This window comes from Pseudomonas sp. R1-1 (assembly GCF_051132135.1).
Classification (GTDB): Bacteria; Pseudomonadota; Gammaproteobacteria; order Pseudomonadales; family Pseudomonadaceae; genus Aquipseudomonas.
In genome coordinates this window covers 2,071,602-2,128,510 of sequence record NZ_CP071663.1, presented here as the reverse complement: position 1 = coordinate 2,128,510, position 56,909 = coordinate 2,071,602, and the positions used below count along the sequence as shown (strand labels likewise).

Here is a 56,909-nt window from a genome sequence, read left to right as displayed (position 1 = left end):
CCTGCGATTCCATGGCGCCACGCCGGTCCTCGCGCCGATAACCGTCAACCGCAATATTGCGCGCGGTCTGATGCAAATACGCGCGCGGCTGCTGCACCGCCGCCGAATCGGCCTCAAGCACGCGCACAAAGGTGTCGTGCGCCAGATCCTCGGCCTGCGCGCGATTGCGCAGACGCCGGGTCCAGGTGCCGATCAACTCTTCGTAATGCTCGAAAAAGCCGGGTCTGCGGGGACGCATGAGGTAGGAAACGGCCCACTGAGGAAAGGGCGTGAATAGTAATGCTTCGTATTAAGGCGAAGCAATGAATTCCTCGAGCGGCCGTCTATGCCGTTCGCCCGCTTGCGCTTGCAAGCAGGCGACGGAAGACAAAGAAGCTGACAAAAACTCACGCCTGCGGCATTTTCCGGAACCCCACCGCCAAACGATTCCAGCTGTTGATGGTGCTGATCGCCACGGTCAGATCGACCATTTCCTTGGGCGTAAATTGCGCGGCGACCACTTCGTAGTCTGCGTCCGGGGCGTGGGTCAGGCTCAGTTGCGTCAGCGATTCGGTCCACAGCAGCGCGGCGCGTTCGCGGTCGCTGAAGAACGGCGCCTCCCGCCAGGCAGTGACGGCGAACAGGCGACGCGGGGTTTCGCCGCCCTTGATCGCGTCAGCGGTGTGCATGTCGATGCAGAACGCGCAGCCGTTGATTTGCGAGGCGCGCAGTTTGACCAGTTCGATCAGGGTCTTTTCCAGCGGCAGTCTGGATACCGCCGTTTCCAGCGCCATCATCGCTTTCAGGGCATCAGGGGAAGCGGTGTAGAAATCGGTACGAGGTTGCATGGTGACTCCGGGTCGCAAGGGAATGTGCGACCACGTTAGTCCCGCTGACGGCTGCGACAAATAGCCAATATTGGCGAAGATCAGTAGGCCACTGGTGCAGAAAATTGCTCTCGGGCAATTGCCAGCGTTGAAGCAGAGCCACTAGAATGCGATCAATTCTTAATTGCACTCATGCCACGGCTGCCCGAACCGAGTATTTGCACCTCATGTCGTCCATCGACTCGCCCTTGAACCAACAGATTCACCGCCTCTACAGCGAGCATCACGGTTGGTTGCAGGGCTGGCTGCAGCGCAGGCTCGGCAACCGCTGCGATGCCGCCGATCTGGCCCATGACACTTTTTTGCGCCTGCTCGCACGTCAGGTCGCCAAACCGCTGGGCAGCGAGCCGCGGGCGCTGCTGACGCACATCGCCAAGGGCCTGATGATTGATCGCTGGCGACGTCAGGACATTGAACGCGCCTATCTGGAGACCATCGCGCAACTGCCACCGGCCGAGGTGCCGTCGCCGGAAACCCGTCTGCTGATTGTCGAGACGCTGTGGCGCATCGAAGCGCTGCTGCGCGAATTGCCGGCGCAGACCCGCGACACGTTCCTGCTGTCGCAGATCGAAGGCCTGACTTACGCGCAAATTGCCACGCGCCTGAACGTGTCGCTGATCACTGTCAAACGCCATATGCGCGCAGCGTTCATTGCCTGCCTGAGTGTGGCGTGATGACCTCACCGATGATCAATCCGCAGATTCTCGGCGAAGCCGCCGACTGGCTGGTGCAGCTGCATTCCGGCAATGCCACGCCGGCCGATCACCAGGCGATCGCCCAATGGCGCCTGCGCAGCGCCGAGCATGCCCAGGCCTGGCAGCGCGCCGAAGCGCTGCTTGGAGATCTGCGCAGCGTGCCGGCCAATGTCGCTATCCAGACGCTGAAACGGGCCGCTCGCCGCGAAGGCCTCAGCCGCCGACAGACCCTCACCCGCCTCGGCCTGTTGCTGCTCGCCGGCCCGGTAGGCATCGCTTCGCAACACGTGCCGTGGCAGCAATGGAGCGCCGACCAACGCACCGCGATCGGTGAGCAGAAGACTCTGCAACTGGCCGACGGCACGCAACTGTTGCTGAACACCGACAGCGCCGTGGACATCACTTTCAGCCCGATCGAGCGTCGGGTGATGCTGCTCAACGGCGAACTGTTGATCAACCCGGCGGATGATTCGAGCGCCCGTCCGTTTATCGTCGAAACCCCGCAAGGCAGCGCCCTCTCCCTCGGCAGCCGGTTTTGCGTGCGCATCGACGGTTCGCGCAGTCAGGTCTCAGTGCTCGAAGGCCGCGTGCAGATCACCCCGCAGTTGTTGCAGCAGAGCAACACGCTGAAGGCCGGCGAACGCCAGCGTTTCAAGCTCAACGCTTTCGACACCGCCGAAACGTTCGACCGCAACAGCCTGGCCTGGGACAAGGGCATGCTGCTGGCGAACAACCTGCGCCTGGACGATTTGCTCAATGAACTGAGCCGTTATCGGCGCGGTGTGCTGCGCTGCCATCCGGATGTTGCAGCACTGCGTGTGTCCGGGGCGTTTTCCCTGCGTGACACCGATGCGAGCCTGCGCCTGCTCAGCGACACCTTGCCATTGAAGATCAGCAGCCTGACCCGTTACTGGCTGTCGGTAGAACCACGGGTTTGAATTCGAAGTCATTATTTTCAGCGCTGCCTGATACCTTTTTGCGTCTCGTCCGGTGAGTGGAGCAGACCTCTTTGATTCCATGCGCCCGACAGGAACGCCGAATGACTGCATTGCCCACGCCCCGCCCCGCCACCTTCCCGCTCAAGGCATTGAACCTGAGCCTGGCCTTGGCCTTCGCCACCCTGACGCCGGTGCTGACGCACGCCGCCGAACCCGTCAGCGCCAGCCACAGCGTCAATATCGGCCCCGGCCTGCTCAGCCAGGTGCTGGCGCAGTTCGCCGTCAGTGTCGGCGTACCGCTGTCGTTCGATCCGGCGCAACTGGGTAATCGCCAAAGCCCCGGTCTGCAAGGCGAATACAGCGCACAAGGCGGTTTCGCCAGACTGCTTGAGGGCAGTGGTTTCGAGCTGATCGACACCGCTGGCAACGGGTACACGGTAGCGCCGCAAGTGGCGGCTGACGGCGCACTCGAACTCAGTGCCACCAACGTCAGCGCCGTGCGCGACAGCGGCGATACCTATGGCGGCGAGCAAGTCGCGCGCTCCGCACAGATCGGCATGCTCGGCAATCAGGCGGTCAATGACTTGCCCTTCAGCGTCACCAGCTACACCGCCAAGACCATGGCCGATCAACAGGCGCAAACCGTCGGCGATGTGTTGCTCAACGACGCCTCCGTTCGCCAGTCGTCAGGCTTCGGCAACTTCTCCCAGGTGTTCATGATTCGTGGCTTGCCGCTGCTCTCCGATGACATTTCCTACAACGGCCTCTACGGCATATTGCCGCGGCAGATCATCGCTACCGAAGCGCTGGAACGGGTCGAATTGTTCAAAGGCCCGAACGCCTTCGTCAACGGCGTGACCCCGAGCGGCAGCGGCATCGGCGGCGGGGTCAACCTGCAACCGAAGCGCGCCATGGACACGCCGACCCGTAGCGTCACGCTCGACTACAGCGACGACGGCCGTGTCGGCGGGCATCTGGATCTGGGTCAGCGCTTCGGCGAAGACAACCGCTTCGGCGCCCGGGTCAACCTGATGCAGCGCGAAGGCGCGACCGCTGTCGATGACGAAGACCAGCGCTCCTCGCTGTTCAGCCTCGGCCTCGATTATCGTGGTGAGCGTCTGCGCATCTCCACCGATCTCGGTTACCAGAAACAGGTGATCAATCAGGGCCGCTCGGTGATTTACGTGGATTCGAGCCTGAAAAAAGCGCCGAAGGTGCCGGACGCCAACGACAGCTATGCGCAGCGCTGGAGCTACTCGCAACTGGAAGACACCTTTGGCATGGCCCGCGCCGAATACGACCTGAACGATAACTGGACGGCCTACGTTTCCGGCGGAGCGAAACACACCCGCGAGAACGGTGTGTACTCGTCGCTGACGGTCACCGACCTCAACGGCACTGCGCGTGGCGGCATGCTGTATTCGCCCCATGACGAGGACAACCAGAGTGCCATGGCCGGCCTCAACGGGCGTTTCAGCACCGGGCCCATCAGCCACCAGCTCAACCTCGGCTGGGCCGGAATCTGGGGTGAGCAGCGTTCGGCGTTCGAGACCATCGGCACGGCCAGCCGTTACACCACCAATCTGTACAACGTCACGGACAAGCCACGGCCAGCGGCCACCTCGTTCGCCAGCGACATCAACGATCCGCGCATCGTCGGCAAGAACACCCTGCGCAGCGAGGCGATTTCCGACACCCTCGGTTTCGTTGATGACCGCATCCTGCTGACCCTCGGCGTACGCCGCCAGGAACTCAGGGTCGATGGCTGGAACACCACCACGGGCGCGCGCACTTCCAGTTATGAAGAGTCGATCACCACGCCGGTTTACGGGCTGGTGATCAAGCCGTGGGAGCACGTGTCGTTTTACGCCAACCGCATCGAAGGCCTGGCCAAAGGGCCGACGCCGCCGACCACGGCGATCAACCGCGACGAAACGTTCGCCCCGGTGCGCAGCAAGCAGATCGAGGCCGGCATGCGCGTGGACATGGGCAGCTACGGCGCCAACCTCGGCGTGTACCGCATCGAACAACCGTCCAGCTACACCCAGGACGGCATCTTCCGCGTCGATGGCGAGCAGACCAACAAGGGCGTCGAGTTGAACGTGTATGGCGAGCCGCTGGACGGGCTGCGCCTGCTCAGCGGCGCGACCGTGATGAAGACCGAACTGCAAGGCAGCAGCAACGGCGTCAACGACGGCAACCGCGCCGTCGGCGTGCCGCGCTTCCAGATCAACCTCGGCGCCGATTGGGATATCCCTGGCCTCGAAGGTGCAGCGGTGAGCGCGCGGATGTTGCGCACCGGCGGGCAATACCTCAACGCGGCCAACACTCAGAGTATCCCGGCGTGGAACCGTTTCGACCTCGGCACGCGCTACGCCTTCAAACTGGATGACCGGCAGATCACCCTGCGCGCCAACCTGGAAAACGTCGCCAACGAGGCCTATTGGGCATCGGCCAACGGCGGGTATCTGACCCAGGGCACACCGCGCACGCTGAAGGTCGCGGCCACTGTCGATTTCTGACCACTCGTCAGCCAGTGGGCACCCAGGGTTCTGCGCGTCGGACCAATATCAGGTACATGCCCTTTTCAGGAGATGCACCATGATCACGCGCAAACTCACTTCCCTGTTGCTGGCCGGTTTGCTGGCCAGCGCATCGGCCGCCAGCTTCGCGGCGAATGACAGCACCGACGCCACCGGGACCAAATCCGGCGGCGCCAGCAGCTCGACCATGCCACCGGACAACACCCCCGGCGCGCCTTCCGGTGGCAGCGGTTCCGGCGGTGGTTCCACGGGCGGCTCGGGGACCAATTCGGGTACGGGTTCCATGGGCACCGGCGTTGGCACGGGTACCGGCACCAACGGTGGCGCCAGCGGCTCGGGTTCCGGCGCGGGCGGTGGCACCGGTTCGGCCGGCGGCGGCACTGGCGGTGCGGGCGGTGGCTCGGGCAGCTGAACGAACAAGAGCCATCCCGGCAGGTAGGTAACCTTCTTTTGTAGGAGTGAGCCTGCTCGCGATAGCGGTGTATCAGTAGACCTTTGCGCCACTGACCCACCGCTATCGCGAGCAGGCTCACTCCTGCAGGGATCGTGTTGCAGTCAGCGATCCGAGCGCATCAATTCGGCAAATCCGCTGTCCAGCGACAGCACCGCCGCGCGATTGCGACCGGCATTTTTCGCCTGATACAGCGCCGCGTCAGCACGCTGGATAAACGCTTCCGGGCTGTCATTGCCGCTCGGAATGAACGCATAACAACCCAGACTCACCGTCAGATACCCGGTCGGCGAGCCGCTGTGAACGATGTGCTTGTCGATCACGCTGCGTCGAATCTGCCCAGCAATCGCCAGCGCACCGTTGATATCGGTGTCCGGCAGCAACACCGCAAATTCTTCCCCACCGTAACGCACGGCCAGATCGGACTTGCGCTGGCAACACGTCCTCAGCACCTGGGCAACTTGCGTCAGGCATTGGTCACCAGCGACGTGGCCGTAGGCATCGTTGTAGCGTTTGAAAAAATCGATATCGAGCATGATCAGGCTGACCGGACTGACCTGTCGTGCGCCGCGCGCAAACTCGATTTCCAGTGAACGTTCGAACAGGCGCCGATTGGCCAGCCCGGTCAGGCTGTCGTGCGTAGCGATCTGCTCCAGCGCCCGTTGCGCCTTGCGCAGGTTCTTCTCGATGCGTTCGCCATTGCGCACCTGATGAATGAACACCCAGCCAAACAGGCCGACGCCGAGGATCACCAGCGCGACGATCACGCTCGACTGAAACGCGCGCTCGGACCAGCCCTTGAGAATTGTGTCGCGCGAGGTCGCCGCCGACACCAGCAGCGGATACGAGGCCAATTGCCGGTAACCATAAAGACGCTCGGTGCCGTCGACGTAGGAATTGAGCATCGCCGTCCCGGCCGGGGCATTGGGCAGCAACGCCTGGAAAATCTGCCCGCGCGCCACCGAGGTGCCGATCAGCGATTCATCGAACGGCCGTCGCGCCAGCAAGGTGCCGTCAGTCAGCGCCAGAAACATGATGCCGTTGTCGTCGAGACTGAAGCTTTTGAAAAACTGATCGAAGTACGACATCTTGATCCCGGCCAGCAACACACCCTCGAAATTGCCGGCGCGGTCATTGATGCGCTTGGAGATCGGGATGATCCATTCGCCATTTTCGCGGCTGCGAATTGCCGGCCCGATGTGCGCCAGCGTCGACGCGTTCTGCTGGTGAAATTTGAAATACTCACGATCGGCAACACCGTTGCCGCGCGGCAGCTCGGCAAACGAGGTGATCACCCATTGCCCTTCGCGATCGAACAGAAAGATGCCATGCAACTGCGTCAATTGCTGCGCACGCCGGGCGAAGATGCGCTGCAAACGCGGCTTTTGCACAGCGCCGTAACCGTCATCCTCGATCCAGTCGACCAGGCTGGTCATCACCAGATCGGCCGCCAGAAACGTGTCCTCGGCCTGCTGCGCCATCGCCCGGGTCAAATTGCTCGAAGCCGCCTGCGCCACCGCCAGATCCTGACGCTGCGACTGCTCCAGTTGCAAATACAACAAGCCGGACAGGCACAGGCTTACCGCGACGATAAACAGCACGGCTGCTTTACGTAACGGCAAACGCTTAAGCGCGCCGGGGGCTTGTTGCGGATCGTGAATGGGGAATGACAAAAGCAAGTCCTGGGCAGGTACGACGAGGGCGCCAGCGCAATAACCCTGATGTTTTATGAGCGTAGCCCACCGGAATATACCCGGCAAACGCAGCGCTCATGCCTGTTATATCGGCGTGCGTCGAGAATGGATGATCGCGTTTTGTCGATTTATTTTTGTGGCGTGGGAAGGTGGATTTTGCCGCTTCACGGCGGGAAAGATCGTGGGGAATTCGCGCTTGAAACTCCCCGATTTTGTCAGTGGGGTTTGTTGATTTCCCGGAGCAGATCGGCGACGGGGATATACAGGGTGTTGGAGTAGTAGGGTTTGTAGCCGTAGGCGGTGACCACTACTTTGCAGGGGATTTGTTGTTTGTTGGACATGAGGTGGTTGAGTTCTGTTGCCGAAAGATCTCTACGGGAACCACCACCATTGGAGACTTCACTCATGAATGCGCTGCTGAGATAGGAATATTTTGCATGGCCTCCATCATTTCCTTCGGGCTCAATCGAACCAGTTGCAGAAAACCTGATGAATTTATCGACCGAAAAATCTTCGTCCTCTGCCAAGGCACACTCCAGCGTAGCGGAAGCCATCCCTTTTCCTTCCCCTCGATCAAAAAGATCAAGCACATCAACGTCCGAATCAAATCTAACGTCGTACAAAAGCGCGGTTCCGCGGTTAACAGAAACAAAATCAAGATTCGCAGGTGGTTTCGTGTGGTCTTTGGCACAGCCGGAGCAGAAAACCATCAGTACGCAAAGGAGCAACTTTTGCATCAGGAAAACTCCTTCATGATTGACTCATACAAAAAATCACTCGCTGATTTATTACCCGCGATTGCTGCTGTAAATAGCCCCGGTGCATCTGCATGATTGGTGTCGACGTTGGCGTTCAATGAAGGGCCGCAAGCGATGATCCACTTTTCGCCAAAGTCAGCAACCCCATCTGACGGATCTCTTTGAGTCGGAGTCGCTTTGATATTTATCCAATCCGCAGCCACCGGTTCTGGACGCTCGCGATAAATATCCGAGCCAAGCCAAACGAGAGAACCTTCTCCGACGGGATCCAGCGTAATCAGCATTTGGATACGGTAACCCCAGTCCGTCATGATTTTTGTCAGGTGCGCGCCGTTCCATCCGCCGAGGCTATGTCCGACGATGTATACCGGACAGCTTTTATACGGTATCAACCCTAGAACATTCCGTTGAATATCTTGCTTTCCTGTGACCTCGTTGTAGCCCAACCACTTTGACGTATATCGGCCCTGTGTCATTAGCGCTTCAGTTCGTTCATTAAAATTCAACCACGCCAGCCGTATGTTCCTGTACGGACCCGAAAAATAATAACTCTCTTTATCCCCTGCCCCGCCAATGAACAGAACAATCGCCTTGGTACTTTCCACCGGCACAGCCTTCACACTGACATCTTTCTTATCCGTCAGCGCATGTTCCTTGTGCAGCTTGTAATTGTTGCCTTTCGGGCACGTTACCGTTTCAGCCGCCATGCCTCATTCCTCCAGAAACAACTTGATGGTTTCAGGCAGGTGCGAGCTGACTTCTTGGGTAAACCCGGCGGCGTCAGACACGCCATGTTCCATGCGCCCGTCCGCGCGCTGGATCATGTAGGGGTGATTGGGCCTCGCCGATCACGTCGTTGACCAGTTGTAACTTGTCGGTGAAGTGCACCGGCATAGGCAACAAACCACTGAAGGGCGCTGTGACCACCGTGTCACCGATGATGACCGTGCCGGAACCGCCAATGACCACATTGCCATGGCCACCGGTGCTGTCCAGCGTCGCGGCATTCAAGCCATTGATGAACACCGTCGAAGACACCGCGCCGGTGATCGGGCTGCCGCAGGCAGATTTGTCGGTCATGCGTGCAGCCGCCAGGCCATCGAAATTGACGTTTGGCGAACCGCTAACGAGCGGGTTGGTGCCATGTCCCGGCAGCGGGCAGGCGGTTGGATCGGTGACGCGGGCAGCGGGCTTTCCGCTCATGAACAGCTCCTTGCAATCTAGCGTGTCGTCCTTTTGGGGGCGCAAGCATGCGGGAAATGCGCAGGCGCTTCAAACCTTCAGGCAAAAAAAAGGCGCCTTGTCGGGCGCCTGTTCTTCATCGCTGATACCACTTGGGTCACCGCGACGGCGGTACTCGGATATCGCCCGCCCGGCACTGGGTTTTCACGCCTTCGCCGCACGCCGCGAATTGCAGATCCTTGCCCATGCACACGCGTACTTCGGACAGTTCCGGACCGCTGCAGATCACTGCGACACCATCGGCCGGAATCCCCGGGTTGGCTTGGCGGAACAATTGGGCAATCTCCTGCGCCTCGAAATAATACGAGGTGCTGAACGGCTGCAGCTCGTCCGGAATTTTCACCGCCGCTACAGCCTTGTCCGCTTCATCCAGATAACCCATCGCGCCGAGGCCGGTGCAGGTGCCGTGTTTGGCCCATTCGTGATCGAGCAGTTTTTTCGTTGGAAACAGGGTCAGGCCTTTGCTGGTTTCCGCCGCCGACAACCTCGTCAGCGGTGGGCAGGACTGCGGCCAGCCACCGGCGGCATATTGCGGCCATAGCCCGTGCAACACGAAGCCATAACCTTTGCCGGAACACTGCACATCATCTTTATGGGTCAGGCAAAAGGTCGGCGACCATGACAGTGCCAGCAGGTAGTAATCAAACACCCCCGCCACCGATTCCGCCTGGGCCTTGCTTGACTGTGACTGGCGCGCCGAACTCAGGCCGATGCTACCGGCCGTCAGTGCAATCAGTGCGAAAATTGTAAACAGCTTTTTCATCTACCCACTCCTTGGGACGCCTGCGTCCATGGTTTAGCTCCAGACCCGACCGGGCCAGCGCTGATTTCGCCACGCTTGTGTTGCAAGCGCATGACGCAAGGCAAAGCCCGACGCCTTCGCAGGGTCTACGATTAACAGGCAGACATCCAAACAAGGGATCCGACATGAGTAAAGCAGACGAACTCGCCGCCAAACTCAAGCACGTCCATGCTGACGACATTACTTGCGCCGAACTGGAAATCGATTGCTGGCCCGCTCAGGTGTATGACTTGTACCACCGCATCGAAGGCTGGTTACATCCCGTCACCGAGGTCGGACTGAAGATCCGGCGCAATCCTACGCATGTTTGCGAAACTTCACCGGACGGTGAAGCCCATGACTACGCCATAGACCAGCTGATCATCGAAGCCAATCGCCACAGCCTGACCTTCGATCCGATTGCGCGGTTTACCGAGGATGGCTGCGGTCGGGTGCAAATCACCCTGCCGGGGAAAGACATTTTTCTGCTCCGTACCGTCGATGAACATCACGAAAGCCATTGGTGGCTGCAGACTGTCGAGACGGGACAGGAGCTGGATGCGATTGCCTTGACGGAGAACAATCTGTTGCTGGTGGTGCAGGAAGGGTTGGGGCTGTAGCGCGCCTGTCATTTGCGCCAGCGTTCAACATCGGACTGGATCAACGTTGAGAACGTGTTTAACTTCGAACACGTCCTCTCCACCATCCAGAGAAAAATCCGACAGATGCCAACGATAAAAACCACAATACTGCTCGGCGCTATGTTCGCGTTGCCCTTCACCGCTCAGGCAGCCGACCCGATCACCCACCTCGACAGCATTCAGCAGCAAGGCGCGCTGCGCGTCTGCACCACCGGTGACTATAAGCCCTACACCTTCAAACGCGCCGACGGCGACTTCGAAGGCATCGACATCAGCATGGCCCGCTCGCTGGCCGACAGCCTCGGCGTCAAAGTTCAGTGGGTGCAAACCACCTGGAAAACCCTGATGCCCGACATGCAGGCCGGCAAATGCGACATCGGCATGGGCGGCATCTCGGTCACCCTCGAGCGGCAGAAAAAAGCCTACTTCAGCAACACCCTCGACACCGACGGCAAAATTCCGCTGGTGCGCTGCGACGACGTCAGCAAATACCAGACCGTCGAGCAGATCAACCAGCCCAACGTGCGCTTGGTCGAACCCGCCGGCGGCACCAACGAAGCCTTCGTCCACGCCTTCCTGCCCAAAGCGCAACTGGCCCTGCACGACAACGTGACGATCTTCCAGCAACTGCTCGACAACAAGGCCGACGTGATGATCACCGACGCCTCCGAAGCGCTGTATCAGCAGAAACTCAAACCAGGACTGTGCGCGGTCAACCCGCATCAGTACATGCAATATGGAGAGAAAGCCTATTTGCTGCCGCGCGATGACATCAGCTGGAAACTGTATGTCGATCAGTGGCTGCACTTGAGCAAAGTCACTGGCAAGCATCAGAAGACCTTGAGCGAATGGATTGCCGTGCCTGATGCGCAATAAGGCTTAGTCGTCGTGCAGCATGCCGGAGCTGTATTGGTTAAGGCTGCTGCCGATGCTGTTGCCGCCGAATTTCAGGGTGTTGGCGTTGTGCTCTTGTGGCGACTGGCAGTCGCTGGAGAAACAGCTGGTGGTGGTCAGGCCACCGGTGCCGGAGCAGGCGCTCAACACCGATATTGCAGCAGCAATCAACAGCACTTTCAGGCGCATGGCACGATTCCCTCGGGACGAGCAACGACAGTCTTGTCTCTGCATCCTAGGCTTGCGCCGCATACAGCAACATGAAACGTTGCTGATCGACAGCGGCGGTTCAGCATCGCCTGCCCGCTAGTCCTTCCAATGATTGGAATCTTGTCGCAGGCCACCGCTGCGGCAATTGCGCAATCACGGCCTCCAAAGCGTCGTCACCCTGAAAGTGACGGCTTCGGTTATCAGTGAAACGCTGTGCCAATCCTCGATCGATCGGACGAAAACCATATTCCGGTGACCTTACCGGTAATGTCTTCGACTGCGACCTGCCCCATAAAGCGGCTGTCGTTACTGCTGTCGCGGTTGTCACCGAGCAGATAAACATGATCTTTCTCGACCACCGTCTGCGGCGTTTGCAAATAACGAGGATCCTTCACGCGCTCTGGCGGCGCGAAGAACAGCCCCATGTTTTCACCGTTGCGAATGACCTTACCGTCAACAATCGACAAGGTATCGCCACCCACTGCCGCCACACGCTTGACCGCCTCCGTGCCGTTGTAGCGATAAGTCACAATGTCGCCCACCTGCGGCGCGTCGACGCGCATTTTGGTCACGATGTAGTCACCATTCGAAAGAGTCGGAGCCATCGAGCCAGAGGGGATGAAGTAAGTCTTGAACCCCAGCGTCGGGCCGCGCAATGGCCCCAGAATTACCAGCGTTAGAATCACCAGCGCCACCACGTAAAGCACGTGAAAACGGGTGCCGGGGCTGTTCACCGGACGGTCGTTTCTGCGCACGGATATAGCTGCTGCCGTAGCCGAGCCGAGTTTCAACAGGACGATAAAGGTAGCGAACGCATAGAGTCCCACTGGCGTCGCAGGCACCCCGCAAACACCGAGCAAAATGGCGCCGAGATAAAGCAACGCGGCAACGCGCAGCGCCCACTTCACCTGACCGGCATAGACCAGACCCCAGCCGGCCACCAGGCACGACATCACGAATGCTTGCAGCGGCAGCTTTGGCTTATCAGGAGCAGACATAAATTCTCTTCACGTAAATAGATGACAAACAAGCGCCCAGCCTATTCAGCTAACAGGGCACTAGGGGGGGCAATGCAGAGGGGGTTATTCAGCGGAAAATAACCGGTCGTGCGCAATTGCACGCTGTACTTGTACCAAGCTTGGGACGACGTAGCTTCCCTGGTGCGGCGATTTCTCAAGGCACGGAAGGCTACTGAATTGCCATCACCCTGTCCATTTGCCCGCATTGATTCTGGCTGCTTTGCACAGCGCCATCAGCCCCTCCGTGGCAACGGCTGAGCCGTTCGCCACAAAGGGAGCTGAATTACGCCTTCAGCTCAACGTTATCCAACGCCTGATTCACAGCCAACTCCCCCAGCATTACTACCTGCGCAATGCCCAGCGCGGTTTTGCGGTGCGAGGGGTCGAGTGCTGCAGCGAAGTTGTTGAGCATTTCCGACGCGGAACTCAGCGTTTCACTGGCATTGGCCAATAGCGATTCCGAGTCGTACTTGGGGTTGGCGAGGTACATGCGCTCGGGCTCGTTGACACTGGCCATGATAGAGCCGGCGGGAAGGAGGTAGTGATCGAGGGCGCGCTCGGCGGCTTCGTGGAGTTTTTTGGAGTTGAGGGATTCGTAGGGGGATGCGGGATCGGTATCCGGCGGGTTGGGCGTTACTTTGAACATGGATGAAACCTCTAGCGCGATTAGCAAAGGAGCCATCACCCTCGCTACCAAACGAAGGGTGGCGGCCATACGCGGGTTGGTAGACCGGTCGCACTAGAACCCGGCGCCCACGATGGGGCCCCACGCATGACCACCATGAAATCCGAGTCCTGGGAAAGCGACTGAAATTGGTGATGCAATGCATCTAGACACGAAACGGGCTACCAAACCCGATCACTGGGTTTCAGTGATGTGGGGACGATAGAGCGTGCGGCCTAGATGTACAAGCCGGGGGATTCTGTCTTAGGTGTAGGGGGAGGCGCAAGGCGGTGTAGGTCCTGAGTCGCTCCAGTACGCGTCAGTTAAACGACAAAAAATACTGATGTTTAAACTCGAAAAAACAGAGGTAAAGGCTCATCAGACTGAGCGAAAACAAGATCAGCATTTCATCAACGCTCCCTATCCAGATTCACTTTCACATCGCTACGCTTCTAAACGAGAAAGGATCTGTAAAGCCAAATAAAGGTGGCATCTTGCCATTCTCCCAGATTTCGCTCAGGCTCTAGCCTGCACATTTGGACTCAATGAGTGAAGGGAATGACAACACGACCGCAAAAATTTCTGAATGTAATTAGTAGCTTAGGCTCACTTGCAACCGACGCTAATGCCAGAGACGGATGGCCCGGTACATTTCATATCCAGCTATCCAACCAAAAGCTCTACATCGCACTACATGTATCAAGTATTTCGCCTCATAGTCGAGCGGCTTACGAACTGCGCTTTCAGAACCCTGCAGGTGAAAATAGAATAGTTTCAAATGAGGGTGGTGCCGCGTTACCAATACTACTCGGTATCGACGATACTCAGGCGACTCCGATATTTGTAGCTACAGAAGGTAGCACTCGCGTCGGACGCCCGACTAGATTTTCTATTCTATTTCATCAAAGAATTATCGACGAAGCTCGAAGAAATGGCTGGGCAACTTATACTTCCTCCACTGGAGAAAAAGTATGTGCATTTGTCCCTATGCTACTACCTTCGTTTATTGAACAAATTATTCAAAATGAAGAAGTTTCTTCAATAGACATTGCCGAAGCAGCGGTAGCTTCTGGCGTCATGGATATGCAAACCGATATTAATTATCAGGAATGGGCTGGATTTAGAGCAACAAGAGCCATAAATGTGCTTGCACGAAAAGCTGGTGCGGGAAAAAGAATTCGCAGAGCTTATGGCGAACAGTGTGCAATGTGTGGTTTAGGTGCAGGGATAATCCAAGGGGCACATATTTTCCCTGTTGAAGCACCGGGATCAAATGATGAAATCTGGAACGGCCTCAGCCTTTGCTATAACCATCACAAAGCATTCGACCTCCATTTAATCGGAGTTATTCCCGATACAAATGAAATCATTCTGCATCCATCACTACGAGCAGAGGCTCAACAAAATCAGGGTACTGCTAATTTTGTAAACTCAACTTGGAGATGGCTCGGCATTCCAGTTGATGTTAGACATCGACCAAGCGCGCAAATGTTTACAGCACGATACGACTATTTTTCCGACCTATATAGTTGGATGTCGTAATTACATGTATGGTCGCCTTCAGGCGACCATACTAAACAATCTACAATAAGCGCCGAAGATGACAGTTATGCTTCGAAAGCAATAGAATCCTCAACCGCTGTAAACCTAACTTTACTTTCTACCATGGCTTTTGGAGACAACAATGGAAAAGGGTATGTACACAGAACTCGCCCTTTGCCAATTATAGGATGGCTATGAAAAGTTCTAATATCATACCGTAACTCCCTCATAGACTCGACTACGACCTCAAGCTCTTCTCTAGATACTTTCAAGCTGGACATCAAGTAATCCTCAGTCAAAAAATCACCACAATTTCTTGTTTGACCAAAAAATTCAACAGCGCGTAGTAGAGCAGAATCCTTTTCACGCCTCACTACAGTTTCAACATCAACAACATCACCTCGATTTGCATAATGACCATATATATCAATCAAAGTGAAAAACTTTGAACGCTCAACGAGACCAACTTCAATTTCCTTCCAGCAATTAAAAATATCGTCTATTCGGAGAATATTGGCTGAAAGCGATAAACTTTCGAACCTAGGCAAATATTTTCTAAGGCCGGACAATCTAACTTCGATATGAATCATTGACTGTACTCCTCCAGAAAACTCGTCCATATCTATTCGAATATGACTACCACCCTCAGTTAAAATCAGCTCTGAGTACTGAGATACATCTTTTACTGGGCGCTTATCAAAGACTTCTCTTTTATACCTCGTAGCCCTTACAACATAAGATTTAGTCGTTTTAGGAGCTACAGCAACAGGATCTAAGTATTTGGTCAACGAACCGTATTTTTTCTTTATAGCCTCAGCTGCGACTACTTTGAAAGAAAGACTTCTCTCTCTCTGACGCTGTCGAAAACTCGATTTAAATAAAAGCGGTCGAGGCTGAAACTCCCCACCACATGACAGAGAGAAAATCTGTTCTTTAACACTCATTGCGATACAGTATGCGAGCCTTGGAGGAACAGAGTTACCAATTTGTTCGACACACTGCCCATAAGAGCCTTCTATGACATAGTCATCGGGAAATGACTGCAGGCGCTTTAATTCATCTACAGTAAAGTGCCGACTATTCCAGTGGAACGGTCCTGTAAATTTTCCCGGACTCGCTTTAAGTGTGCGACAAGGCTCACTTCGATTAACCTTATACAGCAGGTCATGAAACTTCGATCGCCAAGCAAAAACCGGCTCCGGATGACCCATTTCGGCAGTAAAAAAAGCGTAGTTTAATCCTTCTGGAACCTCGGGCAATAAGTGGCCGTACAACCCACCAAGTCCTGCACTTGGTTTTTCACCTGGAACTTGAAGATCATATATTGCTTTCTCAACCGAAACCAATGGCTTTCCACTTATAGAATCGGGACCATGAGTTGGCATTGGAAACTTAAATTCCCCAGCTTTTACACCAACCATTACCAGACGCTCTCTATGCTGAGGAACGCCATAATCTGCGGCATCTATAACTTCAGCGTGAAGATCATAGCCATGTTCAGAAAAAGCTTTTACAATTTGCCGCCAAGGTTCACCATTATTTGCCCCAGGCAACCCATAAACATTTTCAAAAACAAAAACACGAGGTTTTATCACATCCAAAATGTGACAGTACTCTTCGTATAATTGCCCTCGCAAATCTTGAGTACCAATAACTCCACCAGATCGGCGTCCAGCAGCAGAAAATGTCTGGCAAGGTGGACCGCCAATGATACATTCGATACCGGAATCCTTGTACATGACAGGATCAAATTTTCGAATATCTAAATTATGAACAACGGTATTTTTATCAAAAAAAGTACCACGCTGCTTATTGGATTCAAGTGAGCGACAATATTTAGCCTCCAATTCTACGCAAGCAACAATTTTAAAGCCTGCCATATGAAAGCCAACATCAAGCCCTCCTGCACCAGAAAACAAACTCAATGTCTTTATATCACGCATCATTAACCCCAATTAAAACGAACCTGCACAGACAGTCATTTTATACTATTTTTACGCTCAAGGCGAGAGTCATAAGTAATCATAGAAACATACATATATCGATTACCATCAAACTAAACTAAACTAAACTTTTAAAGCCCGAATTGGCACAACCGATATACAGCCTTCAATGGCGACTGTACGGACATACAGTAGCGTGTAAAGCAACGCCCGTCAATTTCGCCGACAACACTACCGACCAACGGCTTCAGGCTTATTAATTTCCAGAGACTAAACTTCCGATTTATTAAAAATTTTGTTCATGCCGGAAGTCCTGATACACTTCTCTACTACTCTCACAGTAGTTCTCAAATGTATTTAAATACACGCGTACTCTCCCGCCGCTTCTCCGTCGCCCCCATGATGGATTGGACGGACCGCCATTGCCGCTTCTTCCTACGCCTCCTGTCGAAGAACGCCCTGCTCTACACCGAAATGGTCACCACCGGCGCGCTTCTCAACGGCGATCACGAACGCTTCCTGCGTCACAACGAAGCCGAACACCCTCTCGCACTGCAGTTGGGCGGCAGCGTTCCTCTGGATCTGGCCGCCTGCGCGCGTATGGCCCAGGAGCAGGGTTACGACGAGGTGAACCTCAACGTCGGCTGCCCAAGCGATCGTGTGCAGAACAACATGATCGGTGCGTGCCTGATGGGGCATCCGCAACTGGTGGCGGATTGTGTGAAGGCGATGCGTGATGCGGTGTCGATTCCGGTGACGGTGAAGCATCGGATCGGCATCAACGGTCGGGACAGTTACGCGGAGCTGTGCGATTTCGTCGGCACGGTGCGGGATGCCGGGTGCACCAGTTTTACCGTGCATGCGCGGATTGCGATTCTCGAGGGGTTGTCGCCGAAGGAGAATCGCGACATTCCGCCGTTGCGCTATGACGTGGCGGCGCAGTTGAAGGCGGATTTTCCGGAGCTGGAGATTGTGCTGAATGGCGGGATCAAGACGCTGGAGGCCTGCCATGAGCATTTGCAGACTTTCGACGGGGTGATGCTCGGGCGTGAGGCTTATCACAATCCGTATTTGCTGGCGGAGGTGGATCAGCAGTTGTTCGGCAGTGCGGCACCGGTGATCAGTCGGGCTGAGGCGTTGGCGCAGTTGCGTCCTTATATAGCCGAGCATTTGCTGGCCGGCGGTTCGATGCATCACATCACGCGGCATGTGCTGGGTCTGGGCACCGGTTTCCCGGGAGCACGCAAATTCCGTCAGCTGTTGTCGGTGGATATTCACAAGGCCAAGGATCCGCTGGCGTTGCTGGATCAGGCGGCTGAGTTGCTTGAAGGTCGTTGATTGAAGTTATGAATGTGCGGCGACGCATGAGCGTTGCCCGGTGTTTTGTTGTACGGACAGGATGTCTTTCGGTTATGCCCGTGTTGAAACGTGCTCCATTCAATCGCTTCACCCTCCTCGTTTTGTGCTCGACGGTTTCCACCAGCGTCTTCGCCGACTGCAATTTTGCGCGAGGATGTGGTGAAGGAAGCGGCAGCCCTTTTGAGTCGACGCAAATGTCCGGCTTTATGGTGTTCACGGCGACGATGGCGTCGGTCGATGGAACCTCGGATGTATCCGGCCTTAAAAAACGTGTTTATTCGGCCAAGGAAATCGAAGCGGCGCGATACTACTTCGCCAGCGACGGCATGCTGCAGGCCGCGTATTTCACGTCGGCCTTGCAGCGCTATCGCCAGGAGTCGCCGGATTCGACATTAAACGATCTCGCCGTTGCGGCATTGATCAGCGCTCAGTGATCAGGCTGCCGCAGCAGCGGTCCAATTCACCCACCCAAACCCCCACGTCGCCAAAATCAACAAACCAAAACCAATCCGATACCAGGCGAACGCCGCATAGCTGTGGTTGGCAATAAACTTCAGCAAACCACGCACGGCGATCATCGCGAAGATGAACGCCGTGACGAAGCCGAGGGCGAAGACTGGCAGGTCGTTGGGCTGGAACAGGTCGCGGTATTTGTAGCCGGAGTACACGGCGGCGCCGACCATGGTGGGCATGGCGAGGAAGAACGAGAATTCGGTGGCGGCTTTGCGCGACAGGCCGAACAGCAGGCCGCCGATGATCGTCGAGCCGGAGCGTGAGGTGCCGGGAATCATCGCCAGGCATTGTACGAAACCTATCTTCAGCGCGTCGGACCAGCGCATGTCGTCGACGTGTTCGACGCTGATCACATGGCTGCGCTGTTCGGCCCAGAGCATGACGATGCCGCCGACGACCAGTGCCACGGCGACGGTGATCGGGTTGAACAGGTATGCATGGATGGCGTCGGCGAACAGCACGCCCAGGACAACGGCCGGCAAAAAGGCGATCAGCAAGTTGATAGTGAAACGTTGTGCATTGCGCTCGGTGGGCAGGCCTTTGACGATGTCAAAGATCTTCGGCCGAAACTCCCAGACCACGGCAAGAATGGCGCCCAGTTGAATAATGATGTTGAACGCCATTGCGCGCTCGCCGCCAAACTCCAGCAAGTCGGCGACGATGATCTGGTGCCCGGTGCTTGAAATTGGCAGGAACTCGGTCAGGCCTTCTACCGCGCCTAATAGCAACACCTGGAAAAAAGTCCAGAAATCCATTAATCCTCCATCAGAGCGCTCTTTGAGAGCGACCGGTTAACTGCACTCAGGAATTGAGTATCGGAAATAAGATCGGCACGCCATTACCCATTGCCTGACGCGGCGCCGGCAGAATATGTCTTATCAAAAGCTACACTCAAGTCATGTTAGTAATCGTCGGCCGACGAACTAATCGACAAATATTTAGTGCTGGAGTGGAAAAAAATTAGCGCGCGCAATAAAGTGTGATCCAGCGCACAATACCACCGGGTGGCAATACAATGGCAGATCGACATAAACAAAGCTGTCGCATTAGGCTCAAAATAGTGGCACCATTGCATATCGCCATCATCTAAGCCGTAGTTCACTCTCTCGAGAAAATCAACTAAAAGCCTGAAAAGCTTACTTATTGTTAGAAATCTCGCGAGGCACGTCTAAAATTCGCGCAAATGTTACCAATTGTCAGTCACAGATGAGAACCGGTGCTTTAACATCCCGATGTCAGCACCTAATTCGAGTCAATGCACGATGCTCTCAGCGAACTTGGCGACTAGAAGCCCGCGCCCGACAAATGACGAACCCGGTGTTCTTACTCTGGGTCGTACCCGTGGCGTGGCCGAACATTTTAGAACGCTAATCGCCCAGCATGTCCGTAGCGATATGGCGCTTGAAGCCAGTGCCTACGCTAGTTCATATAACTTTAATGAACACGTGGGATCGTACCGGGCAATATTTCTGATTATCGATAGTCCACAGGCGCTCGAGGACAATCTTGCGCTGGTGGAGAATCTGCGCAGCGACAATTTTAAGCCGATTATTTGCGCGGTTATCACCGGTCGCGGCGCCTTCAACAAGATCAAGTACTACCTGGCGGGTGCCGATATTTGTATCAAACTCAATACGCTATCCGACGACGGCGCAGAGTTGCTGGCGGAGTTCTTCAGCAGTGAAGAATGGCAGCGGGATATCAATCTGACGCTTGATCCGACGCGCATTTGCCTGGTGGACAAGAGCAAGAAACTCGACATCTCGTTTGCCGAAATGAAGATCCTTGAAGCCTTTGCGCAAACCGGCAATCACATCCTGAGCCATGATGAAATCGCCGGCATCATGGGCCTCAATACCAATTTCTACGACCCTCGCGCACTGGAAAAATCAATCAGTCGCTTGCGTGGAAAAATCAAGGACATGTATGGTACAAACGCGATTCAGAGCATTCGCGGGTATGGCTATCGCCTGCTGCGGGGTCTGATATCGACTGCCTGAGTCTCGGGCAGCCAATCCCTTTTGCAACGTACGAAGGATCGTCCAATGCAGCCATACAGCTCCTTTTCTGCTCCGCTTCTGTTTGAAATCAAGCAATTGAATGAGCGCGTCAACACGACCCATAACAATAAAACTCCATAACATAGCAGCAGTTCGAGTGGAATTTATCGAGGGCCAATCTTGGGCCCAGACCCTGCCTATCGATTACTTCCGAGGAAGCTATTGCTCGCCTGCCGATTTTCTTTTAGCCAATTTTGGTATGTATTCAGGAGAGAGACATGGAAACCAGTACAACCCTCCCAAGGAAATATTTTGTTGTCGTGACTCACAGTACAACGTCGCAACGTGAACTGGAGAGCATCCTGTCCAGCGAACGTTTCAACTCGTTTGGCACGTCGCAGGCACAAATGTTTGTTGAAGGTGTTGCTTCGCCCTCCTCCGCGCCAATGGTGATGGAGTTCACATATCCGCACATCAGTCGAAAAAATGTCGCGCGCAGTATCGAGCACGATACTCAGCGAATTCTGGCCACACTTGAATCGGAATGGCTGGCCGCGCAATCGGCAAATACGTTCCAGCACAATTCAGTCATTACCGGCGATATCAGCAACATGCCCCCTGCCGTCCAAAGCGATATGCCGTACAGCGCAACCTGGCATCTTGACCCGGAACAAGGCGCACTGGTCAGAGAAGGGGTCGAGATCAGTCTTACGGGTCTGGAAACAGCACTGGTGCGCAAAATGCTCAGCCATGAAGAGCGAGTTGTCAGCCGTGATGACTTGATCATCAGCATCGGTCGCGAACCGGAACAATACCGTGGCCTGGAAATGTGCCTGAGTCGTCTGCAAGACAAATTCAAAAGCGCCAGCAACGGTGAGCGTCTGTTTCGTGCGGTAAGAAATCGCGGTTATTGCCTTATCCAGGACATCGTCGCGTAAATAACGCCGACCTCCGCCAATAAAACAAACAGAACAAGTGCGATTACAAAAACAACAAGAGCACTCTGTTTGGCTTTATCCCTCCTTGAGTTGTACTTTCCTGCCTCCAACAGTAACAAAACCCACACCACATAATCACCCCCTGCTCTGCGACCTTTTCTAACACACTACTATTTAAATATTAAAATAGTTGGCACTGTGCCATCTTGTTAGAACTCGTCAGACACCATTCCCGGCAATAACTTAGTCTATTGACTGACGACAGTTCGGCATATCGATGTTGTTACCTCAGGACACTCGCTACAACAAAAACAATAAGTCTGCATAACAACTCGGATTTCAACTGTTGAAACCTGAATGGACGTCTTTTGGGGATATTCGTATGGATCTTTCTCTCAGTATCAATCGAAACACGGGCCTCAAGGGACTGACCTTTTGGGGCCAATGGGCACTCGCTCAGGCGTTCGTGGTAACGCTGCTGTTTATCCTGGCCGAGCAGCACACCGGTACGGTCGCGTTCTATTACCGAATGTGCGCAACGCTGGCGGTACTGGCCTCGGTACCGGCCTACACGTTCAGCGGCGTGTATCGCAAACGCGACAACTACCTGACCGGCCTGGGCCGGCTGTTCATGGGCTGGTCGATGACCATGGCAGCGCTGGCGTGTATTGCGTTTGTCTGCCAGGCCGATGAGCTGTTTTCGCGGCAGGTGATTCTGAGCTGGGCGGTGTATGGCTTCCTTGGTCAGGCGTTTCTTTACGCGCCGTTGCATGCGTTTTCCAAGTACTACCAACGCTCGCGTAAAAGCGAACACAAGACGCTGATCGTCGGTACCGGTGAACTGGCGCTGGGTCTGGCGAAGAAGCTCAGCCAGCTGGAAAACCTGCCGCTGGTGGGCTTGGTCAGCAACGGTGATGTGACCACGCTGGGTTCCGATGCACCGCGAGTCGTCGGCGCGCAGGAACAGTTGCTGGACCTGATCGCGGCCCATGACATCCGCCGTCTATACATCACTCTGCCGCTGTGCGAAGCGGCGAAGATCGAAGCGATGTATGTCGATCTGCTGGGTGCCAACGTCGATGTGGTGTGGGTGCCGGATCTGAACAGCCTGACGCTGCTCAATCACTCGGTGAAAGTCGTGGACGGTCTGCCGGCGATCTACCTGAACGAAAGCCCGCTGACCAGCCGCCCGACCGCCGCACTGAGCAAGAGTCTGGTGGAAAAGGCTGTGGCGTTTCTGGCGATTATCGCGCTGAGCCCGATCTTGCTGATCATTGCGCTGGCGGTGAAGCTCAACTCCCCAGGTCCGGTGTTTTTCAAGCAGGATCGCCATGGCTGGAACGGCAAGGTGATCAAGGTCTGGAAATTCCGCTCGATGCGTGTTCACGATGATCGTGATGTGAAGCAGGCCAGCCGCAATGACTCGCGCATTACCGCTGTCGGCCGTTTTATCCGTCGGACCTCGCTGGATGAATTGCCGCAACTGTTCAACGTCCTGCAAGGGCACATGGCCCTGGTCGGCCCGCGCCCGCACGCGGTCGCGCATAACAACTATTACTCGGGGAAAATACTCGCCTACATGGCGCGCCACCGGATTAAACCGGGCATCACCGGCCTCGCCCAGATCAGCGGCTGCCGTGGTGAAACCGACACCATCGACAAGATGCAGAAACGTGTGGAGATCGACCTGCAGTACATCAACAGCTGGTCGTTGTGGCTGGATCTGAAGATCCTGGTGAAGACACCGTTTACATTGCTGTCGAAGGATATTTACTGAGGTTCAGGGTTGCAAATGCAAGGGGACGAAAGTCCCCTTTTTTGTGGGCGGGATTTGGGGATGGGGCGGGTTGTGTGGCTTGGCAAATAACCCATGTAGGAGTGAGCCTGCTCGCGATAGCGGTGTGTCAGGCAACATGAATGTGACTGGACTGACGCTATCGCGAGCAGGCTCACTCCTACAGGGATTTGGGGGTGAGCCGGGATTTGTGGCTTGGCAAATAATCCATGTGGGAGCGAGCCTGCTCGCGATGGCGGTGGGTCAGGCAACATGAATATTGACTGGACTGACGCTATCGCGAGCAGGCTCGCTCCCACAGGGATTTGGGGTGAATCGGAATTTGTGGTCTGGCGAATAATCAGTGTAGGAGTGAGCCTGCTCGCGATAGCGGTGTGTCAGGCAACGGAGATGTTGACTGATACGACGCTATCGCGAGCAGGCTCGCTCCCACAGGGATTTGGGGTGCAACGGAATTTGTGGTCTGGCGAATAATCAGTGTAGGAGTGAGCCTGCTCGCGAAAGCGGTGTGTCAGGCAACGGAGATGTTGCCTGATACGACGCTATCGCGAGCAGGCTCGCTCCCACAGGGATTTGGGGTGAATCGGAATTTGTGGTCTGGCGAATAATCAGTGTAGGAGTGAGCTTGCTCGCGATAGCGGTGTGTCAGACAACAGAGATGTTGACTGATACGACGCTATCGCGAGCAAGCTCGCTCCCACAGGGATTTGGTGGTGGATCGGGATTTTTGGTCTGGCAAATAATCAGTGTAGGAGTGAGCCTGCTCGCGATGGCGGCGGGTCAGGCGACATAAATGTAACTGAACTGACGCTATCGCGAGCAGGCTCACTCCTACAGGGGATCTGTGTTGTAGCGGGGATCAGCGTCTACTCGGTTATCTTCTCGAAATTACGATAGAACATATCGCCTTCCCGGCTATCGGTCATCGAATGCAATTGATAGCTGAGATTGAGCCTCGCGCCGCCGTCTCGGGTCAGGGGGGCCCAGACCAGGTTGGCGCGGCGCATGGTCGACATGCTCATCATTTCGTCGAACGGGATCGACAGGTACAGGCCCTTGTCGAAGCTACCTTCGCCATATTCAGCGCTGCTGGCGGTGGTGATCGTCGCCCAGGCACCCACCCGCACGCCATTGAAAAACTCCCGAGAAATATCCACCGTCGTACCCCAATCCCCAGCCAGATAGCGACCGACACTCACCGCCGCCAGCGTGTCGAACGGCAGGTCGGTGTAGCCGGTAATGTGCCCGGTCACCACCGAGTAATCGCGCAAGGCAAAACCCTGATCGAAATCGCGCTGACGCACCCAGTTCAGGTCCGCGCCCAGTGACCAGCGCTCGCCCGTCGGGCGAAACAGCACCTCGGCGCCGACCCCAGCAAACATCGACTCCAGATAACCACCGTAGACCATGCCATACAGGTCTTTGTCGAGTTGCTCGGCATGGCTGACCTGGAACAGCGGCATGGTCGTGTTGGAGGTGGTCAGGTATTGCCGCAGATCGGTTCGCACACGCGGCAATCCGCTGGGCGCGTCGTAGCTGAATTTGTCGAAGTTGTTCGCCAGGTTGGCGCTGAGCAAGCCGCTCCACCAGGTGTTGCGGTTGAAACGATATTCGGCGTCAGCATCGGCGCTGAATTGATAGAGCAAGCCATCCGGACCACCGACGTTCTGCTTGAAACCCAGGCCCACGCCATAGCTGAAATGCTGCGGCGCCTCGCTGTAGAGGGTCGTCTCGTTGTGCGGCATCGCCGGGTTGATTTCGGTGGTGCGGTGCAGCGACTCCAGCGGCTCATCGTTGTTGATCACTTCGCGGAAGGTCTGGCGCGGAAGACTGGTTTCTTCCAGCGGCAGGTCGTAGCGCTTGTTGACCACGGTGAACCAGTCGATGTCGTCGTTGACGCTGTTATCGAGAATCCTGCTCGCCCGCCCTACCGCCTTGGACGAGTGGAAATAGCGCTGCTGCTCGCCGTAGACGATCAGCTCGGAATCACGCTGGGCGATGCGCTCGACTTTATAGCCGGCGTTCTGCTGCAAACGCCTCGATACATCGGCCCAATTGACCTGTTCCATCGTCGCGGTCGGGGCTTTTGCCGGCAGCGGTTCCGGGGTCGGGTCGTAGGTTTTCGCCGGAGCCTTGCGGCTGACGAAATTGGTATGAAAGGTCACACCGAACATCGCCGTGTTGCCGCGCTCCCACGCGGCGCTGACGTCGATCGAATCGGTGACCTTGAACACTGCGCCGAGGTTGATCGGCGAGTCCTGCTTGATCTCGTTGTCCTTCGGTTCGTTTTTGTAATCGTTGCCTTCGAACTCGAGCTTCAGACTGAGGCGATCCCACGGCGTCTGATAGCTCACGCCACCAAACAACGAAGGCCGGCCACGGAAATACGAACCGGAGTTGACGTCACCGGTGCCCTCGAGCGCCGGCCGGGTATCGAAGCGACTGCTGACATAACCCAGCGGGTTGTCAAAGTCGCCGCGATTGCCGATATAGCCCCAGGCGATGCCGGCGCTGAAATCGAAGTTGTCGTAGCGTTTGTTGGCGACGAAATATTCACTGGAGAACAAACCGGTACCACCGATATCGCGGAAGCCCAGCGCCACTTCCGGCGCCCAATGGCTTTCCTGCCACAGCCGGACTTTGGCGTCGACCGCCTTGTCCTTATAGCTTTGGCTGCCGCTCAGGGCCTCCGAGCCGTACGGCCGGTTGGTGATCGCGGTGTAGCGAAACGAGCCTTCGAGCCAGTCCAGCGGCTGCAACGACACGCTGTAGCGGCTGTACGGATCGGTGCGGTTGGCGTTGACGCTCAACTCCCCCGCCGGGGCCATGCGCGCGGTCGGCGTCTGCCACAGGCCGGTGCCACCGAAGTCATTCTGGGTAATGCGCGGCTCGGCGTGAGCCAGGCCACAGGGCAATAACAACACAGCTGCAAAACGTAACTTCAACGAACCACCTCGGCCAGCTGCGTGGCAATGAATTCGGCCAACTGCTGATTCAGTTCAGGAAGAGGCGGATCCAGATCATCATTTTTCAGCGGCACCAGAATCTTGCTGCCGGCCACCGGAAATTGCCCGGACTCGCGATTCCAATGAGCAATGCCAACGCGCCGCGACACGCCGTTGGGCTGGATCAGCCACAGGTAATCGGCTTCGGCATCGTCGAGAGTCGGACAGCCTTGCAGGTACTCACGCGCCTCCTGCAACGGCTGATACGGCAAGTGACACGGCGCGGCGACGGCGCCCAGGACTTGCACTTCATCGACCCGTTTGGGATAGACCAGACGATCGCCATCCTCGAGTCGAATATTGCGCGCGAAGCCGGTTTCCACCGCGACCGGGTCGAGATCGGCGATCTGCCGGCCGGTCACCGGCATCTGCCGCACCTCTTCAGCGATACGCTGCGCCAGCGCCACACGGCTCGGTTTGTCGAACAGCACAGCCATGCGCTGCAGCACCTCGAGATCGAACAGCACGCCGACCTTAAGCCGGGTCTGCTGCTCGATCAGCGACTGGCGCAGCAGGCCGCCGGCGAGCCAGTAGCCTTCGGCGTTCGGCACCGCCTCGCTGATCACATCGAGCAAGCGCCCGCCCGGTGGCAACGGGATCGGCCCGGGATTGGCGACATCGCCCGATACGGTGACGGCAGCCTGGCTGACCCCGGTCATCAGAATCAGCCCCGCAGACCACAATCTCAGGCGCTTCACGGCAGGTGCCTGCGAGCAGGCGTCAACTGCACGACCTTGACGCGCAGTTGCGTCGTCAGTTGCTGCTCGCTTTGCAGAATGAAGCCGTCGCGCGGATCGACCCAGTAATGATTGGTCGCGCGCAAGCCGATGGCCGGCGCGTCAATCTGCTCATCGACCCGCAGCACGGCGTAGTCCTTGTCGAGAATATTCAGGGTCGTGTCCGAGCGGCGGCTGAAGCGGCTGTTGACGATCACCCCGACTTCCTGGCCCTTGTACAGATCGATCCAGCGGCGCGTAGTGAAACCATCGGCGACGTGATGCAGGCCGCGCTTGAACGGCGAGTCATCGGCCAGGCGTGTGCCGTCCAGATCGCCTTCCAGGCCCAGGCCGATGCTGCGCACGGCGAGGCCATCGCGCAGCAGCAGGACTTGCTTGCCGGAGGCGACCCAGAACTGCAGGTCTTCGCGCTCGCGCATCAGCGCCAGCACGCCGGAGCCGGACGGCGTGGTCAGCTTCAGTTGCGGGTAATTGACCGCGGCCACTTCAGCGGCCGTCACGTCCACTTCGTCCGGGCCGACCACTGCGGCCTTGAGGTTGTTCAGCGACGCGCTCATCAGCGGATTACAACCACTGAGCAACGCCGCCGCGCACAGGCAGACGCCAACTTTCAACGTATTCACAGTCGGCGACCTTATTTGCTGTTGTTACTGTATTCGCTCCAGTTCTTCGCCGCGGAAGCCCCGGTGCCGACAATCGATGCCGACGGCACCAACTGGCTGATGAAGCGGTTCCAGCGCGTGACGTTGGCCGGGCCGACGTAGACCACGTCCTGCGGGCGCACCTGGAAATGCGAGGCCAGCGCCATGGCGGTCGGCGATTCGGCTTCCAGCTGATAGATCTTCGCCGGCTCGACATCGAGGTTTTCCACGCCACGAATGACGTACACCGCGTTGCCGTTGGAACTGGTCTGGCTCAAGCCGCCGACCGAACCGAGTACGTCGGAGAGATTCATCGTCGCCGTCTTGAAACTCAACGCGCGCGGCTGGTTGACTTCGCCCATCACGTAGATGCGCTTGTTGTCGTTGTACGGCAGATACAGCTGGTCGCCGCCCTTGAGAAAGACGTTCTGCAGCTCGGAATCCTGCTGATTGAGCGCGTCGAGATTGAGCGGATAAGTGCGCCCGTTGCGCGTCAGCAACAGCCCGGACAGATCGGCGTTGTTGGTGTCGATACCGGCCGAGCCGAGGGCTTCGACCACGCTCAGCGGGTTGGTGGAAATCGCTTGCGGGCCAGCCTTGGTGACCGCACCGGTGACCACGACTTTCTGGCTGGCAAAACGCAGCACGGCGACGTCGACCTGCGGCTCGGCAATGAACGCCGACAGGCGCTGCTCGATGTCCGCGCGCAGTTGCTGGATGGTGCGGCCGGCGGCCTGCACTTCCTTGATGAACGGGTAATACAGCGTGCCATCGGAGCGCACCAGACGGCCGTTGGCATCGATCTGTTGCTGCGCGCCGGACGGGGCCGTCAGCTCCGGGTGGTCCCATACGGTGATGTACAGCACGTCGTTGTTGCCGATGCGGTACTCGGCGGGAGTCGCCAACAGCTCCGCCGGCAGCGACTCGTGCTTTTGCGTCGCGCGGTTCATGGCGATCAGCTTCGGCGTGATCGGAATCAGCTCGACCCGGCTGCTTTCACTCGCGCCCTGGCGGGTGATGTCGCTGGTGCTGAGGTATTGACCGGGGGAAAACATGCAACCTTGCAGAGCGAGACTTGCCAACATTAAAAGATAAACACTACGAGTCATAATGGCACTACGCTATTCAAGGGCGAATCCAAAAACAAAGTCACCCGACTTGCGTCGGGCGACCCTGTACTGCACTAACAGAACTTCCTGTTAGTTATGCGTGCCGGTTGTACCGGTGGTACCCGTCGTACCGGTGGTACCGCCGTTGGCACTGCCACCGCTGTTGGACGCCGCTACAGCACTGGCAACCATTGCAGTACTGGCTGCGGGCGCTTGAGAAGCCGCCACACTGCCACCTACATTGGTTACCGCTGTCAACGGCGCTTCAGCGGCGGCAGCCCAGTTGCTCAACATCGTCAACAGGGCAACTGCCATCACTTTTTTCATATCAACTCCTTTCTAACATTCGACCTGTTAAAAAACCGGCCTGTGTTAGCGGTGGTAGAGTTCAAGTCCGCAAAAAGCGCGAACAAGATCCGTTGTTCTTTCACAGTCAAACGCAACTGATAAAAGTCGAACGGCAGGCTTATATCTACGGACTTGCAAAAGGCATTGCCAGTGTAATTTCCCGACGTTATCTAACAACCTGACTGAAAATAACATCGGACTAATTGGCCATCATCGCGAGTAGCCATCGGGATGATTGGATTGCCAGCGCCAGGTGTCGGCGACCATGTCCTGCAAGTTGCGTGTGGCTTTCCAGCCAAGTTCTTTCGCTGCTTTCGAAGCATCGGCAAAACTTTCGGCAATGTCACCGGCGCGACGCGGCATCATCCGGTACGGCACCGGGCGCCCACAGGCTTGTTCGAATGCCTGCAACACTTGCAGCACGCTGTAGCCATCGCCGGTGCCGAGGTTCCAGGTGTGAATGCCTGTGCGCTCGCCGATCGATTGCAACGCCTTCAGATGCCCGTCCGCGAGATCGACTACATGGATGTAATCACGCACCCCGGTGCCGTCGACCGTGGGGTAGTCGTTGCCGAAGATCGACAGTTCTTGCAGGCTGCCGACCGCGACCTGGCTGATGTACGGCACCAGATTGTTGGGAATACCGTTGGGGTCTTCGCCCATGTGGCCGCTCTGGTGCGCGCCGATCGGGTTGAAGTAGCGCAGCAAGGCGATGCTCCAGCGCGGCTCGGCGCGGCTCAGATCGCGCAACACGTTTTCCACGATCAGCTTCGACTGGCCGTAGGGGTTGGTCGGCGTGCCGGTCGGAAAATCCTCGCTGATCGGCATCTGTTCAGTCTCGCCGTATACCGTGGCCGAGGAACTGAACACCAGCCGGAACACCCCCGCCGCCGCCATCGCCTGACACAGCGTGACGCTGCCGCCGACGTTGGTTTCGTAGTACTCCAGCGGCTTGCGTACGCTTTCGCCCACGGCTTTCAGCCCGGCGAAATGCAGCACCGCTTCGATCTGATGCTCACGGAAGATCCGGTCGAGCAACGCGCGATCGCAGACATCGCCGCGAATCATCCAGGCACTCTTGCCGCAAATCGCTTCCACGGCGTGTAGTGCCGCATCGCTGCTGTTGCAAAGATTATCCAGCACCACAACTTCATAACCTGCTTCAAGCAATGCAAGTGTGGTATGCGAGCCGATATAGCCGGCGCCACCCGTTACCAGAATCTTCATAGCGCGGTCCGTCTTTTGGATAAGTGACAAGTAACGTGTCAAGCCTTGTGTATCGAACATGTGTCACAGTCGACACAAACAAGGCGACAACAACCGAAAACAAATTCAGTTCAATGACTGGCAATAAATATTTTTGCAGGTCACACTGTATTGCCGTTACTTATTAGCACTCCCGGCGCACTCATCACTATCAACAGATACCGACTAAAAATAACTAACAAGGCACTTACCGACATCCTCTAACATTGTCGGCTTTTAGCTGCCTGATCAATTGCAATGAATAACCTGACTCAGGTATTAAAGTAAGCCTTCAATCCTTATTGAAACTTGCCACCTGTTCCGGTGCGCAACCGTCGCCTGTGTTCCATGACTGTCCAGGATACTTTTATGATTCGTAAATGTTTGTTCCCCGCTGCCGGTTATGGCACGCGTTTTCTGCCGGCCACCAAAGCCATGCCGAAAGAAATGCTGCCGATCGTCAACAAGCCGTTGATCGAATACGCCGTTGAGGAAGCGCGGGACGCCGGGTTGCAACACATGGCCATCGTCACCGGTCGCGGCAAGCGTGCGCTGGAAGACCATTTCGATATCAGCTACGAACTCGAGCACCAGATTCGCGGCACCGAAAAAGAGAAATTCCTCGCCGGCACCCGCGAACTGATCGACACCTGCACCTTCTCCTACACCCGTCAGGTAGAAATGAAAGGCCTCGGCCACGCAATTCTCAGCGGCCGCCCGTTGATTGGTGACGAACCGTTTGCCGTGGTGCTGGCCGATGACCTGTGCCTGAACCTGGAAGGCGATGGCGTGCTGTCGCAGATGATCCAGCTGTACAAGAAATTCCGTTGCTCGATCGTCGCCATCCAGGAAGTCCCGGCTGACCAGACTCACAAGTACGGTGTGATCGCCGGTGAGCTGATCTCCGAGGGCATCTACCGGGTGAATAACATGGTGGAAAAACCGGCACCGCAAGACGCGCCGTCGAACCTGGCGATCATTGGTCGCTACATCCTGACGCCGGACATATTCGACCTGATCGCCGACACCCAACCGGGCAAGGGCGGCGAAATCCAGATCACCGACGCTTTGATGAAACAGGCGCAGAACGGATGTGTGCTGGCCTACAAATTCAAGGGTCTGCGCTTCGACTGTGGTGACGCCGAGGGTTACTTGCAGGCGACCAACTTCTGCTACGAAAACGTTTACCTCAAGGGCCGCTAAGACGGCTTAAGCATCGCGGATTCACTCATTATTTCAGGCAGGCAACCATGAACATTGCACACTATTCAGCAGAGATTGAACGTGAGGTGGACAACCTTGGAATGATGAGCTGGCTGTCGCGCCATCAGCCGTTGCCCAGCGCCAACGAAACCTGGCTGGGCACGATTTTGCTGGTGGAGCGGATCGGCGTGTTTCCGGCGTCCGGCGATATTCGCCGGCCGATGCGCGATCCCTATCCCCTGCTCGCACATTTGAAAACGCTGTACGGCGAGCAGGCGCTGGAAATGGATGACCGCGATGGCCTGAAAGTGATTTTCAGTGACTGGCGTTTCCGGGTGCGGATCTGCTGCAACGACCCGGCAATCATCATCAACGTGGAAACCCGTTGTGATGCGCGGTTGATGCCGCAGAAGCTCACCGAATTGCTCGATCAGGTCGACGCCCATACACAGAGCTGATCGTTCCCACGCTCTGCGTGGGAACGCCGCCCGGGACGCTCCGCGTCCCTTCGCCGGGTGACGCAGAGCGTCACAGGATGCATTCCCACGCAGAGCGTGGGAACGATCATCGTGAGGCAGCGTTGCAGTCAGTCTTGCCCCCCATGATCCAGCCATAAAAATAATCGGCAATCACCTTGCCGCCCGTGGCCGGCAGGGGATGAATCTTGTCCGGGCCGATCATCGCCGCGGCGTAGCGTTTGACGTCGGGGCCGAACGCGCATTGCAGGTTGGTGAACCCCAAATGTTGCTCACGCGCCCACGGCTCGAGCACTTGCGCATACGCCGCCATCGGGTAAGCGCTGGAACGTGTGGTGTCCTGGCGCATGATCAAATTGATGCTCGCCTCAGGCTGAATCTCACGAAGCATGCCGACCAGACCTTGCACGTTATGCAGATACTGCTCGGGCTTCACGCCGAAACCCTGGTCGTTGCCGCCGAGCATGATCAGATACACGTCGGCGGGGATTTTCGCTACCGCCGCTTTCCACTGCGCCTGCCATTGTGGGTCGGCGTGATAAAAATCCGCCGACGCCGCGCCCGAAGCCGCCAGTTTCGACACGCGAATGCCGGGCTGATCGTTGCGCATCCACAAGCCAAACAAGGTCGGCGCGCCTTTCTGCACTTCGAGCCTGAACGACCAGTCTTTTGCGGTGGACAGGCCGGCAAGCGGCACTTCCTGCACGCCCGAACCGGCAAGTTTCAACGGTTGCCAGTCTTGCGCCGGCGACCAGCGATAACGCAGTTCACTGGCTTCGCCATTGCCCAGGTACAACAGCTTCGCCTGAGTCACTGCCGTATCGATGCGCGGCGTAGGGTTGGCATCTACCTGCAGCCACGCGCCGGCGCGACCGGTCACGGTGCGGCTGTCGGGACTGGACTGGCCCAGCTCGGAGACTTTCCAGCCGCCACCGAAGTATTTATCGCTGCTGCGGGTGTATTTGAAGTGTGTACCGCCGAGTGCCGCGCCGTGGTTGAAACCGACGTAACCCGGCCCGGCAAAACCGGTTTCACCGGCTACCCGTTGCACCAGTTTGTTCAAATAGAAGTCCTGCCCGGCGGTGTAGCTGTCGCCGATCACCGAGACCGCCAACACCTTGCCGGCCTTGCCCTCACGCCACTGGGCAAAGCGCTCACGGGCGTCGCCCACCTGAATCACCGATGCAGATACGGGTTGGGCGTCATCAACTGCCACCATGCAAAATTTCCTTCAGTCTGGAATGAGCCCCGCGTCGAACACAATCAACTGTAGGAGTGAGCCTGCTCGCGATAGCGGTCTGTGAGATACACATCATTGACTGATCCACCGCTATCGCGAGCAGGCGAAGGCCTACAGGGGTTTTGTGTAGGGCATGAATAATTAGCTGCTCTGGGTTTGCACCACCGGGGCGATGACCGCCGCTGGTTTCTTCCTGCTCGCCTTCTCACCCAAGAACAACACCGAGGTGAAATTGAACCGGCTGAAAATCATCGCCAACACCACCGGCCCGAGCAAGCCGACACTCAAGCCACCCAGCACCAGCAGGCTCTCATCCTTCACGCCCAGGCGCCCCAGCACAAACCGCGACGTCGCCGCGAACAACACATGAAACAGAAAAATCGCATAGGAATAGCCACCGAGCCAGGTCAGCGCTTTCGAACGCATGTCGCTGGACAACAATGCGATGCACGACACACACCCCACCGCCAGGCCGATCAGGCTGCGCCGATCAACGATCAACTCGCGATCAATCGCCGCGACGTACAGCAGCGTCAACGAGATCAGCACAAACAGCAGCGGCCCGAGCACCTTGAAGCGCTGTTTCAACACCTCGACATTTTCCTGGCCGATCATCCCCGCGACGAAAAACGGCAGCAGGTAAATCGCGCCGTTGATGCCAAACGCATCGAGCGGCAACGGTGGCAGCAGAAACAACAGCGCGGCAAAGGCAAACAGCCCATACAGGCGCGTCGCCGAACGCAGCAGACCGCGCCACTCCAGCAGGCCGACGAAGATGAAAATGATGAACACCGCCTGCAAAAACCAGAAGTGGTTGATCGGCACCCAGAACGACAGCAACGCGTCGATCACCCCGACATCCTTGTTCACCCCCGGCCCCACCGCTTGCAGCACCGAGAACGGCACGCCGACGCAAAACAGCGGCACGATCAAACGGCGCACCTTGCCGCTGCAGAACGCACTGAAGTCATTGCCACGGATCTTGTAGATCGAATAGATGTACCCGGAAATGAACGTGAACAGCGGCATGCGCACGTACACCATCGAGTCGGCGATGACCCGGAACGGCGAGCCGATATCGATCTTCAACCCGCCGCCCAGCGGCCCGATGACGTGGTACAGCACCAGCAGCAGGCATGCCAGGCCACGCAGGGTTTCGATCTCCAGGGACTTTTTCTTGCTCGACATACAGCACCTGCCTCAATTCAGAATTCGGGATTCAACCTGCACCGGTTTGTTCGCTCGCAGCATCAAGCCGAGGCCGACGAACAACACCGGCACCACCATCGAAAAATGCCGGGCAAAGGAACCGAAGTCCGGCTCGAACAGGCCTTGCACCAGCAGGAACGCCAGCGGGATCGCGATCAGTTCCTTGGGTTTGGTCTGGATCGGCGCGCCCTTGTAATCGGTCGAGGTGATGACTTTGAACAGCAGCAGCGCGGTCATGATCATCAGCGCAACGAAGATCACCTGACCGGGCCCGGACAGCAGGATCAACTCCACCGGGAACGACAGGCGGAAAAAAATGATCATCGAGTCCAGCGCCTGCGAGACGAAGTCACTGCCGCTGAGCCACGACACGATCAACGACTTCGAGCCCTCCTCCCCCGCCGTGCGCAGTTCGTTGTTGCTGGCGCGAATCGACGACACCGGAAAACCCAGGGCGATCTGAATCGACATGGCCACCGCGAGGTAAAACAGGAACAACATCAGGAAGAACGTCGTGCGCGACACGTACTTCTTCATCACGCAGACGCCGACCCACGACAGCGAAAACAGAATCCAGTACGGCCGGATCAGCACGCCGTAGATCACCGCCGACAAGAAAAAACCGCCGCGATATTTGCGTGTCAACGAGCTGAGCAGAATGCTCAACACCGCCACCGAGACGATGATTTCCTTGGTCAGGTTTTCAAGGAAAAACGAACGGACGATGCCCCACAGACACAAGGTGCCGAAGATCGTCAGCGGCATGCGCCGGAACACCACCACCGGAATCGCCGTGAGGAAGAAATTGCAGAACATGCCGTAGGCCCAGGCGTTGGTCAGGTTGATCCCGGTGGGCCGCAGCAGGAACGCCGAGCACTCGTAGGACGAGCGATCGGGCGAGAACGGGTTCCAGAAATTGCAGTTGTCGGCGCGCGCGTAGGACGACCACAAGGTCATCGCATCCGGGCCCGGATCACGCGGGACCAACAGCGGCATCGCCACCGAGAGAAACAGCCCGGTAAACAGGATCAGAAACGAAAGCGAAGAATCGAGTCGCTTGCCGCGAAACTCGATGCACGGCAACTTCAGGCCCATGACAACGCAGCCTTCTTCGCCGCAGTGACGCGGGTCAACAGCGCAATCACTGCGAGCTGCACGACGATGGCGAAGACATTGCCCCACGCCGCGCCGTAGATCGAGTAATGCTTGATCAGCACGTAGCTGACCGGTACCGAAATCAGCAGGCAGATCGCCGCGCTGGCCAGCGACACCCCGCTGTTTTTCGAAGCAATCAAACCGCCCCAGACGATGTCGCCGATGGCCCGCAGCGCAAAGGAAAAAATCAACACACCGAGGATGGCGTTATCCGGACGCGGCACGCTGGTGGCGACGTAATCGAGTACCAGATTGAAAAACACGTAGATCGCCACGGCGACAACGGCCGAGACCAGCAGCGAGCGCATCACCCACTTGTTCACGAACAGTTGCTTGACCGTGAACGCTTGTTGATCGGCCTGAAAACGCTTGGCCAACACTGGAATCCCGACCACCGCCACCACCGCATACGACAACGCCTGCAAAGTGTTTGCCGCCGACCACGCGTACACATATTTGCCAAGGCTGGCGTAGGGCTCCAGATCGATAATCAGAAAGCGCTCGGCGTACTGACTCAGCGCGATCAATCCGGTGCCGAGGTAGAACGGCAGCCCGGCCTTCCACACGGTGGCGGTGTCCAGCACCGCTGCTTCCCGGCCCTTGTGCACCCGCGCCACGATCAGATAACCGGCGATAATCACCAGCACGTTGGCGGCGACCCACAGCCACAACACGCTGGCGATGCCCGCGACCCAGCCGAGCATCATCCCGGCCACCGCCAACACCGCCCACAGACCGGTCTTGATGAAAAACAGCAAGGCCCCGGCGGTGGCTTTCTGTGCGGAAAACACGAACGAGTTGATCTCGAACGACAGGTGTTCGGTGAGCAATACCAACGTCACGCACAGCACCAGCGCAGCGGTCGCGTGGACCTGCTGGAACAACGAATAGATCAGCACCGTGACCACCGACAACAGCAGCCCTACTGCCAGATACAACAGCAGGACTTTATCGACCACCCGGCGCGAACTGCCGCCGACACTGATCAAGCGATTGATCTCGGAACTGAAACCGACGCTGTAGAACTTCGACGCGATCAGCGACGCCGCCACTACCACGCCGTAAAAACCCAGCGCTTCATAGCCCAGGTAATGGGTGATCGCGAGCACCAGCAAAAACTTCGCGCCCAATGCCCCGCCGCGAAGCAACAGGCGAAATATCATCGAACGACACCCTTGATGATCTCGTCCATGGCCACGGTTTTTGCCTCGATCTCGCGGCAGGTGTCGGTCAGGCGTTTGCCGAAACCCGCCAGGGCATTCGGCGCGTACACCGTGTTGATAATGGTGTCGACGTCGATGTCACCGCCGTTGATCACCCAGTCTTCGACGCCCATGTCCTGATAGGCGCCAAAACCTTTGCGCTCGTAGCTGATGTGGTACGCCGGGACGCCGGACAGCAGCGATTCGATGGCGCCGTGCAGACGCACAGAGATCACCAGGTCCGGTTGGTATTTGGCGATCGTGGCTTTCAGCGACAGCAGGTCTTCAGTGATGCCCAGTTCGCGATAAAACGCACCGTCATCGTTGCCCCGCACCGCGCTTTGCACGGCACAGACCACTTTGCTTTTGTTCTTCAGGCGCTGCAGGAGCAATTTCAGATTGGCGACGTAGGCAACCTTCTTCTCTTTGCTCCACTCCGGCGGCTTGCGCAGCACCACGCATACCGTGGTCGGCGATGCGGCGCAACGGGTGAACTTGGGCTGCTGAAGAATCTTGCTGGCCAGCGACTGCACCGCCAGATCCGGCGCGCGGTAGACATTTTCGCAAGCGTCGAAAATCGCCGAAGAGCGATTGTCGCGGACGAACACCGCGTCGGCGCTGGCGTAGTGCTCGACGATCTTGCTGCTTTCGCCGTGGAACGGGCCGATGCTCTGCGGCAGGTACACCGACGGCACCTTGCTGAGAATCGCGGTTTCCAGTTGCTTGGCGTGGCCGATCTTCAACTTGATGTGTTCGAAGGCGCTTTTCGAGCGCATGTATCCGCCACCGACGCCGACGATCAGGTCGGTCTTTTTCAACAGATCAGCGAGCCCGGCGTACGACTGGTTGAGAAACACCGCCTGCTTGACTCGGCCCAGACCTTTGGCGGCCATCACCGGCGCGTCGAAGCGCGGGTGCGGCAGGTAGTTGAAAGAGTCCGGGTCGGAGGCGACAACGCTGATCGCGGTGTCTTCACCAAAGTTGCGCTGCACCAGCGCGATTGCCAGGTCGACCAGCAAACCGTCACCGGAGTTGGAGGCGCTGTAGCCGTGCAAAATCGTTACGTTCATAAGCGTGAGTTCTACTTAATAAGTGGGAGCGCGATACAGGTCGTAGGTCTGGCGAATCATCAACGCGGCGCTGAAACGCTCGCGGACGATGCTCCGGCCTTCGTTGCCGAGGTCGAGCAGGCGCGGTTTCTGGATGATCGTCAGCACATCGGCGAGTGCCTGGTGGTCGCCGCTGGGGAAGACGTAGCCGGACACTTCGTTGGTGACCAGTTCCGGCAGCGACGTGCAATTGCTGGCAATCACCGGCAAACCCATGGCCATGCCTTCCAGCGGCACCATGGCAAACCCTTCCCAGCGACTGGGCACGATCAGCGCATCGGCTTTCTGATACAGCGCCTGCACTTCACTGGGCGTGACCCACGGCAGGTATTCGACCGAGTCCATCGGCGGGCAATCCACCGAATCCTCGTTCACCGCACTGCCGACCACCGTCAGTTTGAGGTCCTTGCGCTGGACTTTGGCGAAGGCCTTGAGCAGCACGTCGAAGCCTTTCTGATAATCGAGACGGCCGACGAACAGCAGATGAATCGGCTCGGTACCCGCGGCTTTCGGTGCGTCATCCTTGTGATGGATGCCGTTGTAGATCAGCTTCATGCGCTTGCGCTCGATGCCGAACCGCGCGGCTTTGTCGAGTTCGTACTGGCTGACGCAGATGATCACGTCGGTGACTTTTTGCAGCACTCGCTCGATCCACGCATAGACCTTCTGCTTGGTCGGCGAGCTTTCCATCAGGAATGAAAACGCGTGCGGGCAATAGACGATCTGCGGCTTGCGCCACGGTCGTAACAGCACGCAGACACAACGCCCGATCACCCCGGAAAACGTGCTGTGCAGATGCACCACATCGGGCTTTTCCTTGATCAGCACCTGGCTCAGGCGCCAGGCGAAACGCAACAGCGACGGCACGTTGCGGCCGGTGCGGGCGAAGGTGCGAATCTGCGGCGGCGCGATGCCGTGCAGTTCTTTTTCCTGATCCTGCGGGACCAGATACACCAGCTCGTAGTTCGCCGCGTCGCCTTCGGGGGAAGCCGAAATCGTGCGGATCACCGTCGCGACGCCACCTTTGATCGTCTCTGCCACGTGCAGTATTTTCTTCACAACTCACCCACTTCAAACAGGAAAGGACAATCGCCAGATTTCAGGATTTGTCGGACGCGTATTCGTAGTTGTAATAGCCGTAGCCACCGTTGCCGTAGTAGCTGGCGGCACGCTTCTCGACGCCGTTGAACACCGCACCCTTGAGCTCGATGCCGTTCTGCGCGAAACGGCGGATGGTCAGTTCGATTTCCTTCGCCGGGTTCACCCCAAAGCGCGTGACGATCAGGCTGATCCCGGCTTCACGGCCGACAATCGCCGCGTCGGTGACCGCCAGCAGCGGCGGCGTATCGATGATCACCAGGTCGTAGCGCTCGCTCAGCTCGGCCAGCAGGTCGCGGAAATTCGCGTGCATCAGCAGCTCGGAAGGATTCGGCGGCACTTGGCCGCGACTGATGAAATGCAGGTTGTCGACTTCGACGGTGTGGATCGCCTCATCAATGCTGCAACGCTTGACCAGCAGGTCGGACAAGCCGTTGGTGATCGGCGTGTTGAGGGTTTTGTGCAGATGACCTTTGCGCATGTCAGCGTCGATCAGCACCACGCGCTGGCCGCTCAAGGCCATGACCGCCGCGAGGTTGGACGAGACGAAGGTCTTGCCGACCTGCGGGCTCGGCCCAGAAATCATGATGCGGTTGTTGGTCGAATCGAGCCCAGCGAAGTGCAGGCAGGTGCGCAGGCTGCGGATCGACTCGATCGACAGGTCAGTCGGGTTGCGCAGGGCCAGCAAGTACGCCGGTTTGTCTACGCCGTCGCGGGCGCGCCCTTTTCGGCCGTCTTCTTCCTCCTGCAACGCGCTATAAGGAATCGACGCGTACACCGGCAAACCCAGTTGCTCGATCGCCTCCGGACCTTCCAGCCCTCGGCTGAGGGATTTGCGCAGCAGCACCAGCGCCACGCCGACGAAGGCACCAAGGAACGTGGCGATCAGCACGATCAGCGGCTTCTTCGGTTTGACCGGGCTGGTCAGGTCGACATCGGCGGTGTCGACCAGGCGCACGTTGCCCACCGCACCGGCGCGGACGATGTCCAGTTCCTGGGATTTGTTGAGCAACTGCGTGTAGATCTGCGAGGCGACTTCGACGTCGCGGGTCAGGTTGAGTAGTTCCTGCTGGGTCGCCGGCAAGTCCTGGACTTTGCCTTCCAGCGACTTCTGTTGCTGGGTCAACTCACCGATCTGGCTCATCAAGGCGCGATAGGCCGGATGCTGCTTGGTGAATTTGCGGTCCAGTTCCGCCTGCTGCATTTTCAGCTCGGAGATGCGCGTTTCCAGCGCCACCGACTGGCCCAGCACCGACTGGGTTTCCAGCGAGATGTTCACGGTCTTGCCGTGGGTCTGATAGGCGTTCAGCGCATCGCTGGCCTTGGCCAGATCACGCTTGACCTGCGGCAACTGACTCTGCAGAAACGCCAGACTCTGCGCCGCTTCCGCCGAAGTCCTCCGCACATTCTGCTCGACGTACAGCGCGGCGATCTTGTTGAGGATCTTCACCGCTTCCGCCGCGTCAGAACTGGCCAGTGCCAAGCGGATGATCCCCGACTCCTTGCCCTGCTCGGAAATATCCAGCGCGTCCTGATAGCCCTGAATGGTCACGATCCGCGGATTACGCACCACTTCGAAGTTCGTACCGGCGTTGGCCGACAGCTGCGTGATCAGGCCTTCGACGTCATCCTGGGCGAACGCTTCACCGGCGCGACCTTCGACCAGCAGGTTGTCGTTGTCATCGAACAGCTGAAAGCGTTGTTGCTCGCCGGCAATCAGCGTGAGTTTCTTGCCGAGCAACTCCTTGGGCAGATTGAGCCGGGCGAATTCCAGACGCTCGCCGCCCCAGGCGTAACTGTTCAGGCCGAAACGCGGCGCGGCGACGCTGGACTCGGTTTCGCCGCGATAACGGCGGGCGAGAAAACCACCAATCATCGGGAAGGTTTTCGGCGTGACGTCGATGTCCAGACGCAGGTCGTCGGCGGTTTTGCCGATCACCGCGCGGGATTTGATGATGCCGATTTCGGTCACCGACGGCGATTGCCCGCCGAGCATGCTGTTGAGGTCGGAGAAACCGAGCATGTCGTTCTTTTTCGGCTCGACCTGCACCAGCGCATTCGCCAGGTACACGGGCGTTGCCAACACCGCATAAGCCACGCCGGCGACCATGAAGGCCCCGGTCAATGCGCCGATCAACCACTTCTGATCGATCAGGCTGCCGAATATGCCGAGCAGATCAATACTGTCTTGATCATTGTCACGGGTGCCGATTACTGACGGTAACTGCATAAGTCTGTTCTTACCATTGACTGTTCTGAAGAATATGGGTCATTGCCCGAGGCGCTTTGCCCATGAACTAACTGCGTCTTCAATCAATGCGTGGGCATGAATAAAAGCGGCCTTGCCTTGACGATACGGATCCTGTATTTCGCGCTCGCTCTGCCACTTGCCAAGCAAAAACACTTTGCCTCGGGCGTGCGAGGCAATCTTCAGTACTTGATTGACGTGCTGTTTCTCCATGACCAGGATCAGGTCCGAGTCATTGACGATATCCGCAGTCAGTTGCCGCGCCTTGAAACTCTCGGCGCTGTGCCCGTGTTCTTCGAGAACCTGCCGCGCAGACGCCTCGACGCCCTCGCCAACCCGTGCCGAGAGGCCGGCGGAGGCCACACTGATGGCTGAAGAACCCAGCGCATTGCGCAACAACAGTTCTGCCGTCGGACTACGGCAAATATTGCCTACGCAGACAACGAGGATCTTTTTGAACAAGGTTTTACTTTCCTGTGTAATGTCAAACGGCCAATATCCCGAGAGCATTCGATTGAACCCTCAAGATCTTTCTGCACTCGGAAATAGATTCGCCCTGTTAGTCCCGAAGTATTAAGTACCACAGCGTTTAAAAGCGCCCCAACCACAATTAGCGGACTAAAAATAACTGTGATTTTCGAGCGATTGTTTTCCGACAAAAACTAACATTCGTGCACTAAGTGCCAGCACCCCGTTCGAAAATTCAGTAACACGATGATTAATTCGCAGTTGTCATTTCTCTTCGGGAGAGCAGACATGAAACCGACCCATTTGCAACGCGCCGGCGCCTTGACCCTGATGCTGCTGGGCGCGACCACTCAGGCCCAGGCCAGCGAACTGTTTCCCAACCTGCCCACGAGGACGATTGGTGTTCAGGTAAAAATCCAGAGCTTCACCGCCGCCGACGCGCAGCAGATCAAAGCCGCCGGTTTCAGCTTCGTGCGCTTCGGCGTGTGGAGCGACAGCCTCAGCGCCAGGACTTATCAGCAACAAGTCAGCAACGCCTTCGCCGCCGCCAAATCAGCCGGGCTGCCGGTGCTGCTGACCGTGCGTGCGATCAAGGCGCTGCCGGCCACCACGCCCGCCGAGCTGACGCGCGCCGGTGAGACCTTCGCCAAAGCCGTCAACGGCCTGCAACAGTCGTATAGCACCCAGTTGGTGGCAATCGAGCTGTGGAACGAGCCGGACCTGGAAACCTATTGGCCGACGCGCAATTTCTCCACGACCTTTGTGCCGTTCATGAGCGGCGTGTGCAAAACCCTGCAGGCACAGCCACAACTGACCCCGGTGGTCGGTTTCGGCTTCGCCCGGCCACCGAGCGCCGGCTCGGCGTCGACCGCGGCGCTGAGCCGCATCGTCAGTGACTACCCGCAGTGCCTCGACGCGGTGTCCTATCACCCTTACGGCATGACGGCGACGCAGATCAGCAATGCGCAAACGTTCATTCAACAGAATTTCAATCTGCCGGGTGTGATCAGTGAGTGGGGAGTGTCGGCGCTCGCCTCGAACGGCGGTGTCGAGGGGCAGGCCAGCAAGATCAACGCATTCATCGCCGATGTTAAACGGCTGAACATCCCGCTGACCTCGATCTACGAATGGCGCAACAGCGCGTCAGGCAGCAACGAACGCGAGCAGAACTTCGGCTTGCTGACCTCTGACGGCCAGCCGAAACCGGCGCGACTGTCGGTCGAAGCACTGTTGAATGCCGAGTGAGTCTTGGGCGACCGATCTGTTCGCAGGTCGGTTGCTTTGAACCTGTGCGCGGTTTTGGCATCGTATTCATCGGTACCACGCCCCGCCATTCAAACAATCGTTTTCAGGTTGTTGCCGCAGGGGCCATCGAGACACGCAACCGCCCTTGAGTGGCTGTCAGCGCTCGGGTAATGTCACCAGACCCACAGGACAGAGCACGCCCATGACTTCCAAGCTGGAACAACTCAAACAATTCACCACCGTGGTTGCCGACACCGGCGACTTCGAAGCGATCGCCCGGGTCAAACCGGTCGACGCCACCACCAACCCTTCCCTGCTGCTCAAGGCGGCGGCCATTCCGGCCTACGCCGAGCTGCTCAACGCCTGCGTCAGCGACTGCAAGGGCGATGTCGGCCTGGCCAGCGACCGCTTCGGCGTTGCGGTCGGCCAGGAAATCCTCAAGGTCATTCCGGGCCGTATCTCCACCGAAGTGGATGCGCGCTTGTCGTTCGACAAGGATGCCGTGCTCAAACGCGCCCATCGCCTGATCGAGCTGTACGACAAGGCTGGCATTGGCCGCGACCGTGTACTGATCAAGATCGCCTCGACCTGGGAAGGCATCCGCGCTGCTGAAGTGCTGGAAAAAGAAGGCATTCAGACCAACCTGACCCTGCTGTTCTCCTTCGCCCAGGCCGCCGCCTGCGCCGACGCTGGGGTATTCCTGATTTCGCCGTTCGTGGGCCGCATCTACGACTGGTACAAGAAAGCCAACGGCAACGACTACACCGGCGCCGATGATCCGGGCGTGCAGTCGGTCACCCGCATCTACAACTACTACAAGGCCAACGACTACAAGACCGTGGTCATGGGCGCGAGCTTCCGCAACCTCAGCCAGATCGAACAACTGGCCGGTTGCGACCGCCTGACCATCAGCCCGGACCTGATCGACAAGCTGGCCGCCGACACCGGCAAGCTGGAGCGCAAACTGGCCCCGGGCAATGCCGGCGAAGCCCGTCTGAGCCTCAACGAAGCGCAGTTCCGCTGGTTGTCCAACGAAGACGCGATGGCCACCGAGAAACTGGCTGAGGGCATTCGTCAGTTTGCCCGTGACCAGGAAAAGCTCGAGGCGCTGTTGCAGGCCAAGCTGTGAACTGAGTTGGCGTAACGCAAAAAGGGCGAACCTGTGAGGGTTCGCCCTTTTTTTATATGGAAGAATGGGTTGTGATTGCGACCGCAATCGCTAGCAGGGCTAGCTCCCACAGGGGATTTGTGTGGTGTCAGCTATTGTTGGAGAACTCTGTGGGAGCTAGCCTGCTGGCGATGGGGCCGGCAAACTCACAACCACTCAATGCCGCTCGAGGGCATTCACCAGGTCATGAAACGCTTCCCGATTGGAATCGTTCAGGCCCATGAGGATCTTGTGCGCTTCGAGCACCTTGATCCTCACCACTTCTTCGGACTGGTCCTGATCCGGCAGGTCGTCCAGGCACTCCGGGCATGGCACCGGGTGGTTGACGATGTTGAACACCTGCTCGAAACCCATCGACTGCAGCAGCCGGGTAATATCTTCGTGGGTGGTGACGACAGTCGGCAACAGGCCGACCTTTTGCCGCGAGAGGATCGACAGTTTGGCCAGCAGGCCAAGCGTCGTGCTGTCGATGCTGCGGGTTTCGGTCAAATCGATCACGATCGCGTTGAAATTCAGCGCGGTGAAGATTTTCTCAATAGTCGCATCCAACGCCGAACACAGGGTCAGGCGAACTTCACCGACGAACTTCAGGACGAAGGTGCCGTCCTGCTCGGCGAACTGGATTCTACCGGTACTCATTAAAGATTCCTGCTCAACACCAACAGGGCGATATCATCCGGCATCTCCCCTAGCGTGGCCAATCCAAACACTTGCCGCAGACCATCCAGGCTGCCGCCCGCCGACTTCACCCGTTGAGGCAAAGCGGCTTCTTTTTCTTTGAGCGTCGGTTCTGGCAAAAGGTCCAGAATGCCATCCGACATCAGCGTCAGGCTGAACGTCGGCGGCAGCTCAAGTACGTGGTCTTCGTAGGTGGCTTCATTGAACAGCCCCACCGGCAGACCACGGCCTTCGAGATAACGAACACTGTCAGGCGTGTACAACACAGGCAACGGCAGATGGCCGCCGATGCTATAGGTCAACAAACCGGTCTCCTCGTCGATGACACCACCGACCATTGTGACGTGTTTACCCAGCTTACAACTGATCAGCCCCCGGTTGATATGACCGAGCACTTCCGAAGGCTTGAATTCCGGCAATGTGCCGTTGCGCTTGGATTCGAACAGCAAGCGCGTGGTCATGAACTTCAACAGCACGGTCACGAACGCCGAAGACGCGCCATGCCCGGAAACGTCCGCCAGATAGAACGCGACGCGGCGTTCGTCGACGCGGAAATAATCGACAAAATCACCCGACAGGTACAACGACGGGATGATCTGGTGGGCAAACTGAAACTCGTCAATGCTCCACGGGCTTTCCGGCAGCATGTTCATCTGCACCTGGCGACCAGCATTCTGGTCCTCCTGGAGCAGATTGAGGCTGGCCTCAAGCTCGCGGTTGGCCTTCTCCAGCTTCTCGCGGTAGCGCTGGTTTTCCAGCAGCAGGCGCGCACGATCCAGGGCTCGACGCACGGAATGCTCGAGCACCGCCAGATCTTCGAGAGGCTTGATCAGGTAATCCGCCGCGCCCAGGCGCAGGGCCTCGACCGCGTCGTTCATCACGCCGGCACCCGAAACGACGATCACCGGCGTTTGCGGTGAGCGCTCGGTAACCTGACGAATCAGTTCGAGACCGCCCATCTGCGGCATGCGCAGATCGCAGATGACCAGGTCGGGCGTGTCTTGCTCGAATACCTGAAGACCCTGTTGACCGTTGCCGGCCTGCAGGACGCTGAAACCACTGTCTTCCAGATAGGCCGCGAGACTCGCGCGCACTACCTCGTCATCATCGATTATCAGCAGCGTGGCACTGGTTTTTGGCATGTGGGCAAACGGCGCCAGAATTAGGTTGGCGTAGTGGCGAGGCCTCGGGCCTTGCACAGACTACTGGATTCGCTTTCTAGCCTCTCTGCTGCAGCGCTTTCAAGCATTCGCTTTGCACGCGGTTTTAAACAGAGGTGCCCTTCTAAGGCGCAGACGGTACTCCCATCCGCAGAGCGTTTCAAGCGTGCGCCGATGGTCGCTTGACGACTTTGTTTGTCAAAGCACCGAGAGTTATAAGAACCGCCGGAAGCGTAACCGGATGGAAGGTCACCCTGCCGGGCCGCGCTTGCTTAACAGACAAAAAAGGCGACCCTGAGGTCGCCTTCCTGTTTATCGGTCGAAATCAGAAATCGTCTTCGACCTGGCCATCCTTGACCTTGAACTCGCGGTTCTGCAAGTAGGCGTTGCGGATGAACGTGTACTTGTCGCCGCTGATCAGCTTCTCGCTCGACAGCAGGCTGGCGCGGGTGTCGACGATGTTCAGGCCGAAGATCGAGTTGCGGGTCGGCACGTGGTCGATGTAGCGGTATGGGCCGGTAAAGCCGTCGACGTATTTCGACGGTGCGTCACGCAAAGTGCTCGGGCCCATCAGCGGCAGCATCACGTAAGGACCGCTGCCCACGCCCCAGTAGCCGAGGGTCTGGCCGAAATCTTCGTCGCTGCGGTTCAGGCCCATCTGGGTGCCGACGTCGAAGAAGCCAAGCAGACCGAACGTGGTGTTGAAGATCAGACGTGCCGTGTCGACGCCAGCGGCCGCTGGCTTTGCCTGCAGAATGTTGTTGGCCAGGTTGGTGACGTCGCCGACGTTGCGGAACATGTTGTGAATGCCGTCTTCAACGAACTGCGGCGTGACGAATTCATAACCCTGCGCCAGCGGCTTGAGCGCGTAAGTGTCAACGAAGTCGTTGAACTGGAAAATCGGACGGTTGACGCTTTCCCAAGGATCATCTTCCGTGGCCGCCTGGCTGGCCAACGGCGCCAGCGACAGGCCGGCGTAGACACAAAGCTGAGCGAGCGGATGGCTCAAGCGCATAGAAAAAACTCCTTGGGTTGTAGCGTCGCGGACGTCGGAGTCCGGGCATTAAGGCCGCTAGTATAAGCGTAAACGCCGGTTTGGACAGTCTGACCGATGCAGCGATCTGTAGGATCTTTCCGCGCGGGTCGTTCACGTCATTGTCATCCAACTGTCACCGACGCGCCCTAGCCTGAGCGTTATTTCAGGGACGTTGCCATGACTCACGCCGAAACCTTGCCCCTCACCGCCTCGCGCCTGACTGCCGTGCTGTTTGGCCTGAGCGGTTGCCTGGTGGATTTCGGCGCGCGTGCACGGCAACAGGCCAACGCCCTGCCCGAGCACGCCGAAGCCACGCCGGGTGCGCTCGACAGCTTGTGCAGCTTGCAGCGCCAGCAGATTCCCTGTGCCTGGCTGGATGAGCTGCCAGCCGCCATGACGCAGTCCTTGTCAGCCGCGCTGCCAACCTGGATCAAATCTGCGCAATATTCGGCAACAACAATTCCATGGCCAGCGCCCAATGCTTGCTGGCAAGCGCTGATGGCGTTGAACGTCGAAAGCCTTGACGGATGCGTACTGGTCAGTGGCGAACCGCGATTGCTGCAATCAGGCCTCAACGCCGGGCTGTGGACCATCGGCCTCGCCTCCTGCGGTTCACTCTGCGGGCTGGCGCCTGTGGAATGGCAAGCATTGGGCCAGAAGGAGCGCGAGATGTTGCGTGGAAAGGCGACGATGCAGCTGTTCGCTCTTGGCGTGCATTCGGTGATCGATCATCTGAGCGAGCTCGACACCTGTCTGGCGGACATCAACCTGCGCCGCCTCAAAGGCGAAAAGCCCTGACCAGGATCATGCAGATTTGGCGTGAGTGGATTAATCTAAAGGTCAGCCACCGACCTTTGGCGCGCGGCTGCGGTCAATGCCAGTGCCTATTGATAAAAGGAAACCACCATGCCCGCCCAAGAACTGCAAAAACAGCTCGATACCCTGCGCGAGCAGCTGGAACACAATCCACCGCTGTCGGAAGCCGAGCGTGAGGATCTGCATGCGTTGATGGCGCAGATTGAACTGGAACTTGAACTCGAAACCAAGACCAACGATTCGAATATTGCCGACGGCGTGAACCTCGCCGTTGAACGCTTTGAAGTCGACCATCCAACCATAGCTGGCACCTTGCGCAACATCGTCAACGCGCTGGGCAGCATGGGTATCTGACTTCCCCCGAAACGCAAAAAGCCCTGCCATCGCTGGCAGGGCTTTTTCATTTCAACTTTGGCAATGCGTTCCCTGTAGGAGTGAGCCTGCTCGCGATAGCGGTGTCTCAGTTAACATCATCGTCAACTGACACACCGCTATCGCGAGCAGGCTCACTCCTACAGATGATCTTTATTGCCGCACCAGCCGATGATTCGGCAGCTGTACGCTTTCAGTGCTGCGATACGGATTGATATCCAGCCCACCGCGACGCACATACCGCGCAAACACCGTGAGTTTCTCGGGCTTCAACAAGCGCTGCAGGTCGAGGAAAATCCGCTCGACACACTGTTCATGAAAGTCCGAATGCTGGCGGAAGCTGACGATGTACTCGAGCAGGCTGGCGTGATCCAGCGCCGAGCCACGATATTCCACCACCACACTGCCCCAGTCCGGCTGGCTGGTCACCGGGCAGTTGGACTTGAGCAGATGGCTGTGCACGCTTTCTTCGACGACGCGCGAATCGTCGCAACGCAGCAGTTCCGGGCGCGGATGTTCGTAGTTGCTGACGCTGATATCCAGATCATCGATGCACACGCCCGGCAAGGCCACGACACCTTCCGCTTCAACCTCTTTGAGACTGCGCACACGCACGCTCACCGGTTTGCCGGCCGCGGCAGACAAGTCCTTGACCAGCGTGGCCTCAAGGGTGGCGATGTCAGCGAACGACGTCTGGTTCAGCGAATTCAGATACAGCTTGAACGACTTCGATTCGATGATGTTCGGCGAATCGGCCGGGATGCTGAATTCACCGATCGCCACCACCGGTTTGCCCGAGGGCAGCAGCCACGACAGTTCGAAGCAGTTCCAGAAATCCACGCCTTTATACGGCAGGGTTTCGGCGGTCAGGCCAAGCTCGGCCCATTTCGCGGTGCGCGGAATCGGGAACAGCAGGGACGGCGTGTACGTGGCGATGTATTCGCTGGACTTGCCCAGCGGCGAATGTTCGGCTGCGGGATGCATGGCGGAAACCTGACTGAAGAATCAGCGGATTCTACCAGCCTTTGCCCGCGCCTTTGAGTGCTTACTGACTGACAGTCAATTTGCCGACCATGCCGGCCTGATAATGCCCGGGAATGTTGCAGGCGAATTCCAGGCTCGTCGCCTTGTTGAAAGTCCAGGTCAATTCAGCAGTCTTGCCCGGCTCGACCAGCACGCTGTTGGGATCGTCGTGCTTCATGCCGTGGCCCATCGTTGCGTGGTCCATGCCGGGCATGCCGTGGGACATTTCCTTGATGCCCGTAGGCGTGAGCATGCCGCTTTGTTGCATCTGCAACATTTCCTGCTGGTGCCGGGCATGCATCGCGGCGTCACCGAGGTTGAATTCGTGCAGCAACTGGCCCTTGTTCACCAGCACAAAACGAATCGTCTCACCGGGCTTGATCTGGAGGGTCTTGGGATCGAACGACATATCACCCATGACCACCTCAACGCTGCGAGAAGCCTGGGCGGCCGACGCGGGTTGACCGAAATCGAACGTGTGCGCCGGCGCCGCCCACACCGGTGCGCTCAGCGCCAGCAGGCCGGCGGCCAACATCAGGGATTTACGCAAAAACATGCTCATGCTCCAACAAGATAAGGTTCAGCCTGTGGGACACTCTAGCCGCCGTGCGCTGGCACTTACCTGACAGGCAGATTACAACTTTGTCAGGTTGGCGCCTGCCGCGTGCGGCCAAGGTATAACGCGATCGTTTACACACTGGAAAACACCCGAGCCGCCCATGAAACTGTTGATTGTCGAAGACCAAGCGAAAACCGGCCAATACCTGCGCCAGGGCCTGACCGAGGCCGGGTTCAACACGGAGCTGGTGGCTGACGGCAACAGCGGTCAGCAATTGGCGCTGAGCGGTGATTACGCCTTGCTGATCCTCGACGTGATGTTGCCGGGGCGCAGCGGCTGGCAGATTGTCCAGGCGGTGCGCAGTGCCGGGCTGGATACGCCGGTACTTTTTCTGACCGCCAAAGACGCAGTGGAGGACCGGGTTCACGGCCTCGAACTCGGCGCCGATGATTATCTGGTCAAGCCTTTCGCCTTTTCCGAACTGCTCGCGCGGGTGCGCAGTCTGTTGCGTCGCGGCAGTGCTGCACCACAGGAAACCAGCCTGCAACTGGCCGACCTGCGCCTGGACCTGATCCGCCGCCGCGTCGAGCGCAGTGGCCAGCGCATCGACCTGACCGCCAAGGAATTCGCCCTGCTGGAAATGCTCCTGCGCCGCCAGGGCGAGGTGTTGCCGAAGTCACTGATCGCTTCGCAGGTCTGGGACATGAATTTCGACAGCGACACCAATGTCATCGAAGTGGCGATCCGCCGTTTGCGCCTGAAGATCGACGACGACTTCCCCGACAAGCTGATCCACACCGTGCGCGGCATGGGCTATGTGCTCGAAGAGCGTGGCGCCTGATGCGAAGGCTGTCGTTGAGTTCGCGTCTGGCCCTGCTGTTTGCCGCCTGCACTGCCGTGGTATCGCTGTTCGCCGGCATGCTGTTCGATCGCGCCAGCGAAGCGCATTTTATTGAACTCGACCAGCAGCAACTGGAGACAAAATTGGTCGCTCTGCGTCGCGCCTTGCAGGATATTCAGCCCGCTCAACGCGACGCGCGCCTGGCGGACGAGCTGAGCCGGCAGGCCGATCTTTCGCTGCGTATCAGCAGCGGCGATGGCCAGCATTGGTATGACAGCTCCGCACAAATTCCGAAAAACCTGCCGCTGCAACCGGGCATGTCGACGATCAGTACTGGCGACACCGATTACCGCGTCCTGCGCGCCCCGCTCTACCCGGACACGGCGGATTCACCGCAGCTAACGCTGCTGCTGGATATCACCCACCACCAGCATTTTCTGCAACGCATGCAGCGCCTGATCTGGCTGACCATGGGTTTATCAGCGCTGGCCACCGCGTTACTCGGCGCCTGGGCGGCGCGCAGTGGCTTGCGCCCGTTGCGGCGCATGAGCACGGTGGCCCGGGGGATTTCCGCACAGTCGCTCAACGCCCGCCTGCCGGAAACGCAAATGCCGCCCGAACTTGCCGAACTGGCCCACAGCTTCAACGCCATGCTCGCCCGCCTCGACGACTCGTTTCAGCGGCTCTCGGCATTCTCGGCCGACATCGCCCATGAATTGCGCACGCCGTTGTCCAACCTGCTGACCCACACCCAGGTCACCCTCACCCGCCCTCGCCCGCTCGAGGACTATCGCGAAGCGCTGCACAGCAACCTCGAAGAACTGCAATGGATGGCGCAACTGGTCAACGACATGTTGTACCTGGCCAAGGCCGATCACGGCTTGCTGGTGCCCAAGCGCGAAGCGCTGGAGCTGGCGGAAGAAAGCGATGCGCTGCTGGAGTTTTTTGCGCCGTTGGCGGAGGACGCCGGGATTGAATTGAGTCGAGAGGGCCAAGCGCGAATCGACGGTGATCGCGGCATGTTGCGCCGGGCCTTGTCGAATCTGCTGGATAACGCGCTACGGTTTACCCCGCCTGACGGTTATGTGCGGTTGAGCATTGCCGATCAGGCGAACGGTGTTCGCGTCTGCGTCGAGAACAGTGGAGAAGGAATTTCAGAGGAGTTGCTGCCGCGTTTGTTTGATCGCTTCTACCGGGCTGATCCGGCGCGCCAGGAAGGCAGCAGTGAACATGCGGGGTTGGGGTTGGCGATTACGCAATCGATCGTGCGCGCCCATGGAGGGCAGATTCATTGCGAATCAGAAGCTGGGGTGACGCGGTTTGTGATTGAGTTGCCTAAGGGCAAATGAGGCCAGCTGTACCGGCCTCATCGCTAGCAGGCTAGCTCCCACAGTTGGAATGCATACCCCTGTGGGAGCTAGCCTGCTAGCGATTGCGGTCACTCGGATTACGAATATCTCAAGGCATGCGCCGGCTCGATCTTCGCCGCTCGCCACGCCGGGTACACCGTCGCCAGGAAGCTCAGAACAAAGCCCGCCGAGCAGATCAACAGCACATCACCGCCCTGCAATTCCGAAGGCAGGTTGCTGACGAAATACACGTCCGAACTGAAGATGTGCTGCCCGGTGACGCGCTCGACCCAGCCGACCATTTCGCTGACGTTCAGCGCGGCGATCACGCCCAGCACGCCGCCGATGATGGTGCCGACGATGCCGATTACCGTGCCCTGGACCATGAAGATCGCCATGATCTGCCGTGGCGTGGCGCCGATGGTGCGCAGGATGGCGATGTCCGCGCCCTTGTCGTTCACCACCATGATCAGCGTGGCGATGATGTTGAACGCCGCCACCGCGACGATCATCAGCAACAGCAGGCCGATCATGGTTTTTTCCATTTTCATCGCGCTGAACAGGCTGCCCTGGGTGTGGGTCCAGTCATCAGCCTTGAACTCCGCGCCCAGGCCAGCGGCGATGTCCGAGGAGACCTTCGGCGCCGCGTAGAGGTCCTTGACCGCCAGCCGCACGCTCTGCACCTGATTCGGCTGCCAGTGCTGCATGGTTGCGGCATCGGCGACGTGAATAAGACCCATCGAGCCATCCAGCTCAGCGCCGACCTTGAACACGCCGACCACGTTCAAACGCTGCATACGCGGGGTGATACCCCCCGGCGCGGTGCTGACTTCCGGGACGATCAGGGTGATCTTGTCACCGACATTCAGGCGGAAACGTCGCGCGGTGATTTCACCGATCACCACGCCGAACTCGCCAGGTTTCAACGCATCGAGACGGCCCTGCACAATGTGCTGGGCGACGATCGAGACCTTGCCTTCCTGCGCCGGATCGACGCCGCTGATCTGGATCGGCTGCATCGAACCCTTGTAGGACAGCATGCCTTCCATCTCAGTGAACGGCACGGCGGCGGTCACTTCAGGATTCTTCATCGCGGCGGCGGCGACCGGTTGCCAATCGTCGATCGGTTTGACCCCGACGATGGTCGCGTGCGGCACCATGCCGAGGATGCGCGAGCTCATCTCGCGCTGGAAGCCGTTCATCACCGACAACACTACGATCATCGCCAGCACGCCGAGGGCGAGGCCGATCATCGAGGTCATCGAGATGAATGAAACAAAGCGATTGCGGCGCTTGGCGCGGGTATAGCGCGTGCCGATAAAGATCGATAACGGTCTGAACATTCGCTGGGGCACCGTATAAAAATAAAAGACCCGGCGCCCTTACGGGCGCCGGGTTTCAGCCAGTCAGATGGGGGTCAGGCAACCTTCCTGCAATTGCAGGACGCGGTCCATCTGGCGCGCGAGATTCATGTCGTGAGTCACCACCAGAAACGCCGTGCGCATCGAAGTGCTCAGCTCAAGCATCAAATCCTGAATGCCTTCGGCGGTGTGCAGATCGAGGTTACCGGTCGGCTCGTCGAGCATCACCAGGCCAGGATTGTTCACCAGCGCCCGGGCGATAGCCACACGCTGGCGTTCGCCGCCGGACAGCTCGGACGGTTTGTGTTCCAGACGATGGCCGAGGCCGACACGTTCCAGCAAGGCCGTGGCACGCTGACGCGCTTCGGGAATCGCCGTCTTGCCGATCAACAGCGGCATGCAGACGTTTTCCAGCGCGGTGAATTCCGGCAGCAAATGGTGAAACTGGTAAACGAAGCCGAGCGCGCGGTTACGCAACAGGCCGCGCTTCTTCTCGCTCAAGGCCGAAAGCTCTTCGCCATCAAGCCAGACGCTGCCCTGGGTCGGCGTATCGAGGCCGCCGAGCAGATTGAGCAAAGTACTTTTGCCCGAACCCGACTTGCCGACAATCGCTACCCGCTCGCCCGGATGCAACTCCAGTTGCAGGCCGGCCAGCACTTGCACCGACTCCGGGCCTTCTTCATAGGATTTGCCCAGGTTGCGGCAGCTCAGGATTGCTTGTTCACTCATGCCCGACTCACTCATAACGTAACGCCTCCGCCGGCTGGGTGCGCGCGGCACGCCAGGCGGGATACAGGGTGGCGAGGAAACTCAGGACCAACGCAGCGGCGCAGACCATGACCACGTCCTGGCTCTGCACTTGCGAAGGAAGATAATCGATGAAATACACGTCAGCATTAAGGAATTTGTGGCCGATCAGGCCTTCCAGTGCGGCGATTGCTGCGCTGACGTTGAGCGCGGCGAAAATACCGACCACCGCGCCGATTGCGGTGCCGACCACGCCGATCACCGTGCCCTGCACCATGAACGTGCGCATGATCGTGCCCGGTGTCGCGCCCAAGGTGCGCAGGATGGCGATGTCGCCCTTCTTGTCGTTGACCACCATCACCAGCGTGGAAATGATGTTGAACGCAGCGACGGCAACGATCAGCAGCAACAGCAGGCCGATCATGGCTTTTTCCATGCGGATCGCCTGATACAGATTGCCGTGGGTGCGGGTCCAGTCGCGGGCGTAGTAACGGTCCTCGCCGAGCTGCTGGGCGATATTCCACGCCTCGCGCGGCGCCTGAAACAGGTCGTCGAACTTCAGGCGCAGGCCCTGCACCTGATCGGCTTTCCAGCGATGCATCTTCGCCAGATCCTGCAGGTTGGTCACGCCCAGATAGCCGTCGAGTTCGCCGGCGCCGACGTGGAAAATGCCGACCACGGTAAAGCGCTTCATGCGCGGGAACATCCCGGCCGGGGTCACGCTGACTTCCGGCGCAACGAAGGTCACCTTGTCACCGATGCCCACGCCCAGCTTGGTCGCGGCCTTGTCGCCGATGACGATGCCGAAGCTGCCCGGCGTCAGGTCGTCGAGTTTGCCCTGCTTCATGAAGTTGTCGATGATCGACACGTTGCGCTCTAGCGCCGGGTCGATGGCATTGAGCAGGACTTTGGAGACCTGACCGTTATTGGTCAGCAGGCCCTGCATCTGGGTGAACGGCGCTACTGCCGCCACCTGCCGATTCTGTTTCACCTTGGCGGCGAGGTTCTGCCAGTCGTTGATCGGCTCGCCGGTTTCCAGGGTGGCGTGGGGCACCATGCCCAGCACGCGGGTGCGCATCTCATGATCGAAGCCGTTCATCACCGACAGCACGACGATCATCACGACCACGCCAAGGGCGAGCCCGATCATCGAAGTCAGGGAAATGAAGGACACAAAATGATTGCGGCGCTTTGCACGGGTATAACGCGTGCCGATAAATACGAAGAGAGGTCTGAACATGTCGGGGCTTGTTCGGAGGGAAAAGGAACGTCCTTGTGGCGGGGGTCGATAACCAGCTTTACACTCAGACCACCGCCGCTACCATGGGTTCGCCATGTCGACATTAGATGAAGAAGATCGCCGCGAATACTACCGTATCGAGGACATGATCGCACTGGAAATTCGGCCCCTGTCCGCTCCCGAAGCCGCAGGCGAGGAAGTGTTGCAGGATGCTTCCCCACTCTTCAACCTGCTCAGCGAACTGCACCTGAGCGAATTCGAGTCGCAACACCTGTTGCGCCAGATCAGCGAACGCGACCGCGCCATCGCTGCATTCCTCAAATCGCAGAACAAACGCATCGACCTGCTCAGCCAGGTGGTCGCCCTGACCGTGCTCGGCCACATCGGCGAGCCGCAACCGGTGATCATTTCCGAGGGCGGGATCGACTTTCAATATCCCACACCGGTCGCCACGGGCGCACACCTGTCGGTGAAACTGGTGCTGATGCCACAGGCCCTGGGCCTGCTGCTGCGCGCCCGGGTCACTCATTGCGATCCCAAGGGCGATGGCTACGACGTTGGCACCGAGTTCGAACATTTGACCGACGCCCAGCGCCAATTGCTGGCTCGCTACATCTTGCAAAAGCAGGCCCAGGAACGACGCCTGGCCCGCGAACAGAACGAATCAGGCATTTAACTTAAGGAAGAACCGTGACCCTTATCTACGGCCACCGCGGCGCCAAGGGCGAAGCACCGGAAAACACCCTGAGCAGTTTTCAGGCCTGTCTTGCACACGGCGTGCGCCGCTGCGAACTGGACCTGCACCTGTCCAAGGACGGCGAGCTGATGGTCATTCACGACCCGACGCTCAAGCGCACCACTGACCGGCGCGGCAAGGTGGTCGAGCACACCGCCGCCGAACTGGTCACTTACGACGCACGCAAGGGCGGGCCAGGCTGGGTCAAACCGTGCCCGATTCCGACGCTGGAAGAGCTGTTCGAGAAGTGTGATTTCGAGCATTGGCAGCTGGAAGTCAAAAGCGCTTCGCGCACCCGCGCGGCAACCACCGTGCTGGCGATTCGCGAAATGGCTCAGCGCCATGGCCTGCTCGACAAGGTGACGATCACCTCGAGTTCGCGGGAGGTGCTGAAAGCGGCGCTGGATCTGGTACCGGATGTGTCGCGTGGACTGGTCGCCGAATACGCCTGGCTCGACCCGTTGAAGGTCGCGGCAAGCTACGGCTGTGAAATTCTCGCGCTGAACTGGACACTGTGTACGCCGGAACGCCTGCAGAAGGCGCAGCGTCAGGGCCTGCATGTGTCGGTGTGGACCGTCAACGAGCCTGCGCTGATGCGC

Annotated in this window: 55 protein-coding genes and 1 pseudogene (2 of these 56 cut by a window edge); 22 read left to right on the top strand and 34 right to left on the bottom strand. The window is 58.0% G+C overall.

Going from position 1 to position 56,909, the window contains the following annotated elements; genetic code table 11:
• Together J3P75_RS09740 and J3P75_RS09735 are read right to left on the bottom strand one after the other, a co-directional pair.
• Positions 1–238, bottom strand: partial view of a sigma-70 family RNA polymerase sigma factor gene (locus J3P75_RS09740; RefSeq protein WP_434710094.1) — the 5' portion only. The gene continues 254 nt to the left of window position 1, outside the view; only the first 238 of its 492 coding nucleotides appear in the window; the start codon lies at positions 236–238; its stop codon lies beyond the left edge, outside the window.
• A 148-nt stretch (positions 239–386) separates the two neighbouring features.
• On the bottom strand, positions 387–827 hold the full coding sequence (locus tag J3P75_RS09735; RefSeq protein WP_090284624.1) for a carboxymuconolactone decarboxylase family protein: 441 nt from the start codon (positions 825–827) through the stop codon (positions 387–389).
• A 206-nt stretch (positions 828–1,033) separates the two neighbouring features.
• Here J3P75_RS09735 and J3P75_RS09730 point away from each other — a divergent pair, with 206 nt between their 5' ends.
• The 4 genes from J3P75_RS09730 (at position 1,034) to J3P75_RS09715 (ending at position 5,454) form a co-directional block, all read left to right on the top strand.
• Entirely contained in the window at positions 1,034–1,540 is a 507-nt protein-coding gene (locus tag J3P75_RS09730) for a sigma-70 family RNA polymerase sigma factor (protein WP_434710092.1), read from the top strand.
• Positions 1,540–2,499, top strand: a complete 960-nt coding sequence (locus J3P75_RS09725; RefSeq protein WP_434710090.1) for a FecR domain-containing protein — start codon at positions 1,540–1,542, stop codon at positions 2,497–2,499. The genes J3P75_RS09730 and J3P75_RS09725 overlap by 1 nt, the downstream gene beginning before the upstream one ends.
• Positions 2,500–2,600: 101 nt before the next feature.
• Positions 2,601–5,021: a TonB-dependent siderophore receptor gene (locus tag J3P75_RS09720; RefSeq protein WP_434710088.1), complete on the top strand. Its 2,421-nt coding sequence runs from the start codon at positions 2,601–2,603 to the stop codon at positions 5,019–5,021.
• A gap of 79 nt (positions 5,022–5,100) precedes the next feature.
• Positions 5,101–5,454, top strand: a complete 354-nt coding sequence (locus tag J3P75_RS09715; protein ID WP_093100036.1) for a hypothetical protein — start codon at positions 5,101–5,103, stop codon at positions 5,452–5,454.
• Between the two features lie 143 nt (positions 5,455–5,597).
• Here the strand turns inward: J3P75_RS09715 and J3P75_RS09710 are convergent, their stop codons facing one another.
• The 5 genes and pseudogenes from J3P75_RS09710 to J3P75_RS09690 all read right to left on the bottom strand — a co-directional run bounded on the left by J3P75_RS09710 (position 5,598) and on the right by J3P75_RS09690 (position 9,950).
• Positions 5,598–7,166, bottom strand: a complete 1,569-nt coding sequence (locus J3P75_RS09710) for a sensor domain-containing diguanylate cyclase (RefSeq protein ID WP_434710086.1) — start codon at positions 7,164–7,166, stop codon at positions 5,598–5,600.
• A gap of 236 nt (positions 7,167–7,402) precedes the next feature.
• On the bottom strand, positions 7,403–7,924 hold the full coding sequence (locus J3P75_RS09705) for a hypothetical protein (RefSeq protein ID WP_434710084.1): 522 nt from the start codon (positions 7,922–7,924) through the stop codon (positions 7,403–7,405).
• Entirely contained in the window at positions 7,924–8,652 is a 729-nt protein-coding gene (locus J3P75_RS09700; RefSeq protein WP_434710082.1) for an alpha/beta hydrolase, read from the bottom strand. The genes J3P75_RS09705 and J3P75_RS09700 overlap by 1 nt, the downstream gene beginning before the upstream one ends.
• Before the next feature lie 3 nt (positions 8,653–8,655).
• Positions 8,656–9,148, bottom strand: a pseudogene (locus J3P75_RS09695) (PAAR domain-containing protein).
• A 136-nt stretch (positions 9,149–9,284) separates the two neighbouring features.
• Complete coding sequence (locus J3P75_RS09690) at positions 9,285–9,950, bottom strand: ribonuclease T2 (RefSeq protein ID WP_434710081.1); 666 nt, start codon at positions 9,948–9,950, stop codon at positions 9,285–9,287.
• Between the two features lie 164 nt (positions 9,951–10,114).
• On the opposite strand from J3P75_RS09690, the gene J3P75_RS09685 reads away from it, so the two are divergent.
• Positions 10,115–10,588 (top strand): hypothetical protein, encoded by a 474-nt coding sequence (locus tag J3P75_RS09685; protein WP_434710079.1) that lies wholly within the window; start codon positions 10,115–10,117, stop codon positions 10,586–10,588.
• 105 nt (positions 10,589–10,693) lie between these two features.
• Positions 10,694–11,485, top strand: a complete 792-nt coding sequence (locus tag J3P75_RS09680) for a transporter substrate-binding domain-containing protein (protein ID WP_434710077.1) — start codon at positions 10,694–10,696, stop codon at positions 11,483–11,485.
• 3 nt (positions 11,486–11,488) lie between these two features.
• Here J3P75_RS09680 and J3P75_RS09675 read toward each other — a convergent pair whose 3' ends face one another.
• The 3 genes from J3P75_RS09675 to J3P75_RS09665 all read right to left on the bottom strand — a co-directional run bounded on the left by J3P75_RS09675 (position 11,489) and on the right by J3P75_RS09665 (position 13,378).
• On the bottom strand, positions 11,489–11,692 hold the full coding sequence (locus J3P75_RS09675) for a hypothetical protein (protein ID WP_434710076.1): 204 nt from the start codon (positions 11,690–11,692) through the stop codon (positions 11,489–11,491).
• A 221-nt stretch (positions 11,693–11,913) separates the two neighbouring features.
• Positions 11,914–12,711 carry a signal peptidase I gene (lepB, locus tag J3P75_RS09670; RefSeq protein WP_434710075.1) on the bottom strand — a complete coding sequence of 266 codons (798 nt, stop codon included), beginning with the start codon at positions 12,709–12,711 and terminating at the stop codon, positions 11,914–11,916.
• 304 nt (positions 12,712–13,015) lie between these two features.
• Positions 13,016–13,378: a DUF6124 family protein gene (locus J3P75_RS09665; RefSeq protein ID WP_434710073.1), complete on the bottom strand. Its 363-nt coding sequence runs from the start codon at positions 13,376–13,378 to the stop codon at positions 13,016–13,018.
• A gap of 576 nt (positions 13,379–13,954) precedes the next feature.
• Between J3P75_RS09665 and J3P75_RS09660 the strand changes: the two genes are divergently transcribed.
• Entirely contained in the window at positions 13,955–14,938 is a 984-nt protein-coding gene (locus J3P75_RS09660; RefSeq protein WP_434710071.1) for an HNH endonuclease, read from the top strand.
• A 65-nt stretch (positions 14,939–15,003) separates the two neighbouring features.
• Here J3P75_RS09660 and J3P75_RS09655 read toward each other — a convergent pair whose 3' ends face one another.
• Positions 15,004–16,881 carry a DNA cytosine methyltransferase gene (locus tag J3P75_RS09655; RefSeq protein WP_434710069.1) on the bottom strand — a complete coding sequence of 626 codons (1,878 nt, stop codon included), beginning with the start codon at positions 16,879–16,881 and terminating at the stop codon, positions 15,004–15,006.
• Positions 16,882–17,232: 351 nt separating this feature from the next.
• Here J3P75_RS09655 and dusA point away from each other — a divergent pair, with 351 nt between their 5' ends.
• Positions 17,233–18,219, top strand: coding sequence for a tRNA dihydrouridine(20/20a) synthase DusA (gene dusA / locus J3P75_RS09650; RefSeq protein WP_434710067.1), 987 nt, complete (start codon positions 17,233–17,235; stop codon positions 18,217–18,219).
• Between the two features lie 74 nt (positions 18,220–18,293).
• Positions 18,294–18,674, top strand: a complete 381-nt coding sequence (locus J3P75_RS09645; protein WP_434710066.1) for a DUF2388 domain-containing protein — start codon at positions 18,294–18,296, stop codon at positions 18,672–18,674.
• On the opposite strand, the gene J3P75_RS09640 is transcribed toward J3P75_RS09645, so the two are convergent.
• Entirely contained in the window at positions 18,675–19,508 is an 834-nt protein-coding gene (locus J3P75_RS09640) for an undecaprenyl-diphosphate phosphatase (protein ID WP_434596836.1), read from the bottom strand.
• A 507-nt stretch (positions 19,509–20,015) separates the two neighbouring features.
• Between J3P75_RS09640 and J3P75_RS09635 the strand changes: the two genes are divergently transcribed.
• From J3P75_RS09635 to J3P75_RS09625, 3 genes are all read left to right on the top strand, one after another.
• Complete coding sequence (locus J3P75_RS09635; RefSeq protein WP_434710064.1) at positions 20,016–20,753, top strand: winged helix-turn-helix domain-containing protein; 738 nt, start codon at positions 20,016–20,018, stop codon at positions 20,751–20,753.
• Positions 20,754–21,031: 278 nt separating this feature from the next.
• Positions 21,032–21,691, top strand: a complete 660-nt coding sequence (locus J3P75_RS09630) for a winged helix-turn-helix domain-containing protein (RefSeq protein WP_434710062.1) — start codon at positions 21,032–21,034, stop codon at positions 21,689–21,691.
• Between the two features lie 382 nt (positions 21,692–22,073).
• Positions 22,074–23,468, top strand: coding sequence for an undecaprenyl-phosphate glucose phosphotransferase (locus tag J3P75_RS09625; RefSeq protein ID WP_434710061.1), 1,395 nt, complete (start codon positions 22,074–22,076; stop codon positions 23,466–23,468).
• Between the two features lie 884 nt (positions 23,469–24,352).
• Here J3P75_RS09625 and J3P75_RS09620 read toward each other — a convergent pair.
• The 6 genes from J3P75_RS09620 to galE all read right to left on the bottom strand — a co-directional run bounded on the left by J3P75_RS09620 (position 24,353) and on the right by galE (position 30,553).
• Positions 24,353–26,431, bottom strand: a complete 2,079-nt coding sequence (locus J3P75_RS09620) for a YjbH domain-containing protein (protein ID WP_434710059.1) — start codon at positions 26,429–26,431, stop codon at positions 24,353–24,355.
• Positions 26,428–27,189 carry a capsule biosynthesis GfcC family protein gene (locus J3P75_RS09615; RefSeq protein ID WP_434710057.1) on the bottom strand — a complete coding sequence of 254 codons (762 nt, stop codon included), beginning with the start codon at positions 27,187–27,189 and terminating at the stop codon, positions 26,428–26,430. The genes J3P75_RS09620 and J3P75_RS09615 overlap by 4 nt, the downstream gene beginning before the upstream one ends.
• Entirely contained in the window at positions 27,186–27,851 is a 666-nt protein-coding gene (locus J3P75_RS09610; protein ID WP_434710055.1) for a YjbF family lipoprotein, read from the bottom strand. The genes J3P75_RS09615 and J3P75_RS09610 overlap by 4 nt, the downstream gene beginning before the upstream one ends.
• Before the next feature lie 11 nt (positions 27,852–27,862).
• Positions 27,863–28,924 (bottom strand): polysaccharide biosynthesis/export family protein, encoded by a 1,062-nt coding sequence (locus tag J3P75_RS09605; protein WP_093099929.1) that lies wholly within the window; start codon positions 28,922–28,924, stop codon positions 27,863–27,865.
• 144 nt (positions 28,925–29,068) lie between these two features.
• On the bottom strand, positions 29,069–29,305 hold the full coding sequence (locus tag J3P75_RS09600; protein ID WP_016775457.1) for a hypothetical protein: 237 nt from the start codon (positions 29,303–29,305) through the stop codon (positions 29,069–29,071).
• A 231-nt stretch (positions 29,306–29,536) separates the two neighbouring features.
• On the bottom strand, positions 29,537–30,553 hold the full coding sequence (gene galE / locus J3P75_RS09595) for a UDP-glucose 4-epimerase GalE (RefSeq protein ID WP_434710053.1): 1,017 nt from the start codon (positions 30,551–30,553) through the stop codon (positions 29,537–29,539).
• A gap of 387 nt (positions 30,554–30,940) precedes the next feature.
• On the opposite strand from galE, the gene galU reads away from it, so the two are divergent.
• Positions 30,941–31,774, top strand: coding sequence for a UTP--glucose-1-phosphate uridylyltransferase GalU (gene galU, locus J3P75_RS09590; protein ID WP_090284675.1), 834 nt, complete (start codon positions 30,941–30,943; stop codon positions 31,772–31,774).
• A gap of 47 nt (positions 31,775–31,821) precedes the next feature.
• Entirely contained in the window at positions 31,822–32,232 is a 411-nt protein-coding gene (locus J3P75_RS09585; RefSeq protein ID WP_434710051.1) for a mannose-1-phosphate guanylyltransferase, read from the top strand.
• A gap of 106 nt (positions 32,233–32,338) precedes the next feature.
• On the opposite strand, the gene J3P75_RS09580 is transcribed toward J3P75_RS09585, so the two are convergent.
• The 8 genes from J3P75_RS09580 to J3P75_RS09545 form a co-directional block, all read right to left on the bottom strand.
• Positions 32,339–33,469 (bottom strand): SGNH/GDSL hydrolase family protein, encoded by a 1,131-nt coding sequence (locus J3P75_RS09580; protein ID WP_434710049.1) that lies wholly within the window; start codon positions 33,467–33,469, stop codon positions 32,339–32,341.
• 162 nt (positions 33,470–33,631) lie between these two features.
• Complete coding sequence (locus J3P75_RS09575) at positions 33,632–34,678, bottom strand: acyltransferase family protein (RefSeq protein ID WP_434710047.1); 1,047 nt, start codon at positions 34,676–34,678, stop codon at positions 33,632–33,634.
• 12 nt (positions 34,679–34,690) lie between these two features.
• Positions 34,691–35,794, bottom strand: coding sequence for a hypothetical protein (locus J3P75_RS09570; RefSeq protein ID WP_434710045.1), 1,104 nt, complete (start codon positions 35,792–35,794; stop codon positions 34,691–34,693).
• Positions 35,785–37,017 carry a phosphoribosylaminoimidazole carboxylase gene (locus J3P75_RS09565; RefSeq protein ID WP_434710043.1) on the bottom strand — a complete coding sequence of 411 codons (1,233 nt, stop codon included), beginning with the start codon at positions 37,015–37,017 and terminating at the stop codon, positions 35,785–35,787. The genes J3P75_RS09570 and J3P75_RS09565 overlap by 10 nt, the downstream gene beginning before the upstream one ends.
• Positions 37,014–38,126, bottom strand: coding sequence for a polysaccharide pyruvyl transferase family protein (locus J3P75_RS09560; RefSeq protein ID WP_434710041.1), 1,113 nt, complete (start codon positions 38,124–38,126; stop codon positions 37,014–37,016). The genes J3P75_RS09565 and J3P75_RS09560 overlap by 4 nt, the downstream gene beginning before the upstream one ends.
• A gap of 15 nt (positions 38,127–38,141) precedes the next feature.
• Positions 38,142–39,224, bottom strand: coding sequence for a glycosyltransferase (locus tag J3P75_RS09555; protein ID WP_336357117.1), 1,083 nt, complete (start codon positions 39,222–39,224; stop codon positions 38,142–38,144).
• A gap of 40 nt (positions 39,225–39,264) precedes the next feature.
• Complete coding sequence (locus J3P75_RS09550; RefSeq protein WP_434710039.1) at positions 39,265–41,493, bottom strand: polysaccharide biosynthesis tyrosine autokinase; 2,229 nt, start codon at positions 41,491–41,493, stop codon at positions 39,265–39,267.
• Positions 41,494–41,532: 39 nt separating this feature from the next.
• On the bottom strand, positions 41,533–41,973 hold the full coding sequence (locus tag J3P75_RS09545; RefSeq protein WP_208940419.1) for a low molecular weight protein-tyrosine-phosphatase: 441 nt from the start codon (positions 41,971–41,973) through the stop codon (positions 41,533–41,535).
• Positions 41,974–42,267: 294 nt separating this feature from the next.
• Here J3P75_RS09545 and J3P75_RS09540 point away from each other — a divergent pair, with 294 nt between their 5' ends.
• Together J3P75_RS09540 and tal are read left to right on the top strand one after the other, a co-directional pair.
• Complete coding sequence (locus J3P75_RS09540) at positions 42,268–43,224, top strand: cellulase family glycosylhydrolase (RefSeq protein ID WP_434710037.1); 957 nt, start codon at positions 42,268–42,270, stop codon at positions 43,222–43,224.
• A 202-nt stretch (positions 43,225–43,426) separates the two neighbouring features.
• A complete protein-coding gene (gene tal, locus J3P75_RS09535; protein WP_093099902.1) occupies positions 43,427–44,353 on the top strand; it encodes a transaldolase in 927 nt (308 codons plus the stop codon).
• Positions 44,354–44,548: 195 nt separating this feature from the next.
• On the opposite strand, the gene rssC is transcribed toward tal, so the two are convergent.
• The 3 genes from rssC to J3P75_RS09520 all read right to left on the bottom strand — a co-directional run bounded on the left by rssC (position 44,549) and on the right by J3P75_RS09520 (position 47,245).
• Entirely contained in the window at positions 44,549–45,031 is a 483-nt protein-coding gene (gene rssC / locus J3P75_RS09530; protein ID WP_003226553.1) for an anti-sigma factor antagonist RssC, read from the bottom strand.
• Positions 45,031–46,212 (bottom strand): two-component system response regulator RssB, encoded by a 1,182-nt coding sequence (gene rssB / locus J3P75_RS09525; protein ID WP_434596804.1) that lies wholly within the window; start codon positions 46,210–46,212, stop codon positions 45,031–45,033. Before rssB ends, rssC begins: the two co-directional genes overlap by 1 nt.
• Positions 46,213–46,555: 343 nt before the next feature.
• Positions 46,556–47,245: an MlaA family lipoprotein gene (locus tag J3P75_RS09520; protein WP_090284701.1), complete on the bottom strand. Its 690-nt coding sequence runs from the start codon at positions 47,243–47,245 to the stop codon at positions 46,556–46,558.
• A 198-nt stretch (positions 47,246–47,443) separates the two neighbouring features.
• On the opposite strand from J3P75_RS09520, the gene J3P75_RS09515 reads away from it, so the two are divergent.
• Positions 47,444–48,064: an HAD family phosphatase gene (locus J3P75_RS09515; protein WP_434710036.1), complete on the top strand. Its 621-nt coding sequence runs from the start codon at positions 47,444–47,446 to the stop codon at positions 48,062–48,064.
• A 108-nt stretch (positions 48,065–48,172) separates the two neighbouring features.
• The gene (locus J3P75_RS09510; protein WP_434710035.1) at positions 48,173–48,436 is read left to right on the top strand and encodes a DUF4404 family protein; all 264 of its coding nucleotides are present in this window, start codon (positions 48,173–48,175) and stop codon (positions 48,434–48,436) included.
• Positions 48,437–48,607: 171 nt separating this feature from the next.
• Here J3P75_RS09510 and queF read toward each other — a convergent pair whose 3' ends face one another.
• A complete protein-coding gene (queF, locus tag J3P75_RS09505) occupies positions 48,608–49,438 on the bottom strand; it encodes an NADPH-dependent 7-cyano-7-deazaguanine reductase QueF (RefSeq protein WP_434710034.1) in 831 nt (276 codons plus the stop codon).
• A 61-nt stretch (positions 49,439–49,499) separates the two neighbouring features.
• Entirely contained in the window at positions 49,500–50,033 is a 534-nt protein-coding gene (gene copI / locus J3P75_RS09500; protein ID WP_434710032.1) for a copper-resistant cuproprotein CopI, read from the bottom strand.
• A gap of 163 nt (positions 50,034–50,196) precedes the next feature.
• Between copI and J3P75_RS09495 the strand changes: the two genes are divergently transcribed.
• Together J3P75_RS09495 and J3P75_RS09490 are read left to right on the top strand one after the other, a co-directional pair.
• The gene (locus J3P75_RS09495; RefSeq protein ID WP_203418783.1) at positions 50,197–50,877 is read left to right on the top strand and encodes a heavy metal response regulator transcription factor; all 681 of its coding nucleotides are present in this window, start codon (positions 50,197–50,199) and stop codon (positions 50,875–50,877) included.
• A complete protein-coding gene (locus tag J3P75_RS09490) occupies positions 50,877–52,226 on the top strand; it encodes a heavy metal sensor histidine kinase (RefSeq protein ID WP_434710030.1) in 1,350 nt (449 codons plus the stop codon). The genes J3P75_RS09495 and J3P75_RS09490 overlap by 1 nt, the downstream gene beginning before the upstream one ends.
• A 98-nt stretch (positions 52,227–52,324) precedes the next feature.
• Here the strand turns inward: J3P75_RS09490 and J3P75_RS09485 are convergent, their stop codons facing one another.
• The 3 genes from J3P75_RS09485 to J3P75_RS09475 form a co-directional block, all read right to left on the bottom strand.
• The gene (locus tag J3P75_RS09485) at positions 52,325–53,569 is read right to left on the bottom strand and encodes a lipoprotein-releasing ABC transporter permease subunit (protein ID WP_093099888.1); all 1,245 of its coding nucleotides are present in this window, start codon (positions 53,567–53,569) and stop codon (positions 52,325–52,327) included.
• A gap of 63 nt (positions 53,570–53,632) precedes the next feature.
• The gene (lolD, locus tag J3P75_RS09480; protein WP_093099885.1) at positions 53,633–54,331 is read right to left on the bottom strand and encodes a lipoprotein-releasing ABC transporter ATP-binding protein LolD; all 699 of its coding nucleotides are present in this window, start codon (positions 54,329–54,331) and stop codon (positions 53,633–53,635) included.
• Complete coding sequence (locus J3P75_RS09475) at positions 54,324–55,574, bottom strand: lipoprotein-releasing ABC transporter permease subunit (protein WP_090284720.1); 1,251 nt, start codon at positions 55,572–55,574, stop codon at positions 54,324–54,326. Before J3P75_RS09475 ends, lolD begins: the two co-directional genes overlap by 8 nt.
• Positions 55,575–55,668: 94 nt before the next feature.
• Between J3P75_RS09475 and J3P75_RS09470 the strand changes: the two genes are divergently transcribed.
• Positions 55,669–56,250 carry a PilZ domain-containing protein gene (locus J3P75_RS09470; protein WP_434710028.1) on the top strand — a complete coding sequence of 194 codons (582 nt, stop codon included), beginning with the start codon at positions 55,669–55,671 and terminating at the stop codon, positions 56,248–56,250.
• A 14-nt stretch (positions 56,251–56,264) separates the two neighbouring features.
• A protein-coding gene (locus J3P75_RS09465; protein WP_090284724.1) for a glycerophosphodiester phosphodiesterase crosses the window boundary here: on the top strand, positions 56,265–56,909 show its 5' portion. 78 nt of this gene lie beyond the right edge of the window; only the first 645 of its 723 coding nucleotides appear in the window; its start codon is at positions 56,265–56,267; its stop codon lies off the right edge, out of view.

Coding starts and splice junctions, on each gene's coding strand:
- J3P75_RS09735 (WP_090284624.1), bottom strand. CDS start 827: ATGCAACCTCGTACCGATTTCTACACCGCTTCCCCTGATGCCCTGAAA.
- J3P75_RS09730 (WP_434710092.1), top strand. CDS start 1,034: ATGTCGTCCATCGACTCGCCCTTGAACCAACAGATTCACCGCCTCTAC.
- J3P75_RS09725 (WP_434710090.1), top strand. CDS start 1,540: ATGACCTCACCGATGATCAATCCGCAGATTCTCGGCGAAGCCGCCGAC.
- J3P75_RS09720 (WP_434710088.1), top strand. CDS start 2,601: ATGACTGCATTGCCCACGCCCCGCCCCGCCACCTTCCCGCTCAAGGCA.
- J3P75_RS09715 (WP_093100036.1), top strand. CDS start 5,101: ATGATCACGCGCAAACTCACTTCCCTGTTGCTGGCCGGTTTGCTGGCC.
- J3P75_RS09705 (WP_434710084.1), bottom strand. CDS start 7,924: ATGCAAAAGTTGCTCCTTTGCGTACTGATGGTTTTCTGCTCCGGCTGT.
- J3P75_RS09700 (WP_434710082.1), bottom strand. CDS start 8,652: ATGGCGGCTGAAACGGTAACGTGCCCGAAAGGCAACAATTACAAGCTG.
- J3P75_RS09690 (WP_434710081.1), bottom strand. CDS start 9,950: ATGAAAAAGCTGTTTACAATTTTCGCACTGATTGCACTGACGGCCGGT.
- J3P75_RS09685 (WP_434710079.1), top strand. CDS start 10,115: ATGAGTAAAGCAGACGAACTCGCCGCCAAACTCAAGCACGTCCATGCT.
- J3P75_RS09680 (WP_434710077.1), top strand. CDS start 10,694: ATGCCAACGATAAAAACCACAATACTGCTCGGCGCTATGTTCGCGTTG.
- J3P75_RS09675 (WP_434710076.1), bottom strand. CDS start 11,692: ATGCGCCTGAAAGTGCTGTTGATTGCTGCTGCAATATCGGTGTTGAGC.
- lepB (WP_434710075.1), bottom strand. CDS start 12,711: ATGTCTGCTCCTGATAAGCCAAAGCTGCCGCTGCAAGCATTCGTGATG.
- J3P75_RS09665 (WP_434710073.1), bottom strand. CDS start 13,378: ATGTTCAAAGTAACGCCCAACCCGCCGGATACCGATCCCGCATCCCCC.
- J3P75_RS09660 (WP_434710071.1), top strand. CDS start 13,955: ATGACAACACGACCGCAAAAATTTCTGAATGTAATTAGTAGCTTAGGC.
- J3P75_RS09655 (WP_434710069.1), bottom strand. CDS start 16,881: ATGCGTGATATAAAGACATTGAGTTTGTTTTCTGGTGCAGGAGGGCTT.
- dusA (WP_434710067.1), top strand. CDS start 17,233: ATGTATTTAAATACACGCGTACTCTCCCGCCGCTTCTCCGTCGCCCCC.
- J3P75_RS09645 (WP_434710066.1), top strand. CDS start 18,294: ATGCCCGTGTTGAAACGTGCTCCATTCAATCGCTTCACCCTCCTCGTT.
- J3P75_RS09640 (WP_434596836.1), bottom strand. CDS start 19,508: ATGGATTTCTGGACTTTTTTCCAGGTGTTGCTATTAGGCGCGGTAGAA.
- J3P75_RS09635 (WP_434710064.1), top strand. CDS start 20,016: ATGCTCTCAGCGAACTTGGCGACTAGAAGCCCGCGCCCGACAAATGAC.
- J3P75_RS09630 (WP_434710062.1), top strand. CDS start 21,032: ATGGAAACCAGTACAACCCTCCCAAGGAAATATTTTGTTGTCGTGACT.
- J3P75_RS09625 (WP_434710061.1), top strand. CDS start 22,074: ATGGATCTTTCTCTCAGTATCAATCGAAACACGGGCCTCAAGGGACTG.
- J3P75_RS09605 (WP_093099929.1), bottom strand. CDS start 28,924: ATGTTTTCCCCCGGTCAATACCTCAGCACCAGCGACATCACCCGCCAG.
- J3P75_RS09600 (WP_016775457.1), bottom strand. CDS start 29,305: ATGAAAAAAGTGATGGCAGTTGCCCTGTTGACGATGTTGAGCAACTGG.
- galE (WP_434710053.1), bottom strand. CDS start 30,553: ATGAAGATTCTGGTAACGGGTGGCGCCGGCTATATCGGCTCGCATACC.
- galU (WP_090284675.1), top strand. CDS start 30,941: ATGATTCGTAAATGTTTGTTCCCCGCTGCCGGTTATGGCACGCGTTTT.
- J3P75_RS09585 (WP_434710051.1), top strand. CDS start 31,822: ATGAACATTGCACACTATTCAGCAGAGATTGAACGTGAGGTGGACAAC.
- J3P75_RS09580 (WP_434710049.1), bottom strand. CDS start 33,469: ATGGTGGCAGTTGATGACGCCCAACCCGTATCTGCATCGGTGATTCAG.
- J3P75_RS09575 (WP_434710047.1), bottom strand. CDS start 34,678: ATGTCGAGCAAGAAAAAGTCCCTGGAGATCGAAACCCTGCGTGGCCTG.
- J3P75_RS09570 (WP_434710045.1), bottom strand. CDS start 35,794: ATGGGCCTGAAGTTGCCGTGCATCGAGTTTCGCGGCAAGCGACTCGAT.
- J3P75_RS09565 (WP_434710043.1), bottom strand. CDS start 37,017: ATGATATTTCGCCTGTTGCTTCGCGGCGGGGCATTGGGCGCGAAGTTT.
- J3P75_RS09560 (WP_434710041.1), bottom strand. CDS start 38,126: ATGAACGTAACGATTTTGCACGGCTACAGCGCCTCCAACTCCGGTGAC.
- J3P75_RS09550 (WP_434710039.1), bottom strand. CDS start 41,493: ATGCAGTTACCGTCAGTAATCGGCACCCGTGACAATGATCAAGACAGT.
- J3P75_RS09540 (WP_434710037.1), top strand. CDS start 42,268: ATGAAACCGACCCATTTGCAACGCGCCGGCGCCTTGACCCTGATGCTG.
- tal (WP_093099902.1), top strand. CDS start 43,427: ATGACTTCCAAGCTGGAACAACTCAAACAATTCACCACCGTGGTTGCC.
- rssC (WP_003226553.1), bottom strand. CDS start 45,031: ATGAGTACCGGTAGAATCCAGTTCGCCGAGCAGGACGGCACCTTCGTC.
- rssB (WP_434596804.1), bottom strand. CDS start 46,212: ATGCCAAAAACCAGTGCCACGCTGCTGATAATCGATGATGACGAGGTA.
- J3P75_RS09520 (WP_090284701.1), bottom strand. CDS start 47,245: ATGCGCTTGAGCCATCCGCTCGCTCAGCTTTGTGTCTACGCCGGCCTG.
- J3P75_RS09515 (WP_434710036.1), top strand. CDS start 47,444: ATGACTCACGCCGAAACCTTGCCCCTCACCGCCTCGCGCCTGACTGCC.
- J3P75_RS09510 (WP_434710035.1), top strand. CDS start 48,173: ATGCCCGCCCAAGAACTGCAAAAACAGCTCGATACCCTGCGCGAGCAG.
- queF (WP_434710034.1), bottom strand. CDS start 49,438: ATGCATCCCGCAGCCGAACATTCGCCGCTGGGCAAGTCCAGCGAATAC.
- copI (WP_434710032.1), bottom strand. CDS start 50,033: ATGTTTTTGCGTAAATCCCTGATGTTGGCCGCCGGCCTGCTGGCGCTG.
- J3P75_RS09495 (WP_203418783.1), top strand. CDS start 50,197: ATGAAACTGTTGATTGTCGAAGACCAAGCGAAAACCGGCCAATACCTG.
- J3P75_RS09490 (WP_434710030.1), top strand. CDS start 50,877: ATGCGAAGGCTGTCGTTGAGTTCGCGTCTGGCCCTGCTGTTTGCCGCC.
- J3P75_RS09485 (WP_093099888.1), bottom strand. CDS start 53,569: ATGTTCAGACCGTTATCGATCTTTATCGGCACGCGCTATACCCGCGCC.
- lolD (WP_093099885.1), bottom strand. CDS start 54,331: ATGAGTGAGTCGGGCATGAGTGAACAAGCAATCCTGAGCTGCCGCAAC.
- J3P75_RS09475 (WP_090284720.1), bottom strand. CDS start 55,574: ATGTTCAGACCTCTCTTCGTATTTATCGGCACGCGTTATACCCGTGCA.
- J3P75_RS09470 (WP_434710028.1), top strand. CDS start 55,669: ATGTCGACATTAGATGAAGAAGATCGCCGCGAATACTACCGTATCGAG.